The organism is Tyzzerella sp. An114 (genome assembly GCF_002161055.1).
GTDB lineage: Bacteria > Bacillota > Clostridia > Lachnospirales > Anaerotignaceae > Fimicola > Fimicola cottocaccae.
Map to the genome: position 1 here is coordinate 1 of NZ_NFLT01000005.1, position 57,671 is coordinate 57,671.

Below are 57,671 nucleotides of genomic sequence, written 5' to 3' on the forward strand. Positions count from 1 at the left end.
GATGATGCGTTCAGGGGACACACCCGTTCCCATTCCGAACACGACGGTTAAGACCTGAACGGCTGATGATACTTGGTGGGAAGCCGCCTGGGAAAGTAAGTGGTCGCCGGGATTAATAACGGGGTGTGGCTCAGCTTGGCTAGAGCGCCTGATTTGGGATCAGGAGGTCGCAGGTTCGAATCCTGTCACCCCGACTTCTTAAAAGTTATACAAGCTTTTAACTTATGGTGGGTATAGCCCAGTTGGTTAGAGCGCCAGATTGTGGCTCTGGAGGCCGTGGGTTCGAATCCCACTATCCACCCTTTACTTTATGGGTCATTAGCTCAGTTGGTAGAGCACTGGACTTTTAATCCAGGTGTCCCGGGTTCGAGCCCCGGATGACTCACTTTTAACTTAATATGCAGTCGTGGCGGAATTGGCATACGCGCTAGACTAAGGATCTAGTCCGGGTTTCTGGGTAGGGGTTCAAGTCCCCTCGACTGCATCAAGTTATATTATATGCGCGAATGGCTCAGTGGTAGAGCATCGCCTTGCCAAGGCGAGGGCCGCGGGTTCGAATCCCGTTTCGCGCTTTTTACTTACCTTTAAAATCCTGTAAATTTACCATATATTGGGCTGTCGCCAAGCGGTAAGGCACAGGACTTTGACTCCTGCATTCGTTGGTTCGAATCCAATCAGCCCAGGTTTCTTTTAAAAAACGAAGGTTAAGTTAATAATGGGGTATCGCCAAGTGGTAAGGCAACGGATTCTGATTCCGTCATCCGCAGGTTCGAATCCTGCTACCCTAGTTTTTAATTATTAAGTTGCTGCCGGGGTGTGGCTCAGCTTGGCTAGAGCGCCTGATTTGGGATCAGGAGGTCGCAGGTTCGAATCCTGTCACCCCGATTTCAATTTTTTAATTCATTTAATTTAATATGCAGTCGTGGCGGAATTGGCATACGCGCTAGACTAAGGATCTAGTCCGGGTTTCTGGGTAGGGGTTCAAGTCCCCTCGACTGCACTTTACAAACTATATTTTTTATAAATGTAGTTTTTTTATTTATATGCGATGGGGTATCGCCAAGCGGTAAGGCAACGGATTCTGATTCCGTCATCCGCAGGTTCAAATCCTGCTACCCTAGTTTTGTAACCACAAGGTATATTTGCCTTGTGGTTTTTTTATTACATAAATTTATTATATGAAACTTGAGAGGAAGTGATTTTTTGGTAATAACAGATTTAACTATGGATGAAATGTATTTTATTAATAAAAATATTGATTATGTTGATTTGAATTCTAAAAATATAAATAATTGTAAAGGGTGTTTTTGTTGTTGGGTAAAAACTCCGGGAAAATGTATAATTCGTGATGATGCTGTATCTATATACACTAAAATAGCAAAAACTGATTTTATTGTTTATGTTTCAAGGGTGAAATTTGGCTGTTATGATACTCCTGTCAAAAATCTTATGGAAAGGTCTTTACCAGTTCAAAAGGCTTTTATAAGACTTTATAAAGGAGAAACTCATCACTTCCAGAGAGATGTTGTTCCTAAAAAAGCTTTTATAATAGCTTATGGTGCAAAATCTGATAGTGAAAAAAGAGTTTTTGAAAAACTTGTTGATAGAAATTCAAAAAATATGAGTTTTTATGATTATGAGATAATATTTACAGATAGAGAAAATGTTGAAAATGAAGTTAAAAAGGTGGTGGAAAAATGGAAAAAATGATTATTGTAAATGGAAGCCCTCGTGCTGCTGTTTCAAATTCAAAAAAATTAATAGAAATATTTAAAAATATTAACTCTAAAAAATTTAATATTACTGAGTTTGTTTGTCGTAGGGATAATGATAAAATATGTGCTGAATTTGAAAATACAGATAATGTTTTGTTTGTTTTTCCTCTTTATACAGATGGTGTTCCTTCTATACTTCTTCAGCTTTTTAAAGATATTGAAAAAGCTGAAATTAAAAATAAACCTAAAATTAATGTTATTATAAATTGTGGTTTTATGGAGCCTTTTCAAAATGATACAGCTGTTGAAATTGTAAAAATATTTTCAGAACAGTGTGGTTTTGAATTTGGAAGTGTACTTTGTATAGGTAGTGGTGAGGCTATAATGGATACACCTTTTAAATTATTTGTTAATATGAAAATAAAAAGTTTTTCAAAGGCTATTGTTAAAAATAGTAAAAAAACTTTTAAAGTGACAATGCCAATAACAAAATCAATGTTTTTGAAGGCTTCTACTTCCTATTGGCTTAAAAAGGGAGAAAAATTTGGTGTCAGTAGAGAAAAAATGGATACTATGGATATAGAAAAATAATTGTAAAAATTATAAAAATACCTTATTTAATCCTTTGTACTATTAAAAAAAAGTATTTTATGTTAAAATATTTTAAGTATACAGGAAGGAATGAGATTTTGTGGAAAAATGTATGTCTTCTCGAATTTGCCATATATTTAATTTTAATCTTAAAGATGTTTGGAATGTTATCACTGATATTAAATCTTGTGATTGGCGTAGTGATACTTTGCATATTCAGATTACAGAGGGTGGCAAAGGATTTATTGAATACTATAAAAATGGAAATGTAAATATTTTTAAAATACTTGAAAAAAATAAATACAGATATTATAAACTTAAAATTATAAATAAAAATTTTAAGGGAATATGGGAAGGTAGTTTTTATCCTCTTAAAAATAACCGCACTCAAATTGTGTTTTCCAAAAAAATATATGTTGAAAAACCTATAAAAAGATTTTTGGCAAAACATTTATGGAATATAAGAAATCTTCAAATTCAATATATAAAAGATGTTGAGAGAAGACTTATGGAGATGAAATGCCATGAATAAACCTAAGGTATGTATTCAACTTTTGATTTCATTTGCTAAAGTTGGAACATTTGTTGTAGGTGGAGGCTATTCAATGGTTCCTGTAATGAGATATGAGATTGTTGAAAAAAGAAAATGGATAAATGATGATGAAATTCTTGACTGTATGGCTCTTGGACAATCTCTCCCCGGTGTAATAACTATAAATACATCTGTTTTTATAGGTTATCGTGTATGTGGAATTATGGGAGTTTTGGCGGCGTCTTTAGGTATTGTTTTTCCTGCATTTCTTATTATAACTTTATTTGCCGCAGCCTTTGAGAAACTTGAAAGCATGGTTGTTGTACAAAAGGCTATGGCTGGAGTTAGAGCTTCTGTATTTGCTCTTATATTGGCTTCTGTACTTAAAATGTTTAATTCTTCTGTAAAAAATATTTTTCAGATGATTATATTTTTAGGTGTTTTTGGATTTATGATGTTTTCTGATATATCTCCTGTTTTTGCTATTATAGTTTCAGGATTGTTAGGCTATATCTATTTTCTGAAAAGGGGTGAAAATAGTGATTGAGTCCCTTTTTATTATGTTGATTTTTATGAAAATAGGTTTTTTCTGTTATGGTGGTGGCTATGCCATGATGTCTTTTTTGCAGGATTATGTTGTAAAATATAATTGGATGTCAATAAAAGATTTTACAGAAATAGTTGCTATATCACAGATTACTCCCGGTCCTATTGCTGTAAATTTAGCAACATTTGTTGGATTTAAAAATACAGGAGTTTTAGGTGCAATACTTGCAACATTTGGAATATATTTTCCGTGTGTTGTAATGAGTGTTATTGTTTCAAAGTTTTTTAGAAAATTTTCTGAAACTAAAGCTGTTAAAAATATAATGAATGGTATAAAGCCGGCTTCTGCTGGTCTTATAATGGCTTCAGCTTTTTCAATAGGTATTCAGGAAATATTTTCACAGACAGAATTTAATGGTATATATAACTATATTAAATCCTTTAAGCCTTTATCTTTTATTATATTTTTAGTGTCTTTTATATTACTTTCAAAAACAAAAATAAATCCTATTTTTATAGTAATTGCTTCGGCTTTTGTTGGGATTTTTATATTTTAATAAAACAAAAGGAATGATTTTAAATGCTAGATATAGCTCTTCTCGGCACAGGTGGTATGATGCCTATGCCGTCAAGATTTTTAACTGCAATGATGGCTCGTCTTAATGGAAGACTTCTTTTAATAGACTGTGGTGAGGGTACACAGGTCACCCTTAAAAGTCTTGGTTGGGGTTTTAAGGCTATTGATGTAATATGTTTTACTCACTATCATGCAGACCATATATCAGGTCTTCCCGGTATGCTCCTTACAATAGGAAATTCAGGAAGAATAGAGCCTTTGACACTTGTAGGACCTTCTGGTCTTAAACATATCGTTGAAGGTATTATGCGTATTGCTCCGGAGATACCTTTTCCAATAGAATTTGTTGAAATTGATACTCCGAAGGAAGAACCATTAGTTATAAATGATTTTTATATAAATATAGCACAGGCTGACCACACAATAAAATGTTTCGCATATAGAATTGATGTGAGAAGAAAAGGTAAGTTTGATGTTAAAAAAGCATCTGCTTTAAAAGTTCCAAGAAATCTTTGGTCTTTGATACAGAGAGAAGGACAAATTGAATTTGAAGGAAAAATTATTACTTCTGATATGGTTATGGGTGAACCTAGAAAGGGAATATCTGTGTCATACTGTACAGATAGCCGACCACTTAATTCAATTTCAAAATTTATAAGTAACTCTGACCTTTTTATATGCGAAGGTATGTATGGCGAAAATGAAAAGAAATCTAAAGCTATTGAAAATAAACATATGCTTTTTTCCGAGGCGGCAAAACTTGCCCTTGAGGGAAATGTTTCTGAGTTATGGCTTACTCATTTTAGTCCTTCAATTTCAGAGCCTGAGCTTTTTCTGGATAATGCAAAAAGCATTTTTGAAAATACTCTTTTAGGTGAAGACAGAATGTGTAAAACTTTGTTTTTCCCTGAAAAATAACAGACTGAAAAATATATTTAACGTATTATAAAATGAGTTGGATTTAAGGCTCAAAAAGGGGTAGCTATGTTGAAAAAAACTGACGATTATGAATTAGTAAAAATGTCCATAGAGGGAAATAATGACGCATTTGCCGAGCTTTTAACAAGATATAAAAATCTTGTTTATTCTGTTGTCTTAAGAATGGTTAATGACACAGAGGAGGCAAATGACCTTGCACAAGAAATATTTATAAAGGTTTTTAAAAATCTTGATAAATATCAGCCTGAGTTTAAATTTTCAACATGGCTCATAAGAATAAGCACAAATCATGTTATAGATTATAGAAGAAAGAAAAAACATGAGACTGTAAGTATTGATGATATGGTATATGATTTACCTGAAAAAGATACTCCGGAAAGTAAATATATAGAGAAAGAGGAAAAAATGAGTATTGAAAATGCTCTAAACTCTTTACCTGATATGTATAAAATTCCTATTGTGCTTTTTCATAAACAGGGACTTTCCTATCAGGAAATAGCTGATATAACAAAAGAGCCTTTGTCGAAAGTTAAGAACAGAATTTTTAGAGGAAGAAAAATGCTTAAAGACATTTTGACAGGAAAAGAAGGAAGGTGACAAAAAAATGAAATGCAGTGAAGCTGAACAACTTATGATGAAGTATATGGATAGTGAATTATCCGAAAAAGATGCTAAAGAGCTTAACAGTCACCTTTTGGTGTGTAGTGAATGTAAAGAAAGTTTTTATATTTATGATTCTCTTATGGGAGATTTAAAACTTTTGCCTGATTTTGAAGCACCAGCTGACTTTGAATACAATGTAATGGCTCAGATTAAGAAACTTTCTGATGAGGAATATGAAGTTAATTACTCTGTACGAAGTAAAATTGCAGGAGCTATATGGGGAACATTTTCAATTTTATTTGGTACAGGAACTTTACTTGTACTTTATAGAGAACCTTTAATGACATCACTTATAAATAATCCTTATATTGGTGATAGTGTTGCAAAACTTATACCTGTTTCTGTTAAAATTGCAGAGCAGGGCGAAATTATAAAAGATGCTGCCGATACTTTTTTAGGTATTGCAGGAAGTACAATTGCAAATTCAGTAGGAATTATTTTTGCTATACTCACAGTTATATGTGCTGCCCAGTTTATTATTCTCAGAAACAAAAAGCACACAAAATAAGGCTGATGATAAATGAATGATAATAACAGATTTCAATTTTTTAACAGAATAATTATATATGCTGCACTTGTTGCAGGAATACTTTTTTTAAGACTTATTGCTGATTATCCTTCAGGCATTGTAAATTTCAGTGAAGGTATTGTTATTATAGCTGAAAGAATAGTTATAGCCCTTGGACTTGAAGAGATTGTTTTAACCCTTGGAAAATTTCCCGGAATGGCACTTATTTTCGTTTCGGGAATTTTTCAGGTTGTAATAGGTCTTATTTTGCTGTTTATATTTAAAAATAAGGCTGAACAAGGTACAATGATTATTATTAAAAAGCCTGTTAAAGTTATAGGTTTTGGAAATGTTATATATATATTGGCTTTGGCACTATTCTTTTTATTTACAATATCTGTTGTTGGAATACCTGTTGCACTTATTATAGGAACTATAATTTATATTATAAGTTTTATAGGAAGTGTTCCTTTAGCTATATTTTTTGGATATAATATATGTCAAGCTTTGAATGTTTCTGGATATACATATATATATTACATGATGGGTAGTTTTTTTATGGTTCTCTGTAAAAGTATATACGCTGTTGGTGGAGCTTTTACATTTTATATTTTTCCTGTTTTATCAATAGGAATTGTAGCTATAATGATACTTAATAGGTTTATATTTAAAATGTCATATAAAATAGAGTTCCCAACAAAAAGAGACAATGAACGCTTTGACAGAAAGAAGATAAAGGATATAATAACTAAAGGATTATAAGTTTTATTTTTTAAAAAATTCAGGAGGGAAAAATGATTAAGGATAAAGATGACGTTTTGATACTTGCCATTGAAAGCTCTTGTGATGAGACAGCAGCGGCAGTAGTAAAAAACGGTAGATATGTACTTTCCAATATAATTTCATCACAGATAGATTTACATAAACTTTATGGTGGTGTTGTGCCTGAAATAGCTTCAAGAAAACATGTTGAGAATATTGATGCTGTTATAAAAGAAGCTTTAAAAGAGTCTGACACTACTTTTGATGATATTGATGCAATAGCTGTAACATATGGTCCGGGACTTGTAGGAGCTTTACTTGTTGGACTTGCAGAGGCAAAAGCTCTTGCCTATGCTCTTAAAAAGCCTCTTGTAGGAGTGCACCATATTGAGGGACATATTTCAGCAAACTATATTCAAAATATAGACTTTGAACCACCTTATGTGGCTCTTGTTGTTTCAGGTGGACATTCTCATCTTGTTTATGTTGAGGACTATGGAAAATATGAGATTATGGGACATACTAGAGATGATGCAGCAGGAGAGGCTTACGATAAAGTTGCTAGGGTAATTGGAATGGGTTATCCAGGAGGCCCTAAAATTGATAAGGCGGCTAAATTGGGAAACCCTGATGCTATACAGTTCCCTAGAGTATTTCTTGAGGAAGACAGCTATGATTTCAGTTTTAGTGGATTGAAATCTGCTGTTTTAAACTATGTTAATAAAGAAAAAATGATGGGACATGAAATTGTGCCAGAAGATGTTGCAGCTAGTTTCCAGAAATCCGTTGTTGAGGTTCTTGTGGCTAAAACAATAAAAGCTGCTAAAGAAAAGGGTACAGGAAAAGTTGCTCTTGCTGGAGGAGTTGCTTCAAACAGTGCTTTGAGAGAAGCTTTAACAAAGGCTTGTGAAGAAAACGGACTTTATCTCTCAATACCTGCACCTATACTCTGTACAGATAATGCAGCTATGATAGGTTCTGCCGGATATTATGAATATATAAAAGGTATAAGAGATAATCTTGACCTTAACGCTGTTCCTAGTCTTAAATTAGGAGAAAGATAAAAAATAAAAAGTACCCTTATCATAAGGGTACTTTTTTATTTTTAAAATTTAAAACATTCCGCCGTCTATTGTTATTATTTGACCGTTTATAAACTCTGATTTTTCAGAGGCAAGAAAAACTGCTAATTCTGCAACTTCATCAGAATTTCCAAAACGCATAAGTGAAATTTCATCTGCCAGTTCTGCTCTTTCTTCATCATTCAACCATGCATTCATTTTTGTATCTATTACACCGCAGCTTATAGCATTTACACGAATACCGCTTGGACCAAGCTCTTTAGCCATTGCCTTTGTAAATGAATTTACAGCACCTTTTGATGCAGAGTATACAGCCTCACAGGAAGCTCCTTTATCTCCCCACATTGAAGATATATTTATTATTACTCCTGATTTTTCTCTAACCATATAGGGTATAGCAATATGTGTACAGTTAAATACTGAATTTATATTTACAGCCATAACTCTTTCCCAGTCTTCTGGTTTCATATCAGAGAAAAGTCCCATATATGATATGCCTGCATTATTTACAAGTATGTCTATATCTCCAATAGTTTCAAACATATCTTCACATTGGGAGTAGTCTGATACATCAGCCATAAATGTTCTACATATACCGCCTTTTTCTGTTATTTCATCAGCCACATTTTCCATTTCGTAGCCGCTTTTTGATGCGTTTAATATTACTTCACAGCCTTCTCTTGCAAAGGCTAAAGCTATTGCCTTTCCTATACCTCTTGATGAACCTGTTACAAGCACTCTTTTTCCTTTAAGTTTCAATGTTTATACCCCCTTTGATAAATAGATTTTATAATATAAAATATATAATATCAATTATATGTAGACTTTTTTCTACTAAAAATAGTATAATTATTTGCGAAGATTTTTTAAATTTGTAATTTTATTTGAAAGGAAGTGTTTTATTTGATTGACTTACTTAGTGAGTATGAGCTGAATTTTAAACAGCTTTTTAATATGGCAATGAAAATTTATAAAGATAATATTAAAACTTTTGCTTTTATACTCTTTATAATATTTTTTCCTATAAGCCTTGTTCTTGGAGTTATAAATCAATTTATGGTTGGCTCTCTTATGGATATAAATTTTGATGTCTTGGCAAGAAATATACAAAATATAGGTATTGAGGCTTTTCCTAAAGATTATGTATTATATAATATACTTTATATTGTTGTTAAATATTTTTTTGAGCCTTTAGGTTTAATGGCTGTTGCTTTTGTAGTTTTAAACTATGTTTATGGAAAAAATATAAATTATAAAGCTGCTGTATCAAAATCTTTTGAAAAGGGTGGAATGTTTCTTATAGGAGCATTTTTATATATTATTTTAATATTTTTAGGTTCTATTCTTATTTTTCCAGCTTTATATTTTGGTATAGCTTGTTATTTTTATCCATATTCTATAATTATAGATAACAGTAATCCTTTAAGTGCTATTTTTAATAGTATGAAAACAGTAAGAAGAAAATGGTTTAAAACTCTTTTTTATCTTATAGTAATATATATAATTCAATATGGAATTTCAAATGCCTTTACCTATATAGTGTCAACTATATTTGGTGATAATATATTTTTTGCTAGTGTAGTTGGAAATACAGCTATTGCTTTTATAAACATTGTTTTTTATTGTACACTTTCATTGTTGTACATAAATAGAATGATATTAATTAAAAAATCTGAAATTTTAAAATAAAAAAAGCTGGGTAAATCCCAGCTTTTTATTTTTTATAGAACACTTTCTTTTAAAATACCTGTCTGATAAGCATATAAAAGATTTTCAAGGTCAGATATTGTTTTTTTAATGTCTTTTCCTATATCTGTGTCAACTACTCTTATTCTTTCATTTGAATATTGTAAAGCCACTGTTGATGAATGTATGTCTTTTTCTTGTTCAATGGCAATTTCCATTGATTCAAAAGGTTCATGGGATACAAGAAGTAAACCGTGAGAATTATATATAAGTGTGTATCCTGCTATTCCAGTAACTTTTTGATATGCCTTTGCAAAACCACCATCAATTACAAAAAGTTTTCCATTTGCTTTTATTGGGCTTTCTCCCTTTGAAACTTTTACAGGAACATGTCCATTTATTATATGAGATTTTTCAGGGTCCAGACCAAATTCAGATAAAACCATTTTACATACTTCTTCTTTGTTTCTTAACTGATAATAAGGATTTGTTATTTCTTTGTGAGACTCTTTATCATCTATAAAATATCTTTCAAAGGTTGTCATTTTTTTCTTTCCAAAAAGAGGTGAGTCCTCACCACACCATAAATACCAAATAAGGTCTAAACAAAGTCTTTTTGATGGTGTATGTGGTTTGCTGAAATATCCTTCACGAACTGTTCTATCAACAGCGTCAAGGTATTCACGACCACAATATTTCTTTCCACGGAAATTTACAGATTTTAATGTTCCGTCTGGGTTCATTGGTATTCCACCATGGAAAAGAAGATTTGAGTTGCATATATTATACATACTTCCGTTGCTGTAAAGTGTTCTTATATGTTTTTGAAGTTTTGGACTGTTTACAAATGAAAGTTTTATTTTATCAATAACTTCTTGTTCTTCCACAGTAAGCTCAAAAGGTTTCTTTGGGTCTATTGTTGGGAAGTTTGTGTCGTTCATTTTATATTCTTTTCCCTCAATAATAATTGTGCCTTTTTCATAATTTATTTTATCTAAAAGAAGGCGGTTATCCATCATAAATTCAGGGTGTCTTTTTATTATGGCTGCTTCTTCTTTAAATTGTATTACAGATATTGCCTTATGCATTTTTGCTATAAGATTTGACTCTTTATCGCTTATATATGTATCAGCAGAAACTTTTGGAGTAAATGATGTACAAGGGTCATCAGCATATTTTTCCATAGCAAAAGTAGCAAGAGGAATAAGATTTATACCATAATCCTCCTCAACTGTTCCTAAATTTGCATATCTTGCCTGTATTCTTATTACATTACATATAAGAGCTTGACAACCAGCAGCAGCTCCCATCCAAGACATATCATGATTTCCCCATTGTATATCTACATTGTGATAGTTTTCAAGTATATCCATTATTTTTGCAGCGTCTGGTCCTCTGTCATATATATCGCCTATTACATGAAGACAATCTATCGCTAAACGCTGTATAAGTTCAGCTATTGCAACTATAAATCTGTCTGCTTGGTCAAGTCTTATTATTGTGTCGATTATTTCGCTGTAATACATTTGTTTATTACTTCCCACACCATCTTCATGGAGAAGTTCTTCTATTATGTAGGCAAATTCTTTTGGAAGAGCTTTTCTTACTTTTGAGCGTGTATACTGTGAAGAAATAACTTTACATATTATTACAAGTCTGTAAAGTGTTATTTTATACCAGTCTTTCATGTCTGTTTCTGTTTTTGCAACTCTGTCAATTTTTTCTTCAGGATAGTATATAAGTGTTGCAAGAGCTTTTTTTTCGCTTTCTCTTATGCTTGTTCCGAAAATAGTGTTAATATGATTTTTTATAACTCCCGATGCGTTTTTTAAAACATGATTAAAAGACTCATATTCTCCATGGATATCAGAAACAAAGTGCTCTGTACCTTTAGGAAGATTTAATATTGCCTGAAGATTTATTATTTCAGAGCTTGCCATGTTTATGTTAGAATATTTGTGTGATAAAAGTTCAAGATACTTTATATCATACCTTGAAAAATTTTTTTCCATATCAAAATTCCCCCAATCAAAAACATATTTTTAAGTTCATTAAATTATGTGTTAATTATAATAGAATAATGTAAATTTTACTATAATTTTTTGTTATAATTTACAAAAATAGCATTTAGAATATTATTTCACCTATATATTTAATAATAATATATATACCTCTATGTAAAAAATATAAACAAAAATTTTATGTATTTGTTATAAGGTTAAATTGAAATTTCTTTTTAAGGATTTAAAAATAAATTTATGATATAATCAACTATGTAATTAAAATATAAGGCGGTAAATTTTTATGAATGAAAAAGCGTTTAGAACACTTGAGTTTAATAAAATTATAAAAAAACTTACAGATATGGCTGTATCTCCTATGGGAAAGGAAAAAGCTGCATCTTTAGAGCCTTCTGTGGTTGTTAGTGATATTGTAAATTGGCAGAAAGAGACAACAGAGGCTGTTTCTATGGCTATGAGAAAGGGAAGTCTCTCTTTAGGTGGTCTTAGAGAAATTCGTCCACAGCTTAAAAGAGCCGGAATGGGTGGAACATTATCAATAGAAGAACTTATGAACATAGGCGAATTTTTGTATGTTTGTAGAAAAGCCAAAAATTATTCAAAAAATGAAAATAAAGCTGAAAGCTATGAAATTCTTGATGGACTTTTTATGCTTATAGAGCTTTTACCAAAGGTTGAAAATGAGATAACAAGATGTATTGTTTCTGAAAATGAAATCGCAGATGATGCTAGTGTAGGTCTTAGAAATGTAAGAAAAGAAATTCGTGTGTCAAATGATAAAATCCGTGACCAGCTTAATGGTATAATAAATTCTTCTGCTTACAGAAATATGCTTCAGGATTTTGTTATAACAATAAGAAATGACAGATATTGCGTCCCTGTTAAAGCTGAATATAGAAGTAGTTTTCCAGGAATGATACACGACCAATCAAACACAGGTTCAACAATATTTATAGAGCCTATGAGTGTTGTTCAGTTGAATAATAAAATAAAAGAGCTTCAAGCTAAAGAAAAAGAAGAAATTGACAAGGTTCTTGCGTATCTTTCAGAAATGGTCACTGAAAATTGTCCAATTCTTGAAGCTAACCTTGAAGTTTTAACACAACTTGACTTTATATTTGCAAAAGCAAATCTTTCAATATCAATGAGAGGAACACAGCCTGTATTTAACACAAAAGGTTATATAAATATTAAAAAGGCAAGACACCCTTTACTTGATGATAGTACAGTTGTACCTATTGATATATATTTAGGTAAAGAGTTTACAACACTTCTTATAACAGGACCTAATACTGGTGGTAAAACTGTTGCTCTTAAAACATTGGGACTTTTTACACTTATGGGACAGTCTGGTCTTCATATACCAGCTTTTGATAACTCTGAATTAGCTGTATTTGACAATGTTTTTGCTGATATAGGTGATGAACAGAGTATTGAACAGAGTTTATCAACATTCTCAGCACATATGAGCAATATTGTAAAGATACTTGAGGAAGTGACTTCAAATTCTCTCGTACTTTTTGACGAACTTGGAGCAGGTACAGACCCAACAGAGGGAGCGGCTCTTGCCTTGGCTATTATACAGTATTTATTTAAACAGGGCATAAGAACTGCTGTTACAACTCATTATAGTGAGCTTAAAGTTTATGCACTGTCAACAGATGGTGTTGAAAATGCTTGCTGTGAATTTAGTGTTGAGACTCTTAGACCAACATATAAACTTCTTATAGGTATACCGGGAAAAAGTAATGCTTTTGCCATATCAAAAAGACTTGGACTTCAAGATTATATTATAGATATGGCTAAAGAGTTTATTGATAAGGAAGATGTACGCCTTGAAGACGTTATAACAGACCTTGAAATAAGCAAGAGAAGTGTTGTTTATGAACAGGAGAGAGCTGAAGAATACAGAAGAGAAGCTGAAACTCTCAAAAAAGAAGTTGAAAAACAGAAACAAAAAATAAACGACCAGAGAGAAAAAATACTTGCTAAAGCTAGAGAAGAAGCAAAACTTGTATATATTCAGGCTAAAGAGGAAGCCGACAGAATTATAAAAGAGCTTAATAAACAGTCTAAGGCAAAATCTACTCAGAAAATGAATGAGGAGAGACTTAAACTTAAAAATAAAATTGGTGAAATGCAAGAAAAATCATCAAAATCTATTGGTAAGAAAGTTAATCATAAACCTTTAAAATCTCTGTCTGCTGGTGATAAAGTTTATGTTATAAGCTTTGACCAATATGGAACAGCTCTTTCAGCTCCTGATAATAATGGAGAAGTTATGGTTCAGGCAGGTATAATGAAAATAAAAGTACCTCTCAAAGAACTTATGATGGATGATAGAGAAGAACCTAAAAAACAAGATAACAATGCAAGAAGAATTACAACAAGAGTAAAATCTGGAAAGAGTCAGTTTATATCACCTGAAATTGACTGTCGTGGACAGACTGTTGATGAAGGTCTTGGAAATATTGATAAATATATTGATGATGCCTATTTAGCAGGATTAAAGAAAATTACTATAATACATGGAAAGGGAACAGGTGCTTTAAGAAGTGCTGTTTGGAAATATTTAAGAACAAATCCTCATGTTGTAAGTTTCCGTCAGGGAGATTTTACAGAAGGAGAACTTGGAGTTACTGTTGTTGAGCTTAAATAACTCTTTTTAAAAGGAGGAATTTTATGAACGATAAAGTTAAAGTAATGGTTGTTGATGATGATAAGCATATTGCAGAGCTTATTTCTTTATATCTTATGAAAGAGGGATATGATACAAGAGAGGTTTATAATGGTAAAGAGGCTCTTGAAGTTTTTTCACAGTATAATCCTAATATTGTCATACTTGATATAATGCTTCCGGGACTTGATGGTTATCAAGTTTGTAGTGAAATAAGAAAGAAAAGTAATGTCCCTGTAATAATGCTTACAGCTAAGGGGGAGACTTTTGACAAAGTTTTAGGTCTTGAGCTTGGTGCTGATGATTATATGGTAAAGCCTTTTGACTCAAAAGAGCTTGTGGCTAGGGTTAAAGCTGTACTTAGAAGATATGAGCCTAAAGTTAATACAGAAAATGAAGGTGAACTTAAATTTGACAATCTTATTATAAATTCACTTAATTATACTGTTAATTTTAATGGAAATGATGTTGATTTCCCACCTAAAGAATTTGAGCTTTTATATTTTCTTGCCCAGCATAAAAATCAAGTTTTTACAAGAGAACAACTTCTTGATAAAATTTGGGGCTATGAATATATAGGAGATACAAGAACTGTTGATGTTCATATAAAAAGAATACGAGAAAAAATAAATGGTGATAATAAATGGGAAGTAAAAACCGTATGGGGAGTAGGTTATAAATTTGAGGTGAAATGACAATGATAAAAAAGTCAATACTTACAAAACAACTTTTCATATATATAGGAACCCTTTTTATAAGTTTTCTTACTTTAGCAGGAGTTTTGACTGTTGCCTACTCTAATTATTATATAAATCTTAAAGAAAAACAGCTTATAGACCATGGAAAGAAAATTTCACAGAAAATTTATGAACAGTATGCAATAAATTTTTTTACAGGAAAATTTGATGCCAATGATTTGGAATATCAACTTCAAGTTATGGAAGAATATCTTGACGCCAGTGTGTTTTTTATGAACAGAGATGGAGTTATAGAGAATGTTACTCCCGGTATAAGTAGAGATTGGGTAGGTCAAACTTTTACTGATGATGCAATAGCAGGAGTCCTTGATGGAAAAGTTGTAACTGTAAAGGGAAAATTAAATGGTATGTTTCCAGAGCCTGTTCTTACTGTGGGATATCCTATATTTATAGGTAAAAAGGTTATAGGTGGAGTTTTTATGTGTACATCTATACCAGAGATACAAAAATCTATACAGGGAATGTATGGAGTAGGAGCTCTTTGTCTTGGTGGAGTTATGATTATAGGGGCTTTTCTTGTTTACATATCTACAAGAAGAATTACAAAGCCTCTTTTAGAAATGAATGAAGCTGTAAAAGTTATAGCTGATGGAAATTTTGAAAATAGACTTGAAGTTAAAACAAATGACGAAGTTGGACAGTTGGCTGAAAGTTTTAATAATATGGCTGAAAGTCTTGATAAGCATGAAAAAATACGCCGTGACTTTATAGCTAATATATCCCACGATTTAAGGTCGCCTTTGACTTCAATACAAGGCTTTATAGGTGCTATGCTTGATGGAACAATACCTGTTGAGAGACAACAACATTATCTTGAAATTGTAATGGAAGAAACTGAAAGACTTACTAAACTTACAAATGATATTGTTGACCTTAGCAGAGCTCAAACAAGCAATCTTACACTTGAACTTACTGAGTTTAGTGTAAATGAGCTTATAAGAGATAGCATTGATAAACTTGAACCTAGATTTAAGGAAAAAGATATATCTGTTGATATTATCTTCTTTGAGAAAAATACAATTGTAAAAGCTGATGAAGATAAAATCAGAAGAGTTTTCCATAATCTTGTTGATAATGCTATAAAATTTACTGGAAATGGTGGAAATATACAGATTGAAACAGCATCAAAAAATAATGGTAAAATAACTGTATCTGTAAAGGATAATGGAAAAGGCATAAGTGAAGAAGACCAAAAATATGTTTTTGATAGATTTTATAAAGCTGACGCCTCAAGAGGAGAGGACAAAAAAGGCGGAGGATTAGGTCTTTCAATAGCAAAACAATTTATACTTGCCCATGGTGAAAATATAGGTGTTAAAAGTGAAGAAGGAAAAGGAACTGAATTTATTTTTACACTAAAAAAGGCTATTTGATTTGTATAATTTATATATTGTTTAATTTGTGTTCATATAATGTTCAAAAATATGCCCTATAATTTAAATATAGAAATTAATAAGACAAAAACCGAGAGAATAAATAATCTCGTTAAATAGGAGGTATATATTATGGACGACGAAAGAAACTTATTAAATGAAAATAATACAGATAATGAAATAAAAAACGAAAGTGAACCAAAAATGGAAGATACAAATGAAAATAAAGAAGAACCAAAGAAAATTTATATGAATGTTGAAAGTGATGATGGAAAAAGAGAAACATTTTATCATGAGACAGTGAAAGAGGAAACTAAAAAACGTAGACTTAAAAATAACTCATTCAAAAAGATAATAGCTGCTTGTCTTGTTGTAAGTATTGCAGGAGGCGGAAGTATTGGAGCAGGATATTCAGTTATGCAGAATTTATTGCAGAATAAAACTGAAAGTTCTTCTTCATCAACAAATAATAATGGAACAAAAACAAATGTTGCAACAGCTCAGACAATTTCAAAATCTTCAGACGATATTGTTTCAATAATAAAAAGTGTAAAACCTTCTGTTGTAAGCATTAATACAATAGCACAAAAAACAACAACATACTATGGCAATATATCAATACCTTATGAAGCTCAAGGAGCCGGTTCTGGTGTAATATTCTATGAAGATGATGGAAAAATCGCTATTGTTACAAACTATCATGTTATAGAAGGAGCAACAAATATTTCTGTTTCAATCGAAGGTGCTGAATCTGACGTTATAGCACAGGTTGCTGGAACAGATAGCAAATCAGACCTTGCAGTAATAACAGTAAGTAAAGCTGACCTTCAGAATGTAGGAATAAGTAGTGTCACTGTTGCTACATTTGGAGACTCTGACAGTCTTGAAGAAGGTGAAAGTGTTATTGCAATAGGAAATGCCTTAGGTGAAGGAATATCAACATCAGGTGGTATGATTAGTGCTAAAGAAAAAACTATACAGGTTGACGATGTAAGCCTTGAAGTTATTCAGACTGATGCAGCTATCAATCCTGGTAACAGTGGTGGTGCTCTTGTTGACCTTAATGGAAATGTTATTGGAATAAATACTGCAAAAGCATTTGAGGAGGCTGTTGAAGGAATGGGATATGCTATACCAAGTAATACTGTTGTACCTATCATAAATACACTTCTTACAGAGGGAACAGCTCCAAGACCATATCTTGGAATTACAGGAAGTGATATAACAGATAGTCTTGCAAATCTTTATGGACTTCCAGTAGGAGTTCTTGTAAGAGATGTTGTTGATGGTGGAAGTGCTGACAATGGTGGAATACAGCCAGGAGATATAATAACAGACTTTGCAGGTAAAAAAATAATGTCAATGGATGACCTTGTTGAAGTTCTCGCAGAACAGGAAGTGGGAAGTCAGGTTGATGTTAGAATAATAAGAAATGGCGATACTCCTATGAACCTTAAAGTTACAATACAAGATGCTAATCAGGAGAATGAAACAAATAAATCTACAACACCTACAAATGATAATTCAGGATTTAATTTTTTAATGCCAAGAATAAATAATTAAAAATTTATATTATCACAAAAAACACCTCTAATTCTTTGAATTAGAGATGTTTTTTTGTGTTTTTGTATATATTTATGATTTTTATTATTAATATATTGTTAATTTGCGTCATATATAATTATTTATTGTTTGGTTTTTTGCTAAAACAATTTTAACAAATATTACTTTCAAGTATTGTGAATAATTAACTATTGTAATATAAAAAAATTTATGATAACATTTTATCAAGTTAATATTTGAGTTTCGGAATGTTACTGGTAGAGCAGGCGTAACCGTGGTTTATTTACATCGTCATAAAAAGGCTGTGTTTATAAGTCATGGTTTTTTTTTATTCTGTTTTAGTTGTAATATGTCTGACAATATTCTCAAATATAATATCTGTATAAATTAAGTTCGGATTATACAGAGTGAAAATTAAACGAACATAGGGGTAAAAGAAAGGAGAGGTTTTATGAAGTTTAAAAGAACGTTAGCGTCTACATTAGCGGCTGCTATGGTTTGTTCGTCTGTTCCTACAAATGCTTTTGCATCAGATACAGCCAGCGGTGTTCTTGACGATAACTATGAACTTTATCCTAATGTGCAGGAAATCACTTATGATGACAGTGTTGTGACACTTCCTGAAATAGTTAATGCGGTTTTTGAAGAAGGAATTGATGAATATACTGTTGATAGAGCAGAGTATGCTCTTGGTGCTGCTGGAATAAGCATGAATACAGTTGATGCTGCAAATCTTGAAAGTAAAAATGTTGAAGAAGCAGTTACTTATGAGGAACCTGTAAAAGAAGAAACAAAAGAAGAAATTGTAACAGAGGAAGTTTCAGAGGAAACAACAGAAGAAGTTGAAAATACTGATGCAGTAATTGAAGCTCCTGCAAATGAAGATACAGTTACAGAAGCATCTTTAGAAAAAGATACTGAAGAAGCAGTTGTATCTGAAGATAAAACAGAAGTAACAGAAGAAGTTGACTCAGGATTTACAGTTGAGCCAGAAGGAGAAATAACAGAAGAAGTAGACCCAGGATTTACAGTAGACCCAGAAGGAGAAACAACAGAAGAAATTGACCCAGGATTTACAGTAGACCCAGAAGGAGAAGCGACAGAAGAAATTGACCCAGGATTTACAGTAGACCCAGAAGGAGAAGTGACAGAAGAAATTGACCCAGGTTTTGGAGTTAACCCAGATGATGTTGTAGACCCAGGATTTACAATAGACCAAGAACTTGAATCTACTCCAGAAAAAATGATTTTAAACGAATTAAAAGCTGGAGAAGATGTACAGTTATTAGTTGGTATATATGGAAATGAAGATAACACAGTTGATGACTGGTTCAATGAAAATGTAAAAGATGCAGATTACACAGTTCTTGAAAAAACAGATTCATATATGCTTGTTATAAAAGGCAACCAGATAGCAGTTCTTGGACGTGATACAGACGCTGCTTTCTATGGTCTTACAACACTTAAACAGATAATGACACAGATAAATTCATCTACAAGAGAAGTTCGAGCTCTTTCAATTAATGACTGGGCAGACATTGCATCTCGTGGATTTATCGAAGGTTACTATGGTGAGCCTTGGAGTGTTGAAGACAGAGCAGAGCTTATGAGATTTGGTGGAGAAATAAAACTTAATTCATATTTCTATGCACCAAAAGATGACCCTAAACACAATTCTAGATGGCGTGAATTATATACACAAGATGAACTTGAAAGATTAGTAAAACCTCTTGCAGAGGCTGGAAATGCTTCAAAATGTCAGTTTGTTTTTGCTCTTCATCCATTTATGTATAATCCTATAACAAATTCAAATTATGATGAAACTATTAAAATATTAAAAGCAAAATTTGAACAGGTTATGGGTGCTGGTGTTCGTCAGATAGCTGTACTTGCAGACGATGCTGGAAATCAGGGTTCAGATTTATATATTAAACTTATGACAGAACTTGTTGATTGGGTTTCATCAGAAGAAATGCAGTCAAAATATCCTGGACTTAAGACAACTATTCCTTTCTGTCCTGTTGAGTATATGTACAATGGTGCTTCTTGGATGTCAAATCTTCCAGAGGAAGTTCCTGTTGTTATGACAGGTGGAAAGATTTGGGGTGAAGTTTCTGATAATTTTACAAATGTATTCTATAATAATGTAAAACGTGGACCATATATGTGGATTAACTGGCCATGTACAGACAACTCAAAACGTCACCTTATAATGGGTGGATTTAAAGATTTCCTTCACCCAGGAGTAAACCCAGAAAAAATTCAGGGTATAGTGCTTAACCCAATGCAGCAGTCAGAGCCTTCAAAGGTTGCTATATTCGGTAATGCTTGTTATTCATGGAATATTTGGGAGGATGGAGAAACAGCTGACCAGGCTTGGTATGACTCATTCAAATATGTAGACCATGAAACATATAAAGAAACACCAGAGTCAAAGGCACTTCGTGAAATTTCAAAACACATGATTAACCAAAACATGGATAGTCGTGTAAGAGTTCTTCAGGAGTCTGTTGACCTTAAACCAAAACTTAATGAATTTAAAGAAAAACTTGCAAATGAAACTCTTACAAAAGAAGACATTGAGTCAATGCGTAAAGAGTTTACTAAACTTCAGGAGGCAGCTGCTATCTATAAAGAAAGTGGAAATGAACGTCTTGCAGGTCAGATGGTATACTGGCTTGATACATGGCAGAATGTAACAGAAGCTGCTGATATATTCTTAAATGCACTTGAAGAATATTATATAAATGACAATGCAGGAGTAGTTCCAGAATATTATGTTGCTGGACAGGCACAGTTGGAAGAAGCTGAAACACATGGTTTTAGTTATATAGACCATACTGAATATGCTGAAGTTGGTGTACAGCATATAATGCCGTTCTTAAGAACAATACGTGATAAAATTGCTATTATAGCTGAACTTACTGTTGACCCATCAAAAGTTATTGCAACACCAATAACAAATATTGAGGCAACAACAAAAGGAACAATTTCAAATATAATTGATGGTAATGAAAAATCAGAAGTATACTTTGAAAAAGAAATAAAAACTGGCGATTATATAGGTATTGTTTATAACCGTCCAATAGCTATTGACAGTGTTCTTTTTGCAACAGGTCGTTCAGGAAACATGGCTGACACATTTAGCACATGTAAACTTGAGTACACAGAAGATGGTGTTGAATGGAAAGATGTTCCTGATGTAACTTTCTCAGGAAGTAAAACTGAAATGAAAGCTGAAAACCTTGGTCTTAAAGCTAAAGGTATCAGAATGACAGCCACAGCAAACAATGCAAAATGGCTTGGTGTAAGAGAAATATATATAAATAATTTACCAGTAGAAGCACCAGTTGATGAAGTAAAACCTCTCAGTGGAACTGTTTACAGAACAAGTGGATATACTGTTTACAGTGGTGCAGAGAAAAACCTTACAGACGGTGATGACAGTACAATAGTTTGGTACAATCCTTCAACTTCAAAGAAAGATACTTGTCTTGTTGGTGATTATTTAGGTCTTGACCTTGGTTCTGTTAAGAAAGTAGGAAAAGTACATATCGTTGTTGGTGACGGAAGTGGAGATAAATGGGAAACATATCGTCTTGAATATTCTGTTAACGGCGAAGAATGGACTAAAGTTAAGGATATAACAGGAAAAGCAACTGGAAAAGATACAACAGATGTTGACCTTGAAGGTGTTGAGGCTAGATATGTTCGTATTGTTAACACTAAAGAACGTAATGTATGGGTTAAATTCTCAGAATTTGATGTATATGAATATGTAGAAGATAAAACAGAAGTTATTCATTCAGAAGCTTGGAAAATACATCAAGGTTCCCTTGATAATTTATTAGATGGAAAAGACAATACATTTGTATGGTTTGACCCAGACGGAACACCAAACAATCCAGAACATCCAGATGATAGTCTTGTAGGCGATTATATAGGACTTAATCTTGGAGAAGTTAAACAGATTGGAAACGTTCGTTTCGTAATTGGAAATGGTAATGGAGATAAATGGAAAAAATATCACCTTGAATATTCTGTTGATGGTGAAACTTATACACCTGTAAAGAGTTTTGAGGGAAGCCAGTCTGGTTCAGATGTTATTGAAGTTAACCTTGGCGGAATTGAAGCACAGTATGTGCGTATGGTAAATGATGAGATAGTTGATGCTTGGATTAAATTCTCAGAAATAACAGTTAATGAGTTTAATCCTGAAACTGACACAGCAAAACATGCTATATCAAATAATGCTGATGTATTAAAAGGTGTTTGTGGAGTTGTTTCAGAAAATGAAGCTACAATATCAAAAGCATCAGAAATAACACTTAATCCGGGAGACTATGTTGGTCTTGAACTTGAGCGTATAAGCGGAATTGGTTCAATAACTGTTGATAAGACAGGTGGAGAAACACTTACACTTAAAGCAGGTGCAAACCTTGAAGAAATGAAAGCTTATACAGAAGGCAAAGTAAATGCTCGTTATGTATATATCCAGAATGATACAGATGAAGTTGTAACATTCCACCTTAATGAACTTAAAGTTACAGTTGAGGAAGCAACAGGAATAGTATTTGATAGCATAAGCTCAAATCTTCCTCTTGCACCACAGTGGAATCAGGATGACGCTATAAAAACTGGTACAACAGGAAACTGGTTTGACGGAAATGTAAATACAGGTGCAGTGTTTAGCCGTTATCAGGTAAAAGATGGTTGGATAATGTATGACTTAGGTCAGACACGTGAAATAAGAAAGATTGAAGCTCTTATTCCAGACACTAACCAGAACTATATTCGTGATGGTTTAATTGAAGTTGCAGCTGACAAAGATGGAGAATGGACAACAGTTGTAACAATGACTGACAATAAAGAGGCTACTGAATGGGATTCAAGTACAGCTGGTTCAATCGGTTGGGGTCAGGCAAGTAGTAATTATCCAAACTTTAGAAGTTTTTCAGGAGAACTTGAATCACCAGTAAATGCACGTTATCTCCGTGTAAAACTTACATCAAATTATTCACATAGATTTATTGGTCTCAATGAAATAATAATAAATGATGGTGAATATGTACCTGTTAATGGAAATCCTACTTTTGTAGTTGACCCAGCTGAGGTTTCTGCTGATTTTGTTCCAGAAAATATTATTGACGGAAGCATAACAACAGCATTTAAACCTAATATGACAGGTCGTGAAACAGGAAGCCTTGTTTACAATCTTTCAGATGTAACTCATATTGACCAGATTAATGTACTTCAGAGTAGCTCAGCAATAAGTAATGCAAAAGTATATGTGCGTGGTACACGTTCAAACCCTGCTAATATTGCTACTCTTTCAGAAGAAAATGACAACTGGGTACAAGTAGGAACTCTCACAGAGCCTCTTACAACTGTTTATACATATATGTTTGACAGTATCTATTCAATTAAACTTGAATGGGAAAATGTTACACCAGTATTCTATGAAATTGTTACAGTTGCAAATGGTGCTCTTGAAATAGACACAACACAGCTTAGCAAACTTTACGCTTCAACTGGAGAAATTAAAGATGAAAGTTACTATGATGAAGAACTTCTTAAAGCATATAAAGATGCTAGAGCTCATGCAGAAGGAATTCTTAATGGTACTATTGAACCAAAAACACAGTCAGAGGTTTTAGAGGCTTATGACAAACTTAATGCTGCATATAAAGAACTTATAAACAGCATTACTGAACTTGATATTGCTAAAGCAGAATTGCAGAAAGTAATTGATAGCTATGATGAGACACTTTATACAAAATCATCATGGACTGCATTTATTGAAAGTGAAGCTTATACAAAAGCAATTGAAGCTCTTAAAGGCGAAGATATAGAAGCTGTTAAACAGGCTGCTATTGATGTAGTTGAAGAAGCAAAAGTTACTCTTAAACTTAGCGGAGATACAAAAGCTCTTGAAGCTATGGTTAAAGAGGCTGAAAAATTAAATAAAGATGATTATACATCAGATACATATGCTAAACTTGAAGAGACATTAAAAGCAACAAAAGACGCTCTTGCAAAAGGCGACTTATCAGAAGAAGACGTTGCAAAATTACTTGAAAATCTTTCAAATGCAATTGAGGGACTTGAAAAAGCTCCTACTGAGGAAAGCAGTTCTTCATCAGGTGGTGGACACTACACTGTAAAACCAACAAGACCTGGTGAAACAATTAAAGATGATGATGTTCCTCTTGTTGAAAACCCAGATGACAAAGAAGATGCTCTCTTTGCAGATGTTACAGAAAATAGCTGGTTCTATGAAAGTCTTGAATTTGCTGTTGAAAATAACCTTATATCAGGTATCAATGGAAAATTTGAGCCAAACTTAAATACAACAAGAGCAATGCTTGTTGCTGTATTACATAGACTGGATAACAATGCTGAAGCAACAAAAGATTTAGAGTTTAAAGATGTAACAACATCAGATTGGTTCTACAATGATATAGCTTGGGCTGTTGAAAGTGGTATCGTATCAGGAATGAGCGAAGATACATTTGCTCCAAATGATAACCTTACAAGAGAACAGCTTGCAGTTATGATTTATCAGTATGCTAAATATAAAGAAATGAATACAGAAGTTACAGAAGACCATGTTGCAAAATATGATGATGTATCATCAGTTTCAGAATGGGCTAAAGAAGGAATGAACTTCTGTATTGAAAATGGTATTTTCTCAGGAAGAACAGATAAAGAACTTGCTCCTAAAGCGTTTGCTACAAGAGCAGAACTTGTTTCTGTAATTGACAGATTTGTAAATGAAAAATAATTACTTGCTTTATAGTGTTATAAATGTCTGAATTCTCCCCCCAATAAGAAGCAGATTATTAAAAAAATCCTATATATAAAGCAAATATTTATAAAGAGAAGCCGCAGGAATTATTTCCTGCGGTTTTTCTGTTGTCTTGACATAAATAACATTAGATTTTAAAATTATAAAAAGAATAGGAGTGATAATATTGAAAACAGTTATAATTTATGGCACAAAGTATGGAACAACAAAAAAATGTGTTGATTCTCTTTGTGAAAAAATAGAGGGAGATTTTGACCTTGTTGAAATTTCAGAAGCTGATAAAAAAACAATAAAAAATGCAGATAGAGTTATTATTGTTACACCAATATATATAGGAGATTTTTATAAAGGTATTAAAAAATATTGTAAGAAAAATATTGAAGAACTTCTTAAAAAAGATGTATATATAATGATGTGTTGTTCAACAAAAGATGAGTGGCTTTTAGGTGGATATGTAATAAAAAATACAAGTCCTCTTTTTATGAAACACGTAAAAACATTTATGAGTGTGGGAGGAGCTTTAAACTATGATAATCTCACATTCACAGAGAAAAAACTTATAGATTTTGTACTTAAAAAAGGTCAAAATAATAACCGTCAAGAACTTAAGTATATGAACAATGTTGAAGAAGATAGAATACAGAAATTTGCTGATATTGTAAACGGTAAATGTGAAGCATAAATAATATATTTTCCGAAGTTTCAAACTTCGGATTTTTTATTCTAAAATTTATATTATATACTATATTTTTTGGAGTTAATAAAGTATAATAAGATGTTAATGTAGTTGATTTTGTTTTGAAAACGGAGGATTTATATGCGATATATAAATGAAATAAGAGAAGGAGAAAATGTAGTTGAGCATTTTTTATGTAAAAGCAAACAGACTTTAAAATCTCGTGCTGGTAAAAGCTATCTTTCATTAAAATTACAGGATAAAACAGGAACTGTTGATGCTAAAGTTTGGGAACTTAATAATGATATAAAAGCTTTTGAAGAAAATGAATTTATAAAAATTGATGGTACTGCAATAGTATATCAAAATGAAATACAGCTTAATGTAAAGAAAATAAGAAGAAGTCTTGAAGGCGAATATGACCCTATGGACTATATTCCAAGTACAGAAAAAAATATTGATGATATGACAAAAGAACTTATTGGTTATATCAATACAATAAAAAATACTTTTATTAAAAAACTTCTTGAAGATATTTTTATAAATAATACTACAATAAGTAAAAAAATTAAATACCACTCAGCAGCAAAAAATATACACCATGGATATATGGGAGGACTTGTTGAGCATACTCTTTCTGTAACACAGATTTGTGATTTTATGGCACCAAGATATAAATATGTAGATAGAGACATACTTATTGCTGCCGCAATGCTCCACGATATAGGTAAAATATATGAGCTTTCAGATTTTCCAGAAAATGATTACACTGATGATGGACAGCTTTTAGGACATATTATAATAGGAACAGAGCTTATAACAGAGACAGCTAGAAATATAAATGGTTTTCCTAAAAAACTTGAGAGTATTTTAAAACATTGTATACTCTCTCATCATGGTGAATACGAATATGGTTCTCCACAGCTTCCAAAAACAATAGAAGCCTTTATTCTTCACTGTGCCGACAATATGGACGCAAAAGTAAAAGTTATTGAGGAGATGATTGATACTGACAGTACAGCGGGAAGTTGGGTTGGTTATCAGAAAATGCTCCAGAGAAATATTAGAAAGTCTGATTATTAATGTCTGAAAAACTTAAAAATTCAAGAACAACTATTTCGGCATCAGAGATTAACAGATTTACCTATTGTAATTATCAGTGGTATTATGAAAGGCTTTATGGAAGTAAACAACTTAGAGAGCTTAAAGGGGAAAGAAATAAAAAAATCGGAGTAGAAAATACCTATTCAAATTTTAAAAGGGGCACCGACTTTCACAATGAAGGTTACAGAAAAATGATGGCAAGAAGAAAATTAATAAGAGGGTGTATTATTGCGATAGTGATAATAATATTATGTACATTTATATATTTTAAGGTGAGACAAGGTGTTTAAAGAATTAAATTTTAATATTGATATAGTTTTTGGTATATGTATTGCTGTAATAGTGATACTTTTGTATGTAAGAATTAAAAATGGCGGATATATAAAGAAAAAATCATCTTTAAGTATGCCGGGATATGTTCTTGTATACACAGACCAAAGTGCAGATAAAAAAGAAAAAAATGTTGAATACAGTAAAATATTATATTCTGAAAAATATGATATCCAGGGAAAGCCTGATTATATATTTAAAAAGGCTATTGGAAGAAGTCTTGTTCCTCTTGAAGTTAAAAGTGGAACAATAGGAAGTGATGAGCGACCTCATAAAGGTGACTTGTTACAGCTTGCATCGTATTTTATTATAATTGAAGATGTTTATGGTGTTAAACCAAGATACGGAAAACTTGTTTATAGAGATTATATGTTTAAAGTTAGAAATACAAGACGTATAAGAAAAGAAGTTATTAAGACAGTAAATTCTATGCGTAATATGATGAAGACTGGAAAAGGTGAGGCGAATGCTTCCTTTGTAAATTGTCGTTATTGTCTTTGTAGAGGAACAGTTTGTAAATATTGTAAAAAGGAATGATTTTATGAAATTTGAACCTCCTGTAATTAAAAATGAAATATATGAAATGCATATAGATGATTTAGGCACAGAAGGTCAGGGAATAGGAAAGATTGATGGATTTACTGTGTTTGTTGAAAATGCTTTGCCATCAGAAATTATAAAAGTGCTTATTGTTAAGGTTAAAAAAAGTTTTGCCTATGGAAAACTTATTGAAATAATAAAACCTTCAAAATATAGAGTTGAACCTTTTTGTCCTAAGGCTAAAAGATGTGGAGGCTGTCAGCTTCAACATATGAGTTATGAAGGACAGCTTGAATTTAAGAGAAAAAAGGTTTTAGATTGTATTGAAAGAATAGGCGGTTTTGAAAATATATATGTTAATAAAACCATAGGAATGGAAAATCCTATACGTTATAGGAATAAAGCTCAGTTTCCTGTTGGTATGGGCAAAAATGGTATAGAAGCAGGATTTTATGCTAAAAGAAGTCATAATATAATTGAAACAGAAAAATGTTTTTTACAACATGAAATAAATGATAGTATTGTTGCTATTGTAAAAGAATTTATGACTGAAAATAATATAAAACCTTATGATGAAAAAAGTCATACAGGTGTTGTAAGGCATATACTCACAAGAATAGGTTTTGAAACTGGCGAAATTATGGTTTGTATTGTGGGAAATTCTAAAAAAATGCCTTGTGCTGATAAACTTGTTGAAAAACTGAAAGATTTTGAGGGTATGACAAGTATTGTTTTTAATGAAAACAGAGAAAAGACTAATGTTATATTAGGTAAAAAAGTTACTACATTGTATGGAAAAGATTATATTGTTGATTACATTGATAATATAAAATTTGAAATATCTCCTCTTTCATTCTTTCAGGTTAATCCAGTACAAACAAGAAAACTTTATGAAAAAGCTCTTGAAGTTGCTGACATTAAAGGAACTGAAAATGTACTTGATATATACTGTGGTATAGGTACAATTTCACTTTTCTTTGCAAGAAAAGCTAAAAGTGTTTTGGGGGTTGAGATAGTTCCGGAGGCAATTCTTGACGCAAAAAGAAATGCCAAAATAAATGGATTTGAAAATACACGTTTTGAGGTTGGAAAAGCTGAAGAAATTATTCCTAAACTTTATAAAGAAGAAGGAATATATGCAGATGTTGTTGTAGTAGACCCTCCAAGAAAAGGCTGTGATGAAGCTGTTCTTGAAACTATATCAAATATAAAACCTAAAAAAGTTGTTTATGTATCCTGTGATCCAGCAACTATGGCAAGAGATTTAAAATATCTGTGTGATAATGGTTATAGTATTAATGAGGTTTGGCCTGTTGACCAGTTCTGTCACACTACCCATGTGGAAACAGTTGTTTCGCTTTCGTATATTTTATAAAATATTTTTAAATAAGGTGATTTATTATGAGTTTTAATCCAGGGCTTTTTATAGGACAAAAATTAAAAAATTGTGAGATAATAAATATATTTAAGTGTGGAAATATGGGTGGGATGAGACGTTCTTTAACTACAAATACATTAGTGCTTATATCTGATTATACTAAAGATTTGTATAAGGATAAATGGATTGGAGAAGTTTTGCATTATACAGGAATGGGCAAGAGTGGTGACCAAGATATAAATTGGTCTCAAAATAAAACTTTAGCACAATCTAAATATAATGGAGTTGACATTCATCTTTTTGAAGTTGTAAATAAAGGTGAATATATTTATCGTGGACGTTTTGAACTTGAAAGTGAGCCATATACAGAAACACAAAAAGGTGATGATGATATAGACCGCAATGTTTTAATATTTCCAATAAAATCAGTAATTGATTTATAATTTATAAAAGTTTATTTTTGGTATTTTTATGGATTAAATATAAAACTTATTTAAAATATATATAGTTATTATTTGTTAAAAAATTAGTGGTATTAAATTCTTTTGAATTTAATACCTTTTTATTTGGTTAAAAAACATATAAAATGTTTGAAAAAACAATATATTTTAGTGCATTGTAACATAAATTTAATATTACAAATTGTTGACATTTGGATTAAAATACCTTTTTTATGATAAAATTAAATATAAGCATAAACAACCATTTTTGCTATGGTATTTATATAAAGGAGGTATGAACTATGAAATATAATGTTAAAAAAGCGATTTCGTTAATTATTGCAACGTCCATGTGTACATCTGTTACTGTTAATGCTATGGCGGCAAATAATGTACATAAAAATTCTATTTCAGCAGTTAATACACTGATATCAGGTGTTGCACAGGTTGGAGATGTAACTTATAACACATTACAGGAGGCTGTAAATGCAGTTCCTGAAGGTGGAACAGTAAAACTTCTTGGTAATATACAAATTAGTGAGAACCTTAATATAAATAAACCTATGACTATTGATTTGGGAGGCTTTGAGCTTTCTCTTTCAACAAGTATTGAGATTGCAAATGTAGCTTCTGGAGCGGTAACTATAAAAAACGGCTCTATAAAAAATGAAGGATATTCAAACTCAATAAATGTAAACAGTAGTAATAAATTTGAGATTAATGAAGTTAAAATGAATTGTGTTGCAAATGCAATTTATTGTAATGGAGTTAATGAGATTATAGTAAACAACTGTAATATTGATGTTAAAAGTGGAACAGCTATAAGTATTTCAAATAATAATACAGGTAATTTATATGTAAAAGGTTCTACAATAACAAAAACAAGCTATGGAACTTCTCCAATAAATATGTATTATATTGATAAAGCTACTTTTGAAGATTCAACTATAAAATATACATATAATAATGACGCTTCTGACATATTTTTATATGGAAGTATAAATGCAGATACCAATACTCCTAAATCAACTCTTGAACTCATAAACACAAATATAATACGTCAATCTGAAACAGCTTCAAGTGGTGGAATTGAGTTTAAAAATACAAGAACTATAATAAAAGGCGGAGATATAGACACTACTAAATCCGCAATTAAAATGGGAACAAATTCAACACTTGTTGTTGATGATACAGATATAAAGGGAAATACTATGTTTTATACTTTCCCTGAAAACATGGATAATATAACTGTTACAAATAGTTATATCGAAACTAATGGATTTTATAATGGAGTTTTATCACCTGAACAGAGTCAGAAAGTTAATGATGAATTAGGCGGTATTCCTTCAGCTGGAAATCCTGTAAATCAGAGATTAAGTCAAATTAATATGGATTTTAATGGAGAAACAACATTTGACTATGGTGAAAATGTTGTATTTAATGTAGCATTTACAAAGACAGACGCAAGTCAGCCAAATCCTAAAGGAAAAGTTCAGTTCTATATTGAAAGTGAATTGCCTGAAAATAAATTAGGTGAAGCAGCAATAAATAATAGTCAGGCTACTTTGACAGTAAATGACCAAAGATTGACAGCAGGAAACCACAATATAATTGCTGTGTATGACGGAAATGGTGTTTTTGATAAAGCCACAGCTACAACAGAGATAACTATAAATTCATTAGCTGTAAAAGATGCTGTCATAACTCTTAGTGGTGCAGAAAATCTTATTTATGACGGAAAAGAAAAAACACCAGCTGTAACTGTAACTTCTGATACTATGACAATTACTCCAGATAACTATGATGTTTCTTATATAAACAATAAAAATGCAGGAACAGCAACAGTTGTTGTAACATTTAAGGGGCAGTATTCAGGAGAGATTACAAAAGACTTTAATATAAATAAAGCTCCTTTGACTGTTATAGGTGCAACTATATCACAGAAATATTATGATGGAACAAATAAAGGAACTGTTGATACAGTTACTTTTGATGGAGTTGTCAATAATGACCAATTAACTATAAATACAGATTTTAATGCAGAAGCTGTTTTTGATAATGAAAATGTGGGAACAGGAAAAACTGTTGATGTTACTGTTAGTCTTAAAGATACAGCTTCAGCAGGAAACTATTATATTACAAATAACAAAATACAGCTTACTAATCAGACAATAGAAAAAGGCACATATCCAAGTGCAAATGTGCTTAGCCCTGAAATACTTGTTCAGAAAAATAATGGTTCTCAGGTAAGTGGAGAAATAACAGTAAATTCATTCTTTGTAGATGTTCCGGAGGGTGCTGTAATATCAGGTGTTTCACCAGCAGGAGCTACAATGGTTAATCCTGTAAAAATTGAAAATGGAAAGATTTTATATACTGTAAATTCTAATATTACAAATGATATTACAGAAGATTATACTGTTACAATATCATCACCAAACTATAATGATATAACAGCAAAAATTTCATTTAAAACAACAGACAAAAGGATAGCCAATGTTACAATGAGTGGACAACCTGAAAGTGTAAGCTATGGAAATCAGTCATTTACACTTACAGCAGTTGCAAAGGGTAGTGACGGAAATAATCTTACAGGTGGAACATGGACATGGTCAAGCAGTGATACAAATATATTGACAGTTGACCAGACAGGCAAAGTTACTGTATTAAAACCATCTGATAAACCTGTAACAATAAAAGTTGAATATTCAGACGGAGATTATACAGGTTTTGCAGAATATTCAGTTATTGTTAAAAAAGCAGTTCCTCCATTTTCATTTGAATATGGAAGCATGACAAAAGAACCGGGTTCTGCTGCATTTACAAATAAACTTGTTTATCCTGATTATATTAATAGTGGTGCAATAACATATACAAGCAGTAATACAGCCGTTGCAGATGTAAATTCAACAACAGGTGAAATAACTGTTAAAGAAAAAGGAACAACAGTTATAACAGCAAATCTTCCAGCAACAGACAATTATGAGGCTGTAACAGCTAAATTTACTTTAACAGTTGGAAGTAGTTCATCAGGAAGTACATCAAAAAGATACAGTGTTTTCCTTGATGAGGGAAAAGGTGGAGATGTTGAGTTAAATCATACAGATGCAAGCCGTGGAAGTACAATAATAATAGATGTAACTCCTGATAAGGGCTATGAACTTGATTATATTAGAGCAACAGACAGTGGTGGAAATGAAGTTAAAGTTGAAGTTTATAATGGTGATAGATATTCATTTATAATGCCAGATTCAAATGTACGTCTTAAAGTAAGATTTATGAAAGAAGAAATTGAAGATGAAGAAGATGACAAGAATGATGATGACAATGAAGAAGTAGAAGAAAATGAAATGAAGTTTACAGATGTATCAAAGGATAATTGGTTCTATGATGCAGTTAAGTTTGTATATGATGAAGGAATTATGAATGGTACAAGTGAATATACATTCTCACCATATCAGACTGTAACTCGTGAAATGCTTGCAGTTATAGTTTATAATATGGAAGGTCAGCCAGATTATAGGGGAACTATAAAATTTACTGATGTAAATGAAAATGCATGGTATTATGACGGAGTTTCTTGGGCTGCTGAAAATGGTATTGTTGCCGGATATGGCAATGGAATTTTTGGAACAGGAGATATGCTTACAAGAGAACAGCTTGTATCAATACTTTATAGATACACAGATATGAAGGGAATTGATACACCTACTAGCGGTACTGCTATAAATGGATTTTATGATAAAAATGAAATTTCAGATTATGCAGTAAATTCAATGAAATGGGCAATAGGACAGGGAATTGTAAGTGGTGACGGAACAGGTCATCTTAATCCTAAAAAAGGAGCAACAAGAGCTGAGATAGCTTCAATTCTTATGCGTTACTATGATAATGTTCTTGAGTAATATTTTTTAAAGGCGGTTTTTAAACCGCCTTTTTTTATTTTATATAATCAATATATATAAAAATGAAAATGGTTTCTTATATAACATATTATAAAATAGGTTAAATCTGGTTTTATTTTAAAAAATACTAAAATTTATTGTATATTTTATATAAAAATATTATAATTAACATATCTATAAATAACGAATATATGCATTAAAAACTGTGAAACAGTATGAAAACGTTGACATGTTTTATTAAAAAAATATATAATAAATATGCGATAAGGAAGGGGGACTTTTGAATGTCTAATATACGCGACGTCGCAAAAATGGCCAATGTATCTGTAACAACTGTTTCTCGTGTTTTAAATAATACCGGTTATGTAAATATAAAAACGAGAAACAAAGTATTACAAGTAATAAAAGAACTTGATTATCATCCCAATGAAATGGCAAGAGCTTTTTCCAGACAGAAAAGTTATCTTATAGGACTTATTATTCCTAATGCTGCACACCCATTTTTTTCAGAAATAATAAGAAATGTGGAATTATGTGCATATAAAAACGGATATAAAATACTTGTCTGCAATTCTTTAATGAATGTAGATAAAGAAGTGGAATATATAGATATGTTAAAACAGCATCAAGTAGATGGAATTATAATGGCAAGCCAGACTATGGATGTTGAAAATTATAAAAATCTTAATCTCCCTATTGTAGCAATAGAAAGAAAAATTTCGGACAATATACCCTATGTCTCCTCTGATAACTATACTGGAGGAGTTATGGCGACAGAACATTTAATTGAATCCGGCTGTAAAAAGCTTATACATATATCAGGAAATCTTAAAATCGAGATGAAAGCTAATGATAGATGTCTTGGTTTTGAAGATGTTTGTAAGAAAAGAAATATACCATATAACATTTTTGAAGTTGAAGCTAGTCTTATTGAGAATTTTAATTATGATGATGTGGTACAAAAAATTCTTCTTGAAAATCCTGATGCTGATGGAGTTTTTGCCAGTGCTGACTTGATAGCGGCGGCTGTTATACGTGCTTGCAGTCAGCTTGGAAGAAAAATACCGAAAGATATGAAGGTTGTAGGATTTGACGATACAATAATTGCATCTATAATGCAACCTCCTATTACATCTGTTAGACAACCTATTGAATCAATATGTAGCTATGCTGTAAATTCAATACTAAATCAAATTGAAGGAAAGATAGTTCCAAATAAAACAGAACTTCCGGTAACACTTATAAAAAGAAGAACAACATGACGGACATAATTAATTAGGGCAAAGATTTAAGCACCAGGCAAACTGTTTTGATAGTATAAAACAATACTGTAATTTTAATTTTTAAAAAAGGAAGGCAGGATGTTAAAATGGCAAGTATTAAATTTGAAAATGTAAAAAAAATATATCCTAACGGTGTTGAAGTAGTTCACGGATTTAACCTTGATATTAAGGACAAAGAGTTCGTTGTATTTGTAGGTCCTTCAGGATGTGGAAAATCAACAACACTTCGTATGATAGCAGGTCTTGAGGATATTTCATCAGGTAATCTTTCAATAGGTGGTAGAGTTGTAAATAATCTTACACCTAAGGAAAGAGATATTGCCATGGTTTTCCAGAATTATGCCCTCTATCCTCATATGACAGTAAAAGAAAATATGGCATTTGGTCTTAAACTCAGAAAAGAGGATAAAAATGTTATTGAAGAAAAAGTTATGAATGTAGCAAAAATACTTGGTCTTACACAGTATCTTGACAGAAAACCAAGTGCTCTTTCAGGTGGACAGAGACAGAGGGTTGCTCTTGGTCGTGCTATGGTTAGAGAGCCACAAGTATTCCTCTTTGACGAACCTCTTTCAAACCTTGACGCAAAACTTAGAACTCAGATGCGTGTTGAGATAGCTTCACTTCATAAACGTATCGGAACAACATTCGTTTATGTAACACATGACCAGACAGAAGCTATGACAATGGGTGATAGAATTGTTGTTATGAAAGACGGATATATTCAGCAGGTTGACACTCCTATAAACTTATATAACAAACCATGTAATCTTTTCGTTGCTGGATTTATAGGAACACCTCAAATGAACTTCATTGATGCTAAGATTGTTAAACATAATGATGACTACTATGTAGCTTTTGGAAACTATGAAATTAAAATTCCAAAGGGAAAAGTTAATGATAAATTTGAAAAATATATTGGAAAAGCTGTTGTGGCAGGCATAAGACCAGAATGTCTCCATGAAGAAAGCATATTCTTTGATGAAGATAAAGGAAATGTACTTAATGCAGCTGTTGAATTTACAGAAGTTCTTGGTTCAGAAGTAATTCTTCATCTTGATTGTGGTAATAACTGCAAATTTATGGCTAAAATACCTAACCGTATGAAAGCATCTGTTGGAGAAAATATAGTTATTGCCATTGATACAAATAAAATTCACCTCTTTGATAAAGAAACAGAAGTTGCTATATGTAATTAATGTGCTTATTTTTGGGGAAAGGGTGAATTAATATGAAAAAATTTTTGAAAAAGGTTGTGCCTTTATTTCTCACAACTGCAATGTGTGCAGGACTTCTTGCAGGTTGTGGAGAAGAAAGTGACGGACGAGTTAAAATAGAAGTTATGCAGTACAAAAGAGAGGCAACATCAACATTTGAACAACTTGAAAAAGAATTTGAAGCACAAAATCCTGATATTGATGTTGTTATAACTTCTCCAAATGATGCTACTGTTATTATAAAAACAAGACTTATAAAAAATGATGCACCTGATATTATAGGAATTGGTGGTGACCGTGCTTTTGCCGATTTCGTTGAAGGTGGAGTTATAGATGACATAAGTGATTTTGAAGGTCTTTCAAAGGTTAAACCTGAATATCTTCAGATGACAAAAGACCTTGAGCTTATACCTAAAGAAGGTTATTATGCAGTTCCTTTTGCTGCAAATGCTAATGGTGTTCTTTACAACAAAGATATGTTTGCTGAACATGGTTGGGAGATACCAAAAACATGGGACGAATTTATAGCACTTCTTGAACAGATAAAATCAGAAGGTGTAACACCTATATGTTTTACACTTAAAGAAAGTTGGACTGACCTTGCAGCTTGGAACTCTATTGATGCATCAATAAACAGTCCAGAATTATTCCAGAAAGTAAATGAAGGTGAGACAACATTCTCAGAGGCTTATGGTTTAACAGCAGATAAATATCAGCAGCTTCTTCAGTATGGACAGGACGACCCATTTGCTTATGGTTATAATGACGGTTGTGTAGGCTTCGGTGGTGGTGAATCTGCTATGTTCCTTCAGGGAAGCTGGGCTATTCCACAGATACTTTCTTCAAACCCAGATATGAATATAGGCTGTTTCCCAATGCCTGCTACAAACAATGTTGATGATAATGTACTTACATCAGGTGTTGACCTTTTATTCTCAGTTATGGAAGGTACAGAACACAGAGAAGAATGTTTAAGATTTATTGACTTTATGATACAGCATGACTCTGTTGCTGCATACACAAGCGAACAGCAAGCAGTTTCATGTATAGAAGGAGATTTTGAATATGCAAAATCAATAGAAGAACTTGCTCCATATTTTGAAGCTGGAAAAGTTCAGGACTTCCCAGACCACCATTATCCAGCAGAAATGCCAGCAGGTGACATGATACAGGGCTTCCTTCTTAATGGAGATAAAGAGACTTTCTTAAATAATTTTGACACAGAATGGGTAAAAACTAACCGTGATATTATAAATAAACTTAAAAAACTTGAAGAACAATCATAAGGGGGCTTGTATCACATGAAAGATAGAAATAAAATATATTTGATGATTGTTTTACCTATGGTTCTTTTGTTTTTCGCATTCCACACATTTCCTCTTTTAAGAGGTTTTGTATACAGTCTCACAAACTCAAAAGGCTTTGGTACATATGAATTTATAGGTCTTAGAAACTATGCAGATTTATTTGTTGATGAGCGTGTAAGAAATTCTTATCTGTTTACATTTAAGTTTGCTATTGTTTGTACAATAGTTGTAAATATTATAAGTATGATACTTGCTCTTGGACTTAACAGTAAAATTAAATTTAAAAGCACATTTAGAGGACTTTATTTCCTTCCAAACATACTTGGAGGACTTATTATAGGTTATATCTTTAACTTTATATTCACATTCATTCTTCCAAGTATCGGTCAGGCTTTAGGTAGTGAAGTTTTAAGCAAGAGTATACTGGGAAGTGTAAATCTTGCATGGATTGGTATCGTAATTTGTGTTGCTTGGCAGGCAATAGCTTTTAACACTATTATTTATATTTCAGGTCTTCAGACAATACCAGCAGATGTATATGAAGCAGGATACATTGATGGAACAACAAAATGGCAGCAGTTCTGGAAAATAACTTTCCCTCTTATTGCACCATTCTTTACAATAAACGTTGTTCTCTGTATGAAAAACTTCCTTATGGTATTTGACCAGATTATGTCCCTCACAAATGCAGGACCTAATCTCTCAACAGAGTCAATATCAATACTCATATATAAAGCAGGTATAAGCGGAAGCCAGTTTGGTTATCAGTCTGCTAACTCTGTAATTTATTTCATAGTTATAGTTGCAATTTCAGTATTCCAGATGAAAGTATTAAATAAGAGGGAGGTACAGTTATAATGGTAAACGCTGCAAAACCTAAAAAAGTAAAAGAAAAAAGCAATATTCCTGTTACAATACTTCTTGCAATAGGTGCACTTACAATACTTTTTCCACTGTATCTTACAATAGTAATTGCCTTTAAGTCACCTGACCAAATGAGTAATAGTGCTATGAGTCTTCTGTCACTTCCTACATCATGGAGCCTTAGCAATTTTAAAGAAGCCATAATTACAACTAATTTCCCAGTTGTTCTTATGAACAGCCTTATTATTACAGGTTTTACTGTTGTATTTGTAATAATAACAAATTCACTTGTTGCCTATGCAATAGCAAGAAATATGCACAAACGTTTTTACAAACTTGCATATATGTATTTTATAAGTGGTATGTTTGTTCCTTTTGCAATATTAATGTTACCTCTTGTAAAACAAACAAGTATACTTCATATGGACAATATACCGGGAATTATAATACTCTATGTAGTATTTAATATGTCAATGAATACACTTTTATATGTTGGTTATCTTAAAAATATACCAATAGCTCTTGAAGAAGCAGCTTATGTTGACGGTGCAAGTACATGGACTGTTTTCTGGAAAATAATATTCCCACTTTTAAAGCCAATGCATGCAACAGTTGCTATTATGACAGCTCTTGCAACATGGAATGATGTTATGATGCCTCTTGTAATATTAAATGGTAATGATGCATATTCAATGACACTTCCTATGGCACAGCTTCTTTTCCAGACAAAATTCGGTACAAATTATAATGTTGCCTTTGCTTCATACCTTCTTGCACTTCTTCCTATACTTATATTCTACTTATTCGCTCAGAAGTGGATTATAAACGGTGTAACAAATGGTGCTGTAAAATAAATTTTTATTTATTAGATTATGAAAGGATTGATTTTTTATGGAAAAAACAATATGCCTTAAAACAATTTCAGATGTAAAAAATTTTGTTAATATAGTTACAACTTGCAGTTATGATGTTGACCTTATAAGTGATAAATACGTTATTGATGCAAAATCAATAATGGGAATTTTTAGTCTTGATTTATCAAAACCACTTAAAATGGTTCTCAACAGTGAAGATTGCGATGATATTTTAGAAAAATTAAAAGACTTTATTTGTGAATAAACATAGTATTTAGAAGGGATTATTGATATGGGCATAATATTTGATGAAAAAAACAGAATTTTTCACTTGACAAATGGAAGTATAAGCTATGTATTACAGATATCAAAAGATGGTTATATAAATCATCTTTACTTTGGAAAGGCAGTCAGAAGTTATAAGGGAAGCAATTCCCTTATAAACTATGACAGAGGATTTAGTCCTAATCCTGAAAACCATGCTTTAAACAGAGTTTTCTCTCTTGATACACAACCTATGGAGTATCCTTCCTATGGTTTAGGAGATTTCAGAAATCCAGCTTATGTTGTACAGCTTGAAGACGGCTCTACAATAAGTGACCTTAGATATGTATCTCATAATATATTTGAAGGTAAAAAGAAATTAGAAGGACTTCCAGCAACATGGACTAATGAACCTTCTGATGCTACAAGTCTTGAGATTATTACAATGGATACTGTTACAAATCTTCAAGTTGTTCTTTCCTATACAATATTTAATGATTATGATGCTGTATGTAGAAGTGCAAAATATAAAAACTGTGGAAAAAATAATATAAAGATATTGAATGCATCAAGTATGTGCCTCGATTTCAGAGAAAGCAATTTTGAATGTATATCCCTCTATGGTGCACATATAAACGAAAGAAACGTACAGAGATTTAAACTTAACCATGGTTGTCAGAGTATAGAGAGCAAAAGAGGTATGAGCAGTCATCAGTATTCACCTTTTACAGCTCTTGTAAGAAAAGATACTAATGAAGACTTTGGTGAAGCTTACGGAATAAGTCTTGTATATAGTGGTAATTTTGCAATCAAAGTTGAAGTTGACCAGTTTGACCGTACAAGAGTTACAGCAGGCATAAATGATTTTGATTTTACATGGCTTCTTGAAGAAAATGAGGAGTTCCAAACTCCAGAATGTGTTATGGTGTATTCTGATAAGGGCTTAGGGAATATGTCAAAAACATTCTATGGACTTTATCAAGACCATTTAAGCAGAAGTATTCACACAAAGAAAGAGCGTCCTATACTTATAAACAACTGGGAAGCTACATACTTTGATTTTACAGAAGAAAAAATACTTCAGATTGCAGAAAAGGGAAAAGAACTTGGCATGGAGCTTTTTGTTCTTGATGACGGTTGGTTTGGAAAGCGTAACAATGATGATTGTTCTCTTGGAGACTGGTTTGTAAACAAAGATAAAATACCAAGTGGAATTGACGGACTTGCAAAGAAAATAAAATCAATGGGAATTGATTTTGGTATATGGATAGAGCCTGAAATGGTAAATGAAGATAGTGAGCTTTATCGTAAACACCCAGACTGGTGTATACACGTTAAAAATCGCCCTCATACTTATGGTAGAGAACAGCTTGTTCTTGACCTTTCAAGAAAAGAAGTTAGAGATTATGTTGTAGAGGTTATAACAGACGTTATAAAAGATGAAAATATATCTTATGTAAAATGGGACGCTAACAGACATCTTACAAATATAGGTTCATTTACACTTCCAGCTGATAGACAGAGAGAAACTGTTCATAGATACGTTTTAGGTTTATATGATATTATGGATAGAATAACATCTGCAAGACCTGATATACTTTTTGAAGGTTGTAGTGGTGGAGGCGGAAGATTTGACGCCGGAATATATTACTATATGCCACAGACTTGGACAAGTGATAATACAGATGCTATATGTCGTTTGAAAATACAGCATGGAACAAGTCTTGTTTTCCCTCCTGTTTCTATGGCATCTCATGTTTCTGTTGTTCCTAATCATCAAGTTGGTAGAATAACACCTATGTCAACAAGAGGAAACTGTGCAATGTCTGGAAATCTTGGATATGAGCTTGATATTACAAAGCTTGATGAAAAAGACCAAGAAGAAGTAAAAAAACAAGTTGCTTTTTATAAAGAAATAAGAAATACAATACAGTTTGGTGATTTTTATAGAATATTAAGTCCTTTTGAGGGAAATGAAACAGCATGGAATTTTGTTTCAAAAGATAAAGATGAGGCAATATTAATGTATTTCAAAGTATTGTCAGAGCCTAACTGTAATGTTACAACAGTAAAAATGAAAGGTCTTAATCCTGACTTTATATATGAAAATGAAGAACTTGGAAAGTTCTACGGTGATGAGCTTATGTATAGTGGTATTGCTGTTCCAATACAGAAAGAGGACTTTGCAAGTAAAATGTGGGTGTTTAAAAAAGTTGCGGAATAAATATAATATATTTTCGTCAGTATTTAATTTTAAAACTGTTTGTTTATATAAATATTTTGATAAAAATACATTTTTACCCAACTGATGCATTTAAAATACTGATGATTATTTTTTAAATATTCCTTAAACATAATTTTTTTAGGCGGAGTAAAATGCTCCGCCTTTTAAAGAAATAAAAATCGGAGTGATGGTATGGAAGCCTTTGAAAATAAGCTTTATAATTATTATAAATCAATTTATGGTGAAAGCGGAGAAAGTAGACTTAGATATAGTCAGCTTCAAGAGATAATTGAAAAAGCTAAAAAAGAGAGAAAAGACGAACTTAAGATACAGGATAAAAAGGGAAGTAGTTGGTATTTATCTGAAAATATGGCTGGTATAATGCTCTATGTTGATAAATTCAGCGAAAATCTTAAAAAGTTTGAGAGCAAAATAGATTATCTTGCAGAGCTTGGAATTACATATGTTCATTTTATGCCTCTTTTAAAATCTAGAGAGGGCAACGATGATGGAGGATATGCTGTTTCAGACTATCTCAATGTAAAAGAAAGTCTTGGGGATATGAGACAGCTTGAAAGAGTAATAGGTCTTTTAAAGAAAAAAGGAATAAGAACTTGTATTGACTTTGTTTTAAATCACACAGCAAAGGAACATGAATGGGCACAAAAATGTAAAATGGGTGATGATGATTATAAAGATATGTATTTCATGTATGATAATGATGAAATACCTAAAATGTATGAAAAAACTCTCACTCAGATATTCCCACAGGTTGCTCCGGGAAACTTTACATATTATGATGATATAAATAAATATGTAATGACAAGATTTTATGAATTTCAGTGGGATTTGAACTATAAAAATCCTCAGGTTTTTAATAAAATAACAGAGGTTTTATTAACTCTTGCCAATAAGGGTATAGACATTTTTAGACTTGATGCAATTCCATATATGTGGAAAGAACTTGGAACAGTTTGTATGAACCTTCCACAAGTGCATACACTTCTTAAAATGATGGAACTTATTGTTGAAGAAGTTTGTCCTTCTGTAATATTCTTAGGTGAGGCTATTGTTGAGCCTAATGAGATTGTAAAATATTTTGGAACAAAAAATGAAAGAGAATGTCATGTAATGTATAATGCTTCAATGATGGTTCTCTTATGGAACAGTCTTGCCACAAGAGATGTAAGACTTATGGAAAAATCTCTTTCAATAGACTATGGCACACCTTCTGACGGAGTTTGGATAAATTATGCTAGATGTCATGATGACATAGGTTGGGGCTTTGAGGAAAGTGTTCTTCGTGAGCTTGGACAAGACCCTTTCCTTCATAAGAGATTTATGATTGAGTATATGGAAGGTAATTTCCCTGAAAGTTTTGCAAGAGGTGAACTTTATGAGTTTAACCCTGTAACTCTTGACGCAAGAAATAGCGGAACAATGGCTTCAATGTGTGGTCTTGAGCAGGGTATAAATAATAAAGATGATTATCAAAAAGAGCTTGCTATAAAAAGAATTCTTCTCTTAAATGCTATGATAATATCATATACAGGTATACCTCTTTTATATAGTGGTGATGAAATAGGTGCATTGAACTATTATGACTATAAAAATAATCCTGAGGAGTCTGGTGACTCAAGATGGCTTCATAGAGGTCCTATGGATTGGGAAAAAGCTGAGAGAAGAAAAGATAAAACAACAATAGAAGGTATAATATTCAACAAAATAAAAGAAATGCTCTATATCAGAAAGAACAATAAAGAGTTTTCATCTTTAATTCCTTCTAAACCTGTATTTACAGGAAATAAAGGTGTTTTTGCATTCCATAAAGAAGATAAAATGCTTGTACTTGCCAACTTTACAGAGCATGAACAGAGAATTGATGCAAATACTGTAAATTGGTTTGGACTTCCTAATGTTACAGAAGATATGATACAAGGTAAAAAGGTTAAACTTGAAGGTACTATTGTACTTGGACCTTATGAATATCTCTGGCTTAGATAATAAAAAAGGCTGTATATATTAAAAATATATACAGCCTTACTGTTTTATAAGACCTTATACCTAAAAAGGCAGAATTAACGGGTAGTTGTTTTGGACTAGTGTATCAGTATTAAGGTTTTAGTATTAGAGGTTTTTGTCTTTGAAAACGATTATCGCTTAGAGATTTTATAAGCTTCAAAATATCCTCTTTTTGCTTTGTACAGAATTACAGTTCACCTGTACTGGAACTGGTCTTAATAAAACAGTTTTTATGCAAAATACTCCTCAAGAATTTCTTCAAGAGAGTTATTCACATCAAATATTGGTTTGTAGTCAACTTCTGTGCATATAAGGGTTTTTTCTATTTTTTCTGATGTTTCATAAGAATTTTTTGACAATTTTTTCTTTAAATTTTTAACTTTGTTTCTGTCAAAGTTTATTGTTGTTATTGCCTTTATATCATAATGATATGTTGCTTCTTCTTTGTAATCAATTTTATAAACGTATCCACAACCGGAATTTTTTCTAAGTTCCTCATGGGCTTCTGTCTGTATCATAGCTGATAAAGTGCTCATAAGTTCATGTATTGCAACATTCATTTCAATAGCCTTATCAATACTTATATCAGTGTTCTTTTTTGCCTCTGCTATGGCAGTACAGAGTTTGTCTTTTTCACAGATGATAGTATATGTAAAATCTATAAGGTCATTTATTGATATATTTTTAAAATTTTGGCTTTCCAAAATTTCTTCGTCTTCCATTTCTGGAAAAGCTGATTTTTTATAGTGTATATATTTTGTTTTTGTTATATATTCAGGGTAGGAAAGTATATGGTTTAATCTGTGGAGTATATCATTAAATTTGTTTTGGTATCTAAAGGCTTCTTTTAAATTCATATATATCAGTCTCCTTTGATTTTATACACATAAGTAACTTTAATATGTTTGTATTATAATACTAATTTAGTTTTAATACATTAAACTAAAAGTTCAAATTTTTAAAAAAAATAACAGTATCCTCTGCTACAAGGATACTGTCTATTGGTGTATCTAAAAGTCTACTAAGTGCAAAAAAATTGTCAATACTAGGTAGTGTTTTTCCCCACTGCCATTTATATATTGCTTGTGGCTCACTAAATCCGAAAAAGTCCTGAAGGTCTTTTACTGAGAAGCCCTTTTCTATTCTCAGACGCTTTATATTTTCGCCTGTTGCCTTAAGATTAATCTGTACAAAACCGTATGTTTTCATTGATATACCTCCGTTTTACACTGAAATAATACAATATTTTGGCAAGTGTTTGGGACTGATAGTATTTCTATTTTAATATATTGTAAATAATAAATCAATAAACTTACGGTTTAAAAAATTAATTTATACATTGAAAAGATTTTCAACCTGTTCATCAGTAAGTTCCATATGATAGAAAAGATTGTAAAATTCTTTTATTGTATCATTACTTATACTTTCTGAAGTTTCAGGATAAAGTATTCCTTTTACCCATTCAATTCCTATTATACGGTTAGGTCCCATTGGACGGTCTACCCATGCAAAAGGAGATTTTGGAATGTTATAAACTTTATTGTTTTTAACAGCTTGAAGATTTGCATATATAGGATTTGAACAAATATCTTCCACAGCCTGAGAACCTGTAAAAGATTTTTTAGGTTCGCCATTTACAAATATATATTCAGGGTCCCAACTTAAAAGCTGTTCTGATGAAATCTGTACTCTTGAACCACTTTCAATTTCAACTTTAGCTACATTATCAGCTTTGAGTATTTCAAAAACTTCTGCTGACACAGAACCTTCCGGAGCTGTCTCAAGAGAGTTTTCGCCATTTCCGTAATAAATAGTAGGCGGATTTTCAACAGATATTTCCAAAGCATTTTTAATTACATCTTCACAATATTTTGCTAAAGTTTCACATTTTTCTTCTTCTCCTAAAATATCACCTAATAAACGATAAGTTTCAGGCGTATCCTTCAATGCATTACTTAATATAATAACAGGTATACCTAATTGTTCTGATAATTTATCAGCCTTTTCAATATCAGCTGTTTTTGTACTTCCCATTTGTATACATACTTCTGGTGCATCTTTTATTATAGCTTCGAGATTTACACTGTCACCCATACCATAAACAGTGAGGTTTTGATATTCAGGAAGTATATATTCTTTTTCATATTCATTAAACTCATAATTCCAACCTAAAAGTTTGTCAGGATTTACTGTGTATAAAGTTATTGAACCTACTGGGTCTGTACAGTAAGCCTTATTAATTTCACTTTTAATTTCAACACTGCGTCCTGCCATATCTGTTATAGTTACAGTTTCTGATTGTACACTTTCATTCTGTGTATTTTCTGAATTTGTTTTGCTTTCCTGTGCACAGCCAAAAACAGAAAATGCAAAAACAACTGCTGTGACTAACACTGCAAATTTTTTCATAATATTCCTCTCCTTATTGGTTTAATAAACTTGAATTTAATTTTAAAAAGCGTTATACTTTTTCAAGGATAAAGATAGCACAATATTATTTTTGTGTCAATAAATGGATTTGTAGAATTTAAAAAGGAGAATTTTTATTGAATTTTAAACCTAAAAACTGTATTGCTTACAGTGAAACTAATAAAAGATTTTCGATAGTATTTACTATTATGATTTTAATATCTGTTTTTGTTATTATTTCATCTTTTACAGTGGGTTATTATAAAATACCTGTAAAAGATATAATACCTGTAATTTTTAAAGGTGATACTAATTCTAACAGTTATAATATTATTATGAATATAAGATTACCAAGAATTATTGCTGCTTTTTCAATAGGAAGTGCATTGGCTGTTTCAGGAAGTGCCTATCAGGGTATGTTTAAAAATCCACTTGTTTCTCCTGATATATTAGGAGTTTCTTCTGGAGCCGGACTTGGAGCATCTTTAGCCATAACAATGGATTTACCTTACTTTTATGTTCAGATTACAGCTTTTATTTTTGGTATTGTATCTGTTTTATTATGCTATTTTACAGCCCATAGAGTTCAGTTTGGTCAAACGATAAGTCTTATACTTGCAGGTATGATGATACAGGCTTTAGCGAATGCCTTTACAACACTTTTAAAATATGTTGCAGACCCTAATAATACTCTAGCTGAAATAACATTTTGGCTTATGGGAAGTCTTACAAAGGTTGATAGAGAAAGTCTTTTATTTTCAATAGTACCTATGATAATAGGCTTTATTATACTTTTTTCAATGAGATATAGATTGAATGTTTTGACTTTGGGAGATGATGAAGCTAAAAGTATGGGAATTAACCCTAAAAAAACAAGAATTATAGCTGTTGCAGGGGCAACACTTTTGAGTGCCTCAGCCGTGTGTCTTGGAGGACTTATAGGTTTTGTTGGTCTTATGGTTCCTCATGTTGCAAGACATTTTGTAGGACCTCAATATAAAAGACTTTTGCCTGTGACTTTTTTAATGGGAGGTTGTTTTCTTTTGATTATGGATAATATAGCCCGTTCGGCTCTTACTATGGAAATACCTTTGGGAGTTATAATAGCTTTTATAGGAGCACCTTTCTTTTTATATCTTATAGCAGTACAGGGGGCTGGAAAACAATGATACTTGATGTTAAAAATCTTTCAAGCGGATATACAAAAAAACTTTCTATTAGAGATGTGTCTTTTAAATTTGAAAGTGGAAATGTTCTCTGTGTTTTAGGTCATAACGGCAGTGGTAAATCAACTCTTTTTAAAACACTTTTAGGATTTATACCTAAAGAGAGTGGAGGAGTTTATATAGATGGTGAAGATATATCTCTTTGGAATAGTAAAAAAACGGCGGAATATTTCTCATATATACCACAAAATCATAATCCTGTTTTTGGTTATAGTGTTGTTGATGTCGTTGTAATGGGTAGAGCTGGAAAATTGGGATTTATGTCATCACCGGGAAAAAGAGATTTTGAAAAAGCTGAAAATGCTCTTAAAAGAGTTGGAATATCATATTTAAAAAATAGAAGATATACAGAACTTTCTGGAGGAGAGCGAAAACTTGTACTTATAGCAAGAGCCTTGTGTCAGGAAGCTAAATATATGATTATGGATGAGCCTACTTCTGATTTGGATTTTGTGAAATCTCAACTTATATATGACATAATAAGAAGTCTTGCTGATGAAGGCTATGGAATAATACTTTCAACCCATGCACCGGATTATCCTTTTTCTGATAATGATAGTCTTCTTATATTAAAAAAAGGTAGAACTGTGGATTTTGGAAAGGCTAAAAATGTTTTTACAGCCAAAAATCTTGAAAAGGCTTATGATATGCCTATGGAGATACTTGAAACTAAAGACAGTAAAGGTAATAAAAAGCGTATGTGTGTTGTTGTAAGAGGTTAGTATATGAAACTTTATGAGACTATAAATATTAAAAAGGGTGTTACTGCTTTTATAGGTGGTGGAGGTAAAACATCTATTATAGATAAAATATGTCATGAGTTGTATTTAGAAGGAAAAAGTGTAGTTTTTACAACAACAACACATATTTTTCCACCTGATGAAAAGTTTTATGGAAAACCTATTATAAATCCTTCTGAAAAATATATTGAAGAAATATCAAAACAAAGAATTTGTGTAGTTGGGAAAAGTATTGATGATAAAGGCAAACTTACAGGAGTAAATGAAAATATATTAAAATATTTGGAAAAATATTTTGATTATGTTTTAGTTGAGGCTGACGGTAGCAAGAGAATGCCTTTAAAATTTTGGTCAGACCATGAACCTGTCATACCACAAAATTGTAATAATGTTGTGGCTGTTTTAGGTCTTTCTGCTGTTGGTAAAAAGGTTTGTGATTGCTGTTTTAGATATGAGTTAAAAAATATTGATGGTGATTTAGTCGTTACACCAGAATTTATATATGATTATATTTTAAAAGATATTTTGAAATATACTAAATCTACATTGATTTTAAATCAATCAGACAAAAATTATGATTGTTCTTTGAAAATAGCGGATAATGTTAAAGAAAAAGGATTTGAAAATATAGTTATATCGTCTTTGATTGAAAATAATTGGGAAAGGAGAATTTAAAATGATTGTAGTTATAAGAGGGGCAGGGGATATTGCCACAGGAATTGCTTGGAGACTTTGGCAATCTCATTTTGATGTTATTATGACAGACCTTGAAAGACCAACAGCCATAAGAAGAACTGTTGCTTTTTCAACAGCAATAGATGAGGGAGAAATGGTTGTTGAAGGTGTTAAGGCTGTAAAATGTAGTAATGTCAATGATATAATGGCAGCTTTAAAAGATAGAAATGTGGCTGTAATAGCTGACCCTGATTTGAATATATTAAATGATATAAAATGTCATGTTCTTGTTGATGCTGTTCTTGCAAAACGTAACTTAGGTACAAAAATTACTGATGCACCTGTTGTTATAGGTGTTGGACCGGGATTTACAGCAGGAAAAGACTGTCATTTTGTTATAGAGACAAAGAGAGGTCACAATCTTGGTGTTGTTATTGATAAGGGAGAGCCAGCGAAAAACTCAGGTGTTCCAGGAAATATAGGTGGATATACAAAAGAAAGAATTATACGTTCTAACTGTAAAGGTGTATTTAAACCCTTAAGAAAAATAGGTGATATTGTCAAAAAAGATGATGTTGTTGCAGAGGTTTCAGGAAATCCATTGAAAGCTGAAATTGACGGAATGATTAGAGGTATGCTTTTTGAGGGTATCGAAGTTACAGAAGGCTTTAAATGTGGAGATATTGACCCAAGAGGAGAAAGTGCCCAGTTTACAACTATTTCAGATAAAGCTCGTGCAGTAGGTGGAGGAGTTCTTGAAGCAGTTATGAGAAAATACGGAGGATTATTAAATGAGCGCTAAGACAGTTTGGAATGAGGCTGTAAAAATACTTAAAAATGGAAATGAGACAGCCATTTTTAGAAATATTACAAAAAATAAAATTGAGATAACAGAAGTTTTAGAAGATAAAGGTTGTAAATTATATAAATCTGAAAATGATGATTGTTGTTATCAACCGCTTTGTACAAAGCCATGTTTAGTTGTTTGTGGTGGAGGTCATGTGGCATATTATACTGCGAAAATAGGAAATATGATTGATTTTGATGTTACTGTAATTGATGACAGAAAGTATTTTGCTAATAAAGAAAGATTTCCTTTTGCCAATGTAATATGTGATACTTTTGAAAATGCCCTTAAAAAAGTTCCAAGGGGAACAAACACTTATTTTGTAATAGCTACAAGAGGTCATGCCCATGACTCAATATGTCTTGAAAGTGCATTAAAAGGTGAATTTGGATATGTTGGAATGATAGGAAGCCGTTCAAAAATAGCCTATGTTATGGATAATATGAGAAAAGCGGGAGTTAGTGAAGAAAAAATAAAAATGGTTCATTCTCCTATCGGTCTTTCAATAGGCGGAGTTACACCAGCAGAAATTGCTGTTTCAATAGGTGCAGAACTTGTCCAAGTTAGAAGTAGCAAAAATCAGGGGGTTTTTGTTGGTGATGATGTTATAGAAAGTATAATTTCAGGCAAGGCAAAAGCTGTTGCAACAATACTTTCACAGAAAGGAAGCAGTCCAAGGGGAGCAGGAGCTGTTATGACTGTAAACTATGACGGCACAATAAGCGGAACTGTTGGCGGTGGAGATGCAGAAAGCAAGACAATAGAGGAAGGCAAAAATATTTTAAAGGGTGAAAGTAAAATAATAGATTATGACATGAGTCCAAAGACAGCCAGTGAATTGGGAATGGTCTGTGGTGGTCATGTTAAAATACTTGTAGAGTCATTGGAGGAATGAATATGAGTTCACAAATAAAAATGACAAAACTTGCAAAGTGTGCAGGTTGTGGTGCTAAAGTTGGAGCGGGGACACTTTCTCAACTTTTAGGTGGATTGCCTGTTCATAGAGATGAAAATTTAATTGTGGGTTATGACACAAACGATGACGCTTGTGTTTATAAAGTTTCTGATGATTTGGCTATTGTTCAAACTCTTGATTTTTTTCCTCCTATTGTTGATGACCCTTATACTTTTGGTAAAATAGCGGCGGCTAATGCTTTAAGTGATATTTTTGCTATGGGAGCAGAAGCTAAACTTGCTATGAATATACTTTGTGTATCTACAAAAATGGAAAGAGAAGATGTTCATGAACTTTTAAGGGGTGGATATGAGAAAGTATATGAGGCTGGAGCTGTAATTTCGGGAGGTCATACTATACAGGGAGAAGAACCTAAATATGGTCTTTCTGTTACAGGATTTGCCCATCCTGAAAAATTTTTAAAAAACAGCAGTGCAAAAGAGGGAGATGTTTTAATACTTACAAAACCTTTAGGTATAGGAATTATAACAACAGCTGCAAAGGCTGATATGGCAGAAAAAGAAGCCTATAAACAAGCTATTGAAAATATGTGTACACTAAATAAAACTGCAAGAGATATTATGATGAATTTCAATGTAAATAGTTGTACAGATGTTACAGGTTTTGGACTTTTAGGTCATTGTTGTGAAATGGCGGAAGGTAGCGGAAAAACAATAGAAATATTCTCAAACTCTGTTCCTAGACTTGAAGGAGTTCATGAACTGGCAGAAATGGGAATATTGCCTGAAGGTATGTACAGAAACAGAGAGTTTGCCGAAAATCGTGTTTATAATAAAGTGGGAATAGACCTTGCAACAGAGGACATTTTTTATGACCCTCAAACATCAGGAGGACTTCTCATATCTGTACCAGAAAGAGAAAGTAGTAAACTTTTATCTATGTTAAAAGACAATGTCCCTTGTGCTGAGATTGTTGGACAAGTTTTAAAAAGACAGGAATATGATGTAATTCTTGGGAGGTAAACCATGAAAAGAATTTATATGGATAATGGTGCTACAAGTTTTCCTAAAGCTCCCAATGTGGCAGAAGCTGTTTATAAATATATGACAGAAAACGGTTGTAATGTAAATCGCTCCAGCTATGAGAATGCAGGGGAGGCAGAGGATATTTTGCTTGATACAAGATATCTTTTGTGTCATCTTTTTGATTTTGACAAGCCTTCAAATGTTGTTTTTACATCAGGAATTACAGAAAGTCTTAATTGTGTAATAAAAGGTCTTTTAAAAAAAGGTGACCACTGTATAGTTTCAGGCTTTGAACATAATGCAGTTATGCGTCCATTAAATAGTATTGGAGTAGAGTGGTCAGTGGCTGAAATTTCAAAAAATGGACATTTTGAAAATATTGAAAGTCTATTTAGGGAAAATACACGTCTTGTTGTTATGACACATAGCTCAAATGTTTTTGGAAATGTATTACCCCTTGAGGAAGTAGGGGAAATATGTAAAAAGAAAAATATTCCTTTTGTAATTGATACAGCTCAAACAGCAGGTCATATAAATGTAAGTTTTAAAAATCTTAACTGTGATGTACTGTGTTTTGCAGGACATAAAGGTCTTTTAGCTCCTCAAGGTATAGGCGGAATGATTATGACTGATGAAATGGCAAAAAAAATTCCTCCAATTATTGAAGGGGGAACAGGAAGTGTATCTCATACAATAGAAACACCATTTTTTATGCCTGATAAATTTGAAGCTGGAACTATGAATATACCAGCAATTTATGGTCTTAATGCTGCTTTAAAATATATTATTGATACTAAAGTTGAAAATATAGAAAAAACAGAAAATATTTTAAGAGAAAGATTTTTAAAGGGTATTTCAAATATAAAGGGATTACATATTGTAGATTGTGAAAATACAAAACATACACCTGTTGTGTCTTTGGTTTTTGATAATATTGATATGGCGGAAGTTTCTTATATTTTGGAAAAAGACTTTTTAATAGAAACAAGGTGCGGATTACACTGTGCACCTATTGCCCATAAAACTATGGGAACATATCCACAGGGAACTGTTAGGTTTTCTTTTGGATATTTTACAACAAATGATGAAATAGATGCTGTTATTACAGCTCTAAATAAAATTATAATATAAAATACGGGGGTTAATATGAAAGAATACGGAAAAATTATAATTACAGGGGCGGTTGTTGGAATTATTGCTGTAATTCTTACTGTTATGGGAAATCCGGGCAATATGGGATTTTGTATAGCTTGTTTCTTGAGAGATATGGCAGGCTCTGTTAAACTTCACACAGCTCCTATTGTACAGTACTTTAGACCTGAAATAGTTGGTCTTGTTGTGGGAGCATTTGGTGCATCTATTGCATTTAAAGAGTTTAAACCTAGTGGTGGCTCATCTCCTATCACAAGATTTATATTAGGATTTATTGTTATGGTTGGAGCACTTATGTTTTTAGGCTGTCCCCTCAGAATGATGCTTCGTATTGGTGGAGGTGACCTTAACGCTATTATAGGTCTTGTTGGTTTTGTTGTGGGAATACTTTTTGGAATATTTGTGCTCAACAAAGGTTTCTCATTAAAGAGAGCATATACTCTTGAAAAGCCTGAGGGTGTTGCATTTACTGGAATTATGGTGTTTATGTTTATATTGTTTATTATGGTTCCATCACTTTTTGTGTTTAGTGAAAGTGGACCGGGTTCAATGAGAGCACCTGTTTTAATTGCACTTATTGCAGGACTTATTGTAGGTATACTTGCTCAGAGAACACGTCTCTGTATGGTAGGTGGTATTCGTGACGCTGTTATGTTTCAGGATTTTTATTTAATAAGTGGATTTATAGCTATTGCTGTTTTTGCTTTTATAGGAAATGCAGTTGCAGGAAAACTTATGATAGGCTTTGCAGGTCAGCCTGTTGCCCATACAGATGGACTTTGGAACTTTTTAGGAATGGCTCTTGCTGGTTGGGCTAGTATACTTTTAGGTGGTTGTCCTCTGCGTCAGCTTATACTTGCTGGCTCAGGCAATAGTGATTCTGCTGTATCTGTATTAGGTATGATTGTAGGTGCAGCTTTTTGTCATAACTTTGGTCTTGCATCATCAACAGATGGACCAAGTGCCAATGGTCAGATGGCTGTAATAATAGGATTTATTGTTGTTGTAATTATAAGTGTATTGAATATAAAGAGAAGGGGAAATGAATAATGGATAATTTAATTGACGCAAGAGGTCTTGCTTGCCCTGAGCCTGTTATAATGGTTCAGCAGGCTGTTAAAAAATCAAATGATTTTCAGATAATAGTTGATAATAATATTGCTGTACAAAATATAACACGTTTTTGCAATAATAAAGGCTTTTCAATAACAAAAAAAGATGAAAATGGAGAGTTTATACTCCATATAACAAAGAAATGAGGATTTTTATTTTATGGAGTATATAGCTACTTTTTTTACTCATTTTGGTGCAAATCAGTTTTGTAGAACTCTTAAAAAAATTAATATAAAGTATCGCATGATGCCTGTTCCGAGAAAACTTTCATCAAGTTGTGGAACTTGTGTGAGATTTTTCTCTGATGATATAGAGTTTTCTAAAAACAGTGATGATATTGAAGGATTATATAAAATTGAAAATGATGATTATATAGCTGTTTTTATAAATGAATAGCAAAGAAAAGAAGCGACTTTTTAAAAGTCGCTTCTTTTCTTTTGCGCAGGTTATTTATCAAATTTTTGAGTCTTGTCATATTTTTTAACGTTTGATGCAATTACAAATACTGTAATTGTACCACCTATAAGTATGAATATATTTGGAAGTCCCCCTAAATTGGAAACCATTTTTATTCCGTCTATGCCGGCTATTGTAAGCATTATATATGAGAGTACAGCAAATATAAGTCCCCACATAACTTTTAATAATACAGGAGCTTCCTGTTCTTCTGGAGATATACCTGTTGTTGATAAAGCTGCTATTGAGTTTGTTGTAGAGTCCATAGCTGTTATCATTGAAAGTATAAGTCCGGCAAAGAATATAAATATAATAATTTTAGCAAAAGGAAGTGTGTTAAATATTGCATATATAACAGCTTCAGCACCTTGTGTGTTTAATATGTTTATAAGGTCAATTTGTCCTGAAAGCTGATAATGTATTGCTATATTTGAAAATACACCACACCATATTATATTGAATATAACAGGTATAAGGAAATTTATTTTTATAAGGTCCTTGATTTTATAGCCTACACCAAGTCTTGCAAGGAAACAGGCTGATATAGGTGCCCAACTTCCCCAACTTCCCGCATAAAATACAGTCCAGTTTTTTGCCCAAGGGTCGTTGGCATAAGCACCTGTGGTGAGGAGTTTTTGTGGAATGTGTGAAAGAGTTCCACCTGTTGCTTCAAGGGTGCCGTCTATCATAAATACGGAAGGACCTAATATAAACAGTACTATAAGAAGTATAAAATATATAACTACATTTATGTTTGAAAGAAGTTTAATTCCTTTATGTATTCCTGAAACTGATGATATTATAAAACAAGTTGTTGTAACAGCTATTATTATAAACCATGCTTTTGATTGGCTCTGTATTCCTGTAAGTTCTTTTAATGCACCACCCATATTTAAAGTACCTGTGCATATTACACCTAAAATTCCAAGTCCCATAGCAAATAATAAAACTGTATCAAGAATTTGAGTAAATTTTCCTGAGTCTGTTATATTTATATTAAGTTTATCTGTAATAATACTAAGCTGTGAAGCAACAGAAAAAGGCTTTTTCATATTAAAAAATGCAAAAGCAAAAGCTATTACAGGAAGTGTATACAATGAATAAGGATGTATTGACCAGTGAAGAACCATTGTCTCCATGGCAAATTTTGCAGCCTCTGCTGAGTTAGGCTCTATACCCACAGGAGGTGCTGACATATGATATATTGGTTCAACAATTCCCCAAAAAAGAGCGCCAGCAGCCATAGCTGTGCAGAGTGTTATTGTTGCCCAGTTTCCCTTTGACAATATTGGTTTTGCATCTTTTCCTCCAAGTATTACATCACCAAGAGGAGAAAAATAGGCAACACCTATGGCTATAAGACATATAAAACTTGTAAAGCTGTATGTCCAACCTAGATTTTTAAGTACCCAGCTGTTTGCAGCACTTGCCATGTTGTAAAATCCTTCTTTGTCTATTATGCTGTAAATGAGAGAACCTATTAAAAGTATAAATGCTGGATAAAAAGCAACTTTTCTTATGCGGTTTTTTTGAGGTGTTTTTTTCATTGTATTTCATCCCTTTCTTACAAAAAATATAAAAACACGACAAAAAGACGCACAAATCACCTTATGATTTGTGCGTCTTTCTTCTCTGCATCTAACGCTTATAGTATATATATCAAATAATTAGTATTGTGTCAATAAAAAATTAAAAAAATATATCAAAAAAATTTAATTAGCCTTAAAAATTACTATATAAATGTGAAAAACAAAATGTGATTTATTTAATATGTATACTATATTGTTAGGTTTTTGAAATTTATTTAAAAAAATAAATAAAAACTATTGACAATATAAAATGCCATTGTTATAATTAGCTCAACTTAATATTTAAGCGTCAGATTCAAGGAGAAAGACGAGAGAATATACTTTTTTATAGAATAAGTATGTTTTGTCGTCTTTCTCCTTTTTTTCGCTCTTATTAAGAGATTGGTGTGACGTCACTTTTATAAAAAACACTTTAATAAAAAAATTAAGAGTATATGGAGGTTTTATTTATGCATCAGATTAACGATTTTCATATGGGTTTATTTTCATTAAAGGGTAAGAACGCAGTAGTTACTGGTGGAAACTCTGGACTTGGTCAGGCTTTCTCAACAGCTCTTGCAAAAGGTGGAGCTAATGTTCTTGTTGTAAGTATTGTTGATGACGGCGGAGAAACACAGAAACTTGTTGAAGACTGTGGAGTTCAGTATAGATTTATAAAAGCAGACATCACAGCAGACGGTGAATGTAAAAAGGTTATTGATGAGTGTGTAAATACTTGGGGAAGCATTGATATCCTTGTAAACTGTGCCGGAATGAGTATTAATATTGAGGACGTTACAAAATTTACAAGAAAAGAATGGGACAAAATGGTTTCATTAAATCTTACAGCAGCTTTCGAGATGACACATGAAGCTTGTAAATACATGATTAAACAGAACAGCGGAAAAGTTATAAATATCGGTTCATTATATACATTCTTAGGTGGACAATGGTCACCAGCTTATGCAGCAACAAAACATGGTATTGCAGGTCTTGCAAAAGCTATGTGTGATGAGCTTGCACAGTGGAATATTCAGGTTAATACAATAGCTCCTGGATACTTTGCAACAAAACTTACAGAAAAAACAAGAAGCGACGAAAAACGTAATAAAGAAATTCTTGCACATATTCCTGCTAATAGATGGGGCGACCTTTACGACCTTATGGGTGCTTGTGTATTCCTTGCAAGTGATGCTTCAAATTATGTAAATAGTCATGTCCTTACAGTAGATGGCGGATTTCTTATGAGATAACAGAATTTATATTAATTTATTTGAAAGGGGAAAAGTTATGTCACCTAAGAATAAAAATAACAAGTGGTTGACTTTTACTATTATATGTATGACTTGTGGTGTTATAACAGAACTTCCATACTTAAGATGGGCGTTATATGAACCACTTAGAGAAGCATTAGGACAGAATAATACTCAATTTGGTATGTCAATGAGTCTTTTTGGTACACTTGCTGCTATACTTTATATTCCTGGTGGTTGGTTGGCTGATAGATTTTCTCACAGAAAACTTTTTACAGTTTCATCAATAGGCTGTGGTATTTTGGGACTTTGGCTTTCAACAATGCCTTCATTTGCAGCAACAATGGTTATCCATGCTCTCTGGGCTGTAACAAACATAGGTATGTTTTGGCCTACAATGACAAAAGCTGTATCACTTCTTGAAGAAAAAGACGGACAGGGAAAAATATTTGGTTTCTTCGAGGGTGCAAGAGGTGTGTTTGTACTTGTAATGTGGCTTGGACTTATGCAGGTGTTTGAAAAAATGGGTGGCATAACAGCTGTTATAATTGCTCTTTCTATATTATCAATTGCCTGTGGTGTAATTTCATTCTTCTTTATGGAAGACAATGTTGGAGAAGGGACATCAAGTAATGAATCAGTAATAAAAGATATGCTTACAGCTATAAAAACTCCTTCTGCTTGGATTGTTGCCCTTGTAATATTTACAATTTATGCTACATATTCATCATCATCATATATGCAGGCTTATGGTCAGAATATACTTGGAATGTCGGCAGTTGCAGCGGGATATGTTGGTATACTTAGAAAAGACGTTATTCGTCTTGTTGGAGCACCTTTAAGCGGCATTATTTCTGATAAAATGGGCGGAAGATGTACACTTCTTATAGGAATATTTGACATACTCTTTATTGCATCACTTATAGTTCTTCTTGTTCTTCCTGTTGGTGCAGAATTTACTGTAATAACAGTAATTGTAATGGTTATAAGCTCATTTGCTATATACGGCATGAGAGGAATGTATTATGCAATTATAGGTGAAATAGGAACACCTAAAAAGATTTATGGTGCAGTTGCGGGAT

The 57,671-nt window shown here is 32.2% G+C and carries 49 protein-coding genes, 10 tRNA genes and 1 rRNA gene (1 of these 60 running past the window's edge); 54 read left to right on the forward strand and 6 right to left on the reverse strand.

The features are described 5' to 3' along the window. The 21 genes from rrf to tsaD all read left to right on the forward strand — a co-directional run. A 5S ribosomal RNA gene (gene rrf, locus B5E58_RS05750) occupies nt 1-112 on the forward strand; the annotation flags it as partial. A gap of 7 nt (nt 113-119) precedes the next feature. Then, nucleotides 120-194, forward strand: a tRNA-Pro gene (locus tag B5E58_RS05755). Between the two features lie 33 nt (nt 195-227). Beyond that, a tRNA-His gene (locus tag B5E58_RS05760) sits at nt 228-301 on the forward strand. Between the two features lie 11 nt (nt 302-312). Beyond that, nucleotides 313-385: transfer RNA gene (locus B5E58_RS05765), tRNA-Lys, on the forward strand. Between the two features lie 15 nt (nt 386-400). After that, nucleotides 401-484, forward strand: a tRNA-Leu gene (locus B5E58_RS05770). 16 nt (nt 485-500) lie between these two features. After that, a tRNA-Gly gene (locus tag B5E58_RS05775) sits at nt 501-572 on the forward strand. A 39-nt stretch (nt 573-611) separates the two neighbouring features. After that, nucleotides 612-683 (forward strand) — tRNA-Gln (locus B5E58_RS05780). A 33-nt stretch (nt 684-716) separates the two neighbouring features. Beyond that, nucleotides 717-788, forward strand: a tRNA-Gln gene (locus B5E58_RS05785). A gap of 22 nt (nt 789-810) precedes the next feature. Next, a tRNA-Pro gene (locus B5E58_RS05790) sits at nt 811-885 on the forward strand. 31 nt (nt 886-916) lie between these two features. Then, nucleotides 917-1,000: transfer RNA gene (locus B5E58_RS05795), tRNA-Leu, on the forward strand. A 49-nt stretch (nt 1,001-1,049) separates the two neighbouring features. Next, nucleotides 1,050-1,121: transfer RNA gene (locus B5E58_RS05800), tRNA-Gln, on the forward strand. A gap of 82 nt (nt 1,122-1,203) precedes the next feature. Next, complete coding sequence (locus B5E58_RS05805) at nt 1,204-1,710, forward strand: NAD(P)H-dependent oxidoreductase (protein WP_242956612.1); 507 nt, start codon at nt 1,204-1,206, stop codon at nt 1,708-1,710. Continuing rightward, the gene (locus tag B5E58_RS05810) at nt 1,698-2,306 is read left to right on the forward strand and encodes a hypothetical protein (RefSeq protein WP_088108749.1); all 609 of its coding nucleotides are present in this window, start codon (nt 1,698-1,700) and stop codon (nt 2,304-2,306) included. The genes B5E58_RS05805 and B5E58_RS05810 overlap by 13 nt, the downstream gene beginning before the upstream one ends. Nucleotides 2,307-2,418: 112 nt before the next feature. Continuing rightward, on the forward strand, nt 2,419-2,838 hold the full coding sequence (locus tag B5E58_RS05815; RefSeq protein WP_143597241.1) for a hypothetical protein: 420 nt from the start codon (nt 2,419-2,421) through the stop codon (nt 2,836-2,838). Next, nucleotides 2,831-3,385, forward strand: a complete 555-nt coding sequence (locus B5E58_RS05820) for a chromate transporter (protein ID WP_088108751.1) — start codon at nt 2,831-2,833, stop codon at nt 3,383-3,385. Before B5E58_RS05815 ends, B5E58_RS05820 begins: the two co-directional genes overlap by 8 nt. A 13-nt stretch (nt 3,386-3,398) precedes the next feature. Then, the gene (locus tag B5E58_RS05825; RefSeq protein ID WP_275532717.1) at nt 3,399-3,941 is read left to right on the forward strand and encodes a chromate transporter; all 543 of its coding nucleotides are present in this window, start codon (nt 3,399-3,401) and stop codon (nt 3,939-3,941) included. 23 nt (nt 3,942-3,964) lie between these two features. Beyond that, nucleotides 3,965-4,879, forward strand: a complete 915-nt coding sequence (locus B5E58_RS05830; RefSeq protein WP_088108753.1) for a ribonuclease Z — start codon at nt 3,965-3,967, stop codon at nt 4,877-4,879. Between the two features lie 66 nt (nt 4,880-4,945). Next, nucleotides 4,946-5,497 carry an RNA polymerase sigma factor gene (locus B5E58_RS05835; RefSeq protein WP_088108754.1) on the forward strand — a complete coding sequence of 184 codons (552 nt, stop codon included), beginning with the start codon at nt 4,946-4,948 and terminating at the stop codon, nt 5,495-5,497. A gap of 7 nt (nt 5,498-5,504) precedes the next feature. After that, nucleotides 5,505-6,071, forward strand: a complete 567-nt coding sequence (locus B5E58_RS05840; protein WP_088108755.1) for an anti-sigma factor family protein — start codon at nt 5,505-5,507, stop codon at nt 6,069-6,071. Nucleotides 6,072-6,083: 12 nt separating this feature from the next. Next, nucleotides 6,084-6,833, forward strand: a complete 750-nt coding sequence (locus tag B5E58_RS05845; RefSeq protein ID WP_088108756.1) for a hypothetical protein — start codon at nt 6,084-6,086, stop codon at nt 6,831-6,833. Nucleotides 6,834-6,865: 32 nt separating this feature from the next. Continuing rightward, nucleotides 6,866-7,897 carry a tRNA (adenosine(37)-N6)-threonylcarbamoyltransferase complex transferase subunit TsaD gene (tsaD, locus tag B5E58_RS05850; RefSeq protein ID WP_330395613.1) on the forward strand — a complete coding sequence of 344 codons (1,032 nt, stop codon included), beginning with the start codon at nt 6,866-6,868 and terminating at the stop codon, nt 7,895-7,897. A gap of 48 nt (nt 7,898-7,945) precedes the next feature. Here tsaD and ymfI read toward each other — a convergent pair whose 3' ends face one another. Next, nucleotides 7,946-8,674 (reverse strand): elongation factor P 5-aminopentanone reductase, encoded by a 729-nt coding sequence (ymfI, locus tag B5E58_RS05855; RefSeq protein ID WP_088108757.1) that lies wholly within the window; start codon nt 8,672-8,674, stop codon nt 7,946-7,948. A 144-nt stretch (nt 8,675-8,818) separates the two neighbouring features. Here ymfI and B5E58_RS05860 point away from each other — a divergent pair, with 144 nt between their 5' ends. Further along, on the forward strand, nt 8,819-9,604 hold the full coding sequence (locus tag B5E58_RS05860) for a hypothetical protein (RefSeq protein WP_088108758.1): 786 nt from the start codon (nt 8,819-8,821) through the stop codon (nt 9,602-9,604). A 32-nt stretch (nt 9,605-9,636) separates the two neighbouring features. Here B5E58_RS05860 and B5E58_RS05865 read toward each other — a convergent pair whose 3' ends face one another. After that, nucleotides 9,637-11,613: a fructose-1,6-bisphosphatase gene (locus B5E58_RS05865; RefSeq protein WP_088108759.1), complete on the reverse strand. Its 1,977-nt coding sequence runs from the start codon at nt 11,611-11,613 to the stop codon at nt 9,637-9,639. A 292-nt stretch (nt 11,614-11,905) separates the two neighbouring features. Here B5E58_RS05865 and B5E58_RS05870 point away from each other — a divergent pair, with 292 nt between their 5' ends. The 20 genes from B5E58_RS05870 to B5E58_RS05965 all read left to right on the forward strand — a co-directional run bounded on the left by B5E58_RS05870 (nt 11,906) and on the right by B5E58_RS05965 (nt 43,191). Then, a complete protein-coding gene (locus B5E58_RS05870) occupies nt 11,906-14,281 on the forward strand; it encodes an endonuclease MutS2 (protein ID WP_088108760.1) in 2,376 nt (791 codons plus the stop codon). Nucleotides 14,282-14,304: 23 nt separating this feature from the next. Continuing rightward, nucleotides 14,305-14,994: a response regulator transcription factor gene (locus B5E58_RS05875; protein ID WP_088108761.1), complete on the forward strand. Its 690-nt coding sequence runs from the start codon at nt 14,305-14,307 to the stop codon at nt 14,992-14,994. A gap of 2 nt (nt 14,995-14,996) precedes the next feature. After that, on the forward strand, nt 14,997-16,430 hold the full coding sequence (locus B5E58_RS05880) for a sensor histidine kinase (protein ID WP_158097682.1): 1,434 nt from the start codon (nt 14,997-14,999) through the stop codon (nt 16,428-16,430). A 132-nt stretch (nt 16,431-16,562) separates the two neighbouring features. Next, complete coding sequence (locus B5E58_RS05885; RefSeq protein ID WP_088108763.1) at nt 16,563-17,993, forward strand: S1C family serine protease; 1,431 nt, start codon at nt 16,563-16,565, stop codon at nt 17,991-17,993. Nucleotides 17,994-18,444: 451 nt separating this feature from the next. Further along, nucleotides 18,445-24,777, forward strand: coding sequence for a beta-N-acetylglucosaminidase domain-containing protein (locus B5E58_RS05890; RefSeq protein ID WP_088108764.1), 6,333 nt, complete (start codon nt 18,445-18,447; stop codon nt 24,775-24,777). 190 nt (nt 24,778-24,967) lie between these two features. Then, complete coding sequence (locus B5E58_RS05895) at nt 24,968-25,483, forward strand: flavodoxin domain-containing protein (RefSeq protein ID WP_158097683.1); 516 nt, start codon at nt 24,968-24,970, stop codon at nt 25,481-25,483. Between the two features lie 135 nt (nt 25,484-25,618). Beyond that, nucleotides 25,619-26,560 (forward strand): 3'-5' exoribonuclease YhaM family protein, encoded by a 942-nt coding sequence (locus tag B5E58_RS05900; protein WP_088108766.1) that lies wholly within the window; start codon nt 25,619-25,621, stop codon nt 26,558-26,560. Next, entirely contained in the window at nt 26,560-26,871 is a 312-nt protein-coding gene (locus tag B5E58_RS05905) for a hypothetical protein (RefSeq protein WP_088108767.1), read from the forward strand. The genes B5E58_RS05900 and B5E58_RS05905 overlap by 1 nt, the downstream gene beginning before the upstream one ends. After that, a complete protein-coding gene (gene cas4, locus B5E58_RS05910) occupies nt 26,864-27,448 on the forward strand; it encodes a CRISPR-associated protein Cas4 (protein WP_088108768.1) in 585 nt (194 codons plus the stop codon). Before B5E58_RS05905 ends, cas4 begins: the two co-directional genes overlap by 8 nt. Nucleotides 27,449-27,452: 4 nt before the next feature. Then, the gene (gene rlmD / locus B5E58_RS05915; protein ID WP_088108769.1) at nt 27,453-28,826 is read left to right on the forward strand and encodes a 23S rRNA (uracil(1939)-C(5))-methyltransferase RlmD; all 1,374 of its coding nucleotides are present in this window, start codon (nt 27,453-27,455) and stop codon (nt 28,824-28,826) included. A 26-nt stretch (nt 28,827-28,852) separates the two neighbouring features. Then, nucleotides 28,853-29,272, forward strand: a complete 420-nt coding sequence (locus B5E58_RS05920) for an HNH endonuclease (protein WP_088108770.1) — start codon at nt 28,853-28,855, stop codon at nt 29,270-29,272. A 299-nt stretch (nt 29,273-29,571) separates the two neighbouring features. Further along, on the forward strand, nt 29,572-33,174 hold the full coding sequence (locus B5E58_RS05925) for an S-layer homology domain-containing protein (RefSeq protein ID WP_088108771.1): 3,603 nt from the start codon (nt 29,572-29,574) through the stop codon (nt 33,172-33,174). A 284-nt stretch (nt 33,175-33,458) separates the two neighbouring features. Continuing rightward, nucleotides 33,459-34,436, forward strand: a complete 978-nt coding sequence (locus tag B5E58_RS05930) for a LacI family DNA-binding transcriptional regulator (RefSeq protein WP_088108772.1) — start codon at nt 33,459-33,461, stop codon at nt 34,434-34,436. Between the two features lie 107 nt (nt 34,437-34,543). Beyond that, a complete protein-coding gene (locus tag B5E58_RS05935; protein ID WP_088108773.1) occupies nt 34,544-35,656 on the forward strand; it encodes an ABC transporter ATP-binding protein in 1,113 nt (370 codons plus the stop codon). 32 nt (nt 35,657-35,688) lie between these two features. Then, nucleotides 35,689-36,960 carry an ABC transporter substrate-binding protein gene (locus B5E58_RS05940; RefSeq protein WP_088108774.1) on the forward strand — a complete coding sequence of 424 codons (1,272 nt, stop codon included), beginning with the start codon at nt 35,689-35,691 and terminating at the stop codon, nt 36,958-36,960. Nucleotides 36,961-36,975: 15 nt separating this feature from the next. Then, entirely contained in the window at nt 36,976-37,839 is an 864-nt protein-coding gene (locus tag B5E58_RS05945) for a carbohydrate ABC transporter permease (RefSeq protein ID WP_088108775.1), read from the forward strand. Then, a complete protein-coding gene (locus B5E58_RS05950; protein WP_088108776.1) occupies nt 37,839-38,699 on the forward strand; it encodes a carbohydrate ABC transporter permease in 861 nt (286 codons plus the stop codon). Before B5E58_RS05945 ends, B5E58_RS05950 begins: the two co-directional genes overlap by 1 nt. 37 nt (nt 38,700-38,736) lie before the next feature. Next, complete coding sequence (locus tag B5E58_RS05955) at nt 38,737-38,964, forward strand: HPr family phosphocarrier protein (protein WP_088108777.1); 228 nt, start codon at nt 38,737-38,739, stop codon at nt 38,962-38,964. 27 nt (nt 38,965-38,991) lie between these two features. After that, nucleotides 38,992-41,187: an alpha-galactosidase gene (locus tag B5E58_RS05960; protein WP_088108778.1), complete on the forward strand. Its 2,196-nt coding sequence runs from the start codon at nt 38,992-38,994 to the stop codon at nt 41,185-41,187. A gap of 192 nt (nt 41,188-41,379) precedes the next feature. Then, a complete protein-coding gene (locus tag B5E58_RS05965) occupies nt 41,380-43,191 on the forward strand; it encodes an amylosucrase (protein WP_088108779.1) in 1,812 nt (603 codons plus the stop codon). Nucleotides 43,192-43,439: 248 nt separating this feature from the next. On the opposite strand, the gene B5E58_RS05970 is transcribed toward B5E58_RS05965, so the two are convergent. The 3 genes from B5E58_RS05970 to B5E58_RS05980 all read right to left on the reverse strand — a co-directional run bounded on the left by B5E58_RS05970 (nt 43,440) and on the right by B5E58_RS05980 (nt 45,618). Next, a complete protein-coding gene (locus B5E58_RS05970; protein ID WP_088108780.1) occupies nt 43,440-44,066 on the reverse strand; it encodes a hypothetical protein in 627 nt (208 codons plus the stop codon). An 85-nt stretch (nt 44,067-44,151) separates the two neighbouring features. Then, entirely contained in the window at nt 44,152-44,418 is a 267-nt protein-coding gene (locus tag B5E58_RS05975) for a helix-turn-helix transcriptional regulator (protein ID WP_088108781.1), read from the reverse strand. A 123-nt stretch (nt 44,419-44,541) separates the two neighbouring features. Beyond that, entirely contained in the window at nt 44,542-45,618 is a 1,077-nt protein-coding gene (locus B5E58_RS05980) for an ABC transporter substrate-binding protein (protein ID WP_088108782.1), read from the reverse strand. Nucleotides 45,619-45,755: 137 nt separating this feature from the next. Here B5E58_RS05980 and B5E58_RS05985 point away from each other — a divergent pair, with 137 nt between their 5' ends. The 10 genes from B5E58_RS05985 to B5E58_RS06030 are packed head-to-tail and all read left to right on the forward strand — an operon-like array spanning nt 45,756 to nt 53,708. Next, nucleotides 45,756-46,787, forward strand: a complete 1,032-nt coding sequence (locus B5E58_RS05985) for a FecCD family ABC transporter permease (protein ID WP_242956613.1) — start codon at nt 45,756-45,758, stop codon at nt 46,785-46,787. Next, a complete protein-coding gene (locus B5E58_RS05990; RefSeq protein ID WP_088108783.1) occupies nt 46,784-47,566 on the forward strand; it encodes an ABC transporter ATP-binding protein in 783 nt (260 codons plus the stop codon). The genes B5E58_RS05985 and B5E58_RS05990 overlap by 4 nt, the downstream gene beginning before the upstream one ends. Before the next feature lie 3 nt (nt 47,567-47,569). Then, nucleotides 47,570-48,259, forward strand: a complete 690-nt coding sequence (yqeC, locus tag B5E58_RS05995) for a selenium cofactor biosynthesis protein YqeC (RefSeq protein ID WP_088108784.1) — start codon at nt 47,570-47,572, stop codon at nt 48,257-48,259. A gap of 1 nt (nt 48,260) precedes the next feature. Further along, on the forward strand, nt 48,261-49,061 hold the full coding sequence (yqeB, locus tag B5E58_RS06000; protein WP_088108785.1) for a selenium-dependent molybdenum cofactor biosynthesis protein YqeB: 801 nt from the start codon (nt 48,261-48,263) through the stop codon (nt 49,059-49,061). Further along, nucleotides 49,051-50,001 (forward strand): XdhC family protein, encoded by a 951-nt coding sequence (locus B5E58_RS06005; RefSeq protein ID WP_088108786.1) that lies wholly within the window; start codon nt 49,051-49,053, stop codon nt 49,999-50,001. Before yqeB ends, B5E58_RS06005 begins: the two co-directional genes overlap by 11 nt. Nucleotides 50,002-50,003: 2 nt before the next feature. Next, nucleotides 50,004-51,044: a selenide, water dikinase SelD gene (gene selD, locus B5E58_RS06010; RefSeq protein WP_088108787.1), complete on the forward strand. Its 1,041-nt coding sequence runs from the start codon at nt 50,004-50,006 to the stop codon at nt 51,042-51,044. A gap of 3 nt (nt 51,045-51,047) precedes the next feature. Next, nucleotides 51,048-52,178 carry an aminotransferase class V-fold PLP-dependent enzyme gene (locus B5E58_RS06015; protein WP_088108788.1) on the forward strand — a complete coding sequence of 377 codons (1,131 nt, stop codon included), beginning with the start codon at nt 51,048-51,050 and terminating at the stop codon, nt 52,176-52,178. Nucleotides 52,179-52,193: 15 nt separating this feature from the next. Further along, nucleotides 52,194-53,249, forward strand: a complete 1,056-nt coding sequence (gene yedE / locus B5E58_RS06020; RefSeq protein ID WP_088108789.1) for a YedE family putative selenium transporter — start codon at nt 52,194-52,196, stop codon at nt 53,247-53,249. Continuing rightward, nucleotides 53,249-53,458 (forward strand): sulfurtransferase TusA family protein, encoded by a 210-nt coding sequence (locus B5E58_RS06025; RefSeq protein ID WP_088108790.1) that lies wholly within the window; start codon nt 53,249-53,251, stop codon nt 53,456-53,458. Before yedE ends, B5E58_RS06025 begins: the two co-directional genes overlap by 1 nt. A 13-nt stretch (nt 53,459-53,471) precedes the next feature. After that, a complete protein-coding gene (locus B5E58_RS06030) occupies nt 53,472-53,708 on the forward strand; it encodes a DUF3343 domain-containing protein (protein ID WP_088108791.1) in 237 nt (78 codons plus the stop codon). Between the two features lie 50 nt (nt 53,709-53,758). Here B5E58_RS06030 and B5E58_RS06035 read toward each other — a convergent pair whose 3' ends face one another. Further along, complete coding sequence (locus B5E58_RS06035; protein WP_088108792.1) at nt 53,759-55,315, reverse strand: BCCT family transporter; 1,557 nt, start codon at nt 55,313-55,315, stop codon at nt 53,759-53,761. A 491-nt stretch (nt 55,316-55,806) separates the two neighbouring features. On the opposite strand from B5E58_RS06035, the gene B5E58_RS06040 reads away from it, so the two are divergent. Both B5E58_RS06040 and B5E58_RS06045 read left to right on the forward strand, forming a co-directional pair. Continuing rightward, entirely contained in the window at nt 55,807-56,589 is a 783-nt protein-coding gene (locus tag B5E58_RS06040; RefSeq protein ID WP_088108793.1) for an SDR family NAD(P)-dependent oxidoreductase, read from the forward strand. A gap of 37 nt (nt 56,590-56,626) precedes the next feature. After that, a protein-coding gene (locus B5E58_RS06045; RefSeq protein ID WP_088108794.1) for an MFS transporter crosses the window boundary here: on the forward strand, nt 56,627-57,671 show its 5' portion. Its footprint extends 215 nt past the window's final position; only the first 1,045 of its 1,260 coding nucleotides appear in the window; it begins with the start codon at nt 56,627-56,629; the stop codon falls past the right edge of the window.

Excerpts from the sequence above, each read along its gene's own strand:
- B5E58_RS05810 (WP_088108749.1), top strand. The coding sequence starts at position 1,698 with ATGGAAAAAATGATTATTGTAAATGGAAGCCCTCGTGCTGCTGTTTCA.
- B5E58_RS05930 (WP_088108772.1), top strand. The coding sequence starts at position 33,459 with ATGTCTAATATACGCGACGTCGCAAAAATGGCCAATGTATCTGTAACA.
- B5E58_RS06030 (WP_088108791.1), top strand. The coding sequence starts at position 53,472 with ATGGAGTATATAGCTACTTTTTTTACTCATTTTGGTGCAAATCAGTTT.
- B5E58_RS05970 (WP_088108780.1), bottom strand. The coding sequence starts at position 44,066 with ATGAATTTAAAAGAAGCCTTTAGATACCAAAACAAATTTAATGATATA.
- B5E58_RS05990 (WP_088108783.1), top strand. The coding sequence starts at position 46,784 with ATGATACTTGATGTTAAAAATCTTTCAAGCGGATATACAAAAAAACTT.
- B5E58_RS05815 (WP_143597241.1), top strand. The coding sequence starts at position 2,419 with ATGTCTTCTCGAATTTGCCATATATTTAATTTTAATCTTAAAGATGTT.
- B5E58_RS05890 (WP_088108764.1), top strand. The coding sequence starts at position 18,445 with ATGAAGTTTAAAAGAACGTTAGCGTCTACATTAGCGGCTGCTATGGTT.
- B5E58_RS05885 (WP_088108763.1), top strand. The coding sequence starts at position 16,563 with ATGGACGACGAAAGAAACTTATTAAATGAAAATAATACAGATAATGAA.
- B5E58_RS05940 (WP_088108774.1), top strand. The coding sequence starts at position 35,689 with ATGAAAAAATTTTTGAAAAAGGTTGTGCCTTTATTTCTCACAACTGCA.
- B5E58_RS06005 (WP_088108786.1), top strand. The coding sequence starts at position 49,051 with ATGAGCGCTAAGACAGTTTGGAATGAGGCTGTAAAAATACTTAAAAAT.
- B5E58_RS05960 (WP_088108778.1), top strand. The coding sequence starts at position 38,992 with ATGGGCATAATATTTGATGAAAAAAACAGAATTTTTCACTTGACAAAT.
- B5E58_RS05935 (WP_088108773.1), top strand. The coding sequence starts at position 34,544 with ATGGCAAGTATTAAATTTGAAAATGTAAAAAAAATATATCCTAACGGT.
- yqeB (WP_088108785.1), top strand. The coding sequence starts at position 48,261 with ATGATTGTAGTTATAAGAGGGGCAGGGGATATTGCCACAGGAATTGCT.
- B5E58_RS05880 (WP_158097682.1), top strand. The coding sequence starts at position 14,997 with ATGATAAAAAAGTCAATACTTACAAAACAACTTTTCATATATATAGGA.
- yqeC (WP_088108784.1), top strand. The coding sequence starts at position 47,570 with ATGAAACTTTATGAGACTATAAATATTAAAAAGGGTGTTACTGCTTTT.
- rlmD (WP_088108769.1), top strand. The coding sequence starts at position 27,453 with ATGAAATTTGAACCTCCTGTAATTAAAAATGAAATATATGAAATGCAT.
- B5E58_RS05955 (WP_088108777.1), top strand. The coding sequence starts at position 38,737 with ATGGAAAAAACAATATGCCTTAAAACAATTTCAGATGTAAAAAATTTT.
- B5E58_RS06040 (WP_088108793.1), top strand. The coding sequence starts at position 55,807 with ATGCATCAGATTAACGATTTTCATATGGGTTTATTTTCATTAAAGGGT.
- yedE (WP_088108789.1), top strand. The coding sequence starts at position 52,194 with ATGAAAGAATACGGAAAAATTATAATTACAGGGGCGGTTGTTGGAATT.
- B5E58_RS05900 (WP_088108766.1), top strand. The coding sequence starts at position 25,619 with ATGCGATATATAAATGAAATAAGAGAAGGAGAAAATGTAGTTGAGCAT.
- B5E58_RS05925 (WP_088108771.1), top strand. The coding sequence starts at position 29,572 with ATGAAATATAATGTTAAAAAAGCGATTTCGTTAATTATTGCAACGTCC.
- B5E58_RS05905 (WP_088108767.1), top strand. The coding sequence starts at position 26,560 with ATGTCTGAAAAACTTAAAAATTCAAGAACAACTATTTCGGCATCAGAG.
- B5E58_RS05845 (WP_088108756.1), top strand. The coding sequence starts at position 6,084 with ATGAATGATAATAACAGATTTCAATTTTTTAACAGAATAATTATATAT.
- B5E58_RS06025 (WP_088108790.1), top strand. The coding sequence starts at position 53,249 with ATGGATAATTTAATTGACGCAAGAGGTCTTGCTTGCCCTGAGCCTGTT.
- B5E58_RS05830 (WP_088108753.1), top strand. The coding sequence starts at position 3,965 with ATGCTAGATATAGCTCTTCTCGGCACAGGTGGTATGATGCCTATGCCG.
- B5E58_RS05945 (WP_088108775.1), top strand. The coding sequence starts at position 36,976 with ATGAAAGATAGAAATAAAATATATTTGATGATTGTTTTACCTATGGTT.
- B5E58_RS05835 (WP_088108754.1), top strand. The coding sequence starts at position 4,946 with ATGTTGAAAAAAACTGACGATTATGAATTAGTAAAAATGTCCATAGAG.
- B5E58_RS05825 (WP_275532717.1), top strand. The coding sequence starts at position 3,399 with ATGTTGATTTTTATGAAAATAGGTTTTTTCTGTTATGGTGGTGGCTAT.
- B5E58_RS05820 (WP_088108751.1), top strand. The coding sequence starts at position 2,831 with ATGAATAAACCTAAGGTATGTATTCAACTTTTGATTTCATTTGCTAAA.
- selD (WP_088108787.1), top strand. The coding sequence starts at position 50,004 with ATGAGTTCACAAATAAAAATGACAAAACTTGCAAAGTGTGCAGGTTGT.
- B5E58_RS06015 (WP_088108788.1), top strand. The coding sequence starts at position 51,048 with ATGAAAAGAATTTATATGGATAATGGTGCTACAAGTTTTCCTAAAGCT.
- B5E58_RS05875 (WP_088108761.1), top strand. The coding sequence starts at position 14,305 with ATGAACGATAAAGTTAAAGTAATGGTTGTTGATGATGATAAGCATATT.
- B5E58_RS05975 (WP_088108781.1), bottom strand. The coding sequence starts at position 44,418 with ATGAAAACATACGGTTTTGTACAGATTAATCTTAAGGCAACAGGCGAA.
- B5E58_RS05965 (WP_088108779.1), top strand. The coding sequence starts at position 41,380 with ATGGAAGCCTTTGAAAATAAGCTTTATAATTATTATAAATCAATTTAT.
- B5E58_RS05980 (WP_088108782.1), bottom strand. The coding sequence starts at position 45,618 with ATGAAAAAATTTGCAGTGTTAGTCACAGCAGTTGTTTTTGCATTTTCT.
- B5E58_RS06035 (WP_088108792.1), bottom strand. The coding sequence starts at position 55,315 with ATGAAAAAAACACCTCAAAAAAACCGCATAAGAAAAGTTGCTTTTTAT.
- tsaD (WP_330395613.1), top strand. The coding sequence starts at position 6,866 with ATGATTAAGGATAAAGATGACGTTTTGATACTTGCCATTGAAAGCTCT.
- B5E58_RS05865 (WP_088108759.1), bottom strand. The coding sequence starts at position 11,613 with ATGGAAAAAAATTTTTCAAGGTATGATATAAAGTATCTTGAACTTTTA.
- B5E58_RS05950 (WP_088108776.1), top strand. The coding sequence starts at position 37,839 with ATGGTAAACGCTGCAAAACCTAAAAAAGTAAAAGAAAAAAGCAATATT.
- B5E58_RS05870 (WP_088108760.1), top strand. The coding sequence starts at position 11,906 with ATGAATGAAAAAGCGTTTAGAACACTTGAGTTTAATAAAATTATAAAA.
- B5E58_RS05920 (WP_088108770.1), top strand. The coding sequence starts at position 28,853 with ATGAGTTTTAATCCAGGGCTTTTTATAGGACAAAAATTAAAAAATTGT.
- B5E58_RS05840 (WP_088108755.1), top strand. The coding sequence starts at position 5,505 with ATGAAATGCAGTGAAGCTGAACAACTTATGATGAAGTATATGGATAGT.